The organism is Saccharothrix luteola, assembly GCF_020859565.1.
Lineage (GTDB): Bacteria > Actinomycetota > Actinomycetes > Mycobacteriales > Pseudonocardiaceae > Actinosynnema > Actinosynnema luteola.
On record NZ_JAJHUO010000022.1, the window covers coordinates 139881 to 197551 of the forward strand.

44 protein-coding genes (1 of these 44 only partly in view) are annotated in these 57671 nt (G+C 72.1%); 16 read left to right on the top strand and 28 right to left on the bottom strand.

The features are described from left to right. On the top strand, positions 1-862 hold the 3' portion of the coding sequence (locus LNK82_RS29390; RefSeq protein ID WP_230568535.1) for a GNAT family N-acetyltransferase. It extends 62 nt beyond the left edge of the window; 862 of the gene's 924 nt are visible here — the last part of the coding sequence; the start codon falls outside the window, past its left edge; it ends in the stop codon at positions 860-862. A 3-nt stretch (positions 863-865) separates the two neighbouring features. Here the strand turns inward: LNK82_RS29390 and LNK82_RS29395 are convergent, their stop codons facing one another. From LNK82_RS29395 to LNK82_RS29415, 5 genes are all read right to left on the bottom strand, one after another. After that, on the bottom strand, positions 866-1492 hold the full coding sequence (locus LNK82_RS29395; protein ID WP_230568534.1) for a TetR/AcrR family transcriptional regulator: 627 nt from the start codon (positions 1490-1492) through the stop codon (positions 866-868). 4 nt (positions 1493-1496) lie between these two features. Then, positions 1497-3047, bottom strand: coding sequence for a hypothetical protein (locus tag LNK82_RS29400; RefSeq protein WP_230568533.1), 1551 nt, complete (start codon positions 3045-3047; stop codon positions 1497-1499). Continuing rightward, complete coding sequence (locus LNK82_RS29405) at positions 3047-4228, bottom strand: FAD-dependent monooxygenase (protein ID WP_230568532.1); 1182 nt, start codon at positions 4226-4228, stop codon at positions 3047-3049. Before LNK82_RS29405 ends, LNK82_RS29400 begins: the two co-directional genes overlap by 1 nt. Positions 4229-4299: 71 nt before the next feature. After that, complete coding sequence (locus tag LNK82_RS29410; protein ID WP_230568531.1) at positions 4300-5061, bottom strand: putative protein N(5)-glutamine methyltransferase; 762 nt, start codon at positions 5059-5061, stop codon at positions 4300-4302. A gap of 148 nt (positions 5062-5209) precedes the next feature. After that, entirely contained in the window at positions 5210-5998 is a 789-nt protein-coding gene (locus tag LNK82_RS29415; protein ID WP_230568530.1) for a TetR/AcrR family transcriptional regulator, read from the bottom strand. A gap of 77 nt (positions 5999-6075) precedes the next feature. Between LNK82_RS29415 and LNK82_RS29420 the strand changes: the two genes are divergently transcribed. Next, a complete protein-coding gene (locus tag LNK82_RS29420) occupies positions 6076-8337 on the top strand; it encodes an ATP-binding cassette domain-containing protein (RefSeq protein WP_230568529.1) in 2262 nt (753 codons plus the stop codon). A gap of 356 nt (positions 8338-8693) precedes the next feature. Beyond that, entirely contained in the window at positions 8694-10571 is a 1878-nt protein-coding gene (locus LNK82_RS29425; protein ID WP_230568528.1) for a S8 family peptidase, read from the top strand. A gap of 49 nt (positions 10572-10620) precedes the next feature. On the opposite strand, the gene LNK82_RS29430 is transcribed toward LNK82_RS29425, so the two are convergent. Next, complete coding sequence (locus LNK82_RS29430) at positions 10621-11778, bottom strand: cellulose-binding domain-containing protein (protein ID WP_230568527.1); 1158 nt, start codon at positions 11776-11778, stop codon at positions 10621-10623. Between the two features lie 172 nt (positions 11779-11950). Here LNK82_RS29430 and LNK82_RS29435 point away from each other — a divergent pair, with 172 nt between their 5' ends. Continuing rightward, positions 11951-16450: a tetratricopeptide repeat protein gene (locus tag LNK82_RS29435; protein ID WP_230568526.1), complete on the top strand. Its 4500-nt coding sequence runs from the start codon at positions 11951-11953 to the stop codon at positions 16448-16450. On the opposite strand, the gene LNK82_RS29440 is transcribed toward LNK82_RS29435, so the two are convergent. From LNK82_RS29440 to LNK82_RS29455, 4 genes are all read right to left on the bottom strand, one after another. Next, positions 16451-18814 (bottom strand): PEP/pyruvate-binding domain-containing protein, encoded by a 2364-nt coding sequence (locus tag LNK82_RS29440; RefSeq protein ID WP_230568525.1) that lies wholly within the window; start codon positions 18812-18814, stop codon positions 16451-16453. Positions 18815-18836: 22 nt separating this feature from the next. After that, a complete protein-coding gene (locus LNK82_RS29445; protein WP_230568524.1) occupies positions 18837-20165 on the bottom strand; it encodes an MFS transporter in 1329 nt (442 codons plus the stop codon). Then, a complete protein-coding gene (locus tag LNK82_RS29450; protein ID WP_230568523.1) occupies positions 20162-21109 on the bottom strand; it encodes an alpha/beta hydrolase in 948 nt (315 codons plus the stop codon). The genes LNK82_RS29445 and LNK82_RS29450 overlap by 4 nt, the downstream gene beginning before the upstream one ends. 106 nt (positions 21110-21215) lie before the next feature. Next, entirely contained in the window at positions 21216-22871 is a 1656-nt protein-coding gene (locus LNK82_RS29455) for a fatty acyl-AMP ligase (protein ID WP_230568522.1), read from the bottom strand. Positions 22872-23157: 286 nt separating this feature from the next. Here LNK82_RS29455 and LNK82_RS29460 point away from each other — a divergent pair, with 286 nt between their 5' ends. Continuing rightward, complete coding sequence (locus LNK82_RS29460) at positions 23158-29253, top strand: type I polyketide synthase (RefSeq protein WP_230568521.1); 6096 nt, start codon at positions 23158-23160, stop codon at positions 29251-29253. 52 nt (positions 29254-29305) lie between these two features. Here the strand turns inward: LNK82_RS29460 and LNK82_RS29465 are convergent, their stop codons facing one another. The 3 genes from LNK82_RS29465 to LNK82_RS29475 form a co-directional block, all read right to left on the bottom strand. Beyond that, positions 29306-30457 (bottom strand): S8 family peptidase, encoded by a 1152-nt coding sequence (locus tag LNK82_RS29465; RefSeq protein WP_230568520.1) that lies wholly within the window; start codon positions 30455-30457, stop codon positions 29306-29308. A 144-nt stretch (positions 30458-30601) separates the two neighbouring features. Beyond that, positions 30602-31549 carry a DMT family transporter gene (locus tag LNK82_RS29470; RefSeq protein WP_230568519.1) on the bottom strand — a complete coding sequence of 316 codons (948 nt, stop codon included), beginning with the start codon at positions 31547-31549 and terminating at the stop codon, positions 30602-30604. 332 nt (positions 31550-31881) lie between these two features. Then, a complete protein-coding gene (locus LNK82_RS29475; protein WP_230569955.1) occupies positions 31882-32682 on the bottom strand; it encodes a (2Fe-2S)-binding protein in 801 nt (266 codons plus the stop codon). Positions 32683-33033: 351 nt separating this feature from the next. On the opposite strand from LNK82_RS29475, the gene LNK82_RS29480 reads away from it, so the two are divergent. After that, entirely contained in the window at positions 33034-35592 is a 2559-nt protein-coding gene (locus LNK82_RS29480) for an ATP-dependent Clp protease ATP-binding subunit (RefSeq protein ID WP_230569954.1), read from the top strand. A gap of 72 nt (positions 35593-35664) precedes the next feature. Here the strand turns inward: LNK82_RS29480 and pcp are convergent, their stop codons facing one another. After that, positions 35665-36297 carry a pyroglutamyl-peptidase I gene (gene pcp / locus LNK82_RS29485; RefSeq protein WP_230569953.1) on the bottom strand — a complete coding sequence of 211 codons (633 nt, stop codon included), beginning with the start codon at positions 36295-36297 and terminating at the stop codon, positions 35665-35667. An 18-nt stretch (positions 36298-36315) separates the two neighbouring features. On the opposite strand from pcp, the gene LNK82_RS29490 reads away from it, so the two are divergent. Beyond that, a complete protein-coding gene (locus tag LNK82_RS29490) occupies positions 36316-37287 on the top strand; it encodes an endonuclease/exonuclease/phosphatase family protein (RefSeq protein ID WP_308257283.1) in 972 nt (323 codons plus the stop codon). Here the strand turns inward: LNK82_RS29490 and LNK82_RS29495 are convergent. The 4 genes from LNK82_RS29495 to LNK82_RS29510 are packed head-to-tail and all read right to left on the bottom strand — an operon-like array spanning position 37259 to position 40523. After that, entirely contained in the window at positions 37259-38056 is a 798-nt protein-coding gene (locus LNK82_RS29495; RefSeq protein ID WP_230569952.1) for an SIR2 family NAD-dependent protein deacylase, read from the bottom strand. The two genes, LNK82_RS29490 and LNK82_RS29495, sit on opposite strands and share 29 nt — an antisense overlap. A gap of 25 nt (positions 38057-38081) precedes the next feature. Further along, positions 38082-38390, bottom strand: a complete 309-nt coding sequence (locus LNK82_RS29500) for an antibiotic biosynthesis monooxygenase family protein (protein ID WP_230569951.1) — start codon at positions 38388-38390, stop codon at positions 38082-38084. Between the two features lie 9 nt (positions 38391-38399). Continuing rightward, positions 38400-39011 (bottom strand): CGNR zinc finger domain-containing protein, encoded by a 612-nt coding sequence (locus LNK82_RS29505; RefSeq protein ID WP_230569950.1) that lies wholly within the window; start codon positions 39009-39011, stop codon positions 38400-38402. A gap of 39 nt (positions 39012-39050) precedes the next feature. Beyond that, entirely contained in the window at positions 39051-40523 is a 1473-nt protein-coding gene (locus tag LNK82_RS29510) for a M1 family metallopeptidase (protein WP_230569949.1), read from the bottom strand. A 17-nt stretch (positions 40524-40540) separates the two neighbouring features. Between LNK82_RS29510 and LNK82_RS29515 the strand changes: the two genes are divergently transcribed. Next, entirely contained in the window at positions 40541-41287 is a 747-nt protein-coding gene (locus LNK82_RS29515) for an alpha/beta fold hydrolase (RefSeq protein ID WP_230569948.1), read from the top strand. Here LNK82_RS29515 and LNK82_RS29520 read toward each other — a convergent pair. The 3 genes from LNK82_RS29520 to LNK82_RS29530 all read right to left on the bottom strand — a co-directional run bounded on the left by LNK82_RS29520 (position 41236) and on the right by LNK82_RS29530 (position 43177). Further along, complete coding sequence (locus tag LNK82_RS29520) at positions 41236-41733, bottom strand: 2'-5' RNA ligase family protein (protein WP_230569947.1); 498 nt, start codon at positions 41731-41733, stop codon at positions 41236-41238. The genes LNK82_RS29515 and LNK82_RS29520 overlap by 52 nt on opposite strands. A gap of 3 nt (positions 41734-41736) precedes the next feature. Continuing rightward, the gene (locus tag LNK82_RS29525; RefSeq protein WP_230569946.1) at positions 41737-42612 is read right to left on the bottom strand and encodes an HhH-GPD family protein; all 876 of its coding nucleotides are present in this window, start codon (positions 42610-42612) and stop codon (positions 41737-41739) included. A 73-nt stretch (positions 42613-42685) separates the two neighbouring features. After that, positions 42686-43177, bottom strand: a complete 492-nt coding sequence (locus LNK82_RS29530; protein WP_230569945.1) for a beta-class carbonic anhydrase — start codon at positions 43175-43177, stop codon at positions 42686-42688. A gap of 139 nt (positions 43178-43316) precedes the next feature. On the opposite strand from LNK82_RS29530, the gene LNK82_RS29535 reads away from it, so the two are divergent. Beyond that, the gene (locus LNK82_RS29535) at positions 43317-43958 is read left to right on the top strand and encodes a hypothetical protein (protein WP_230569944.1); all 642 of its coding nucleotides are present in this window, start codon (positions 43317-43319) and stop codon (positions 43956-43958) included. 47 nt (positions 43959-44005) lie between these two features. Here the strand turns inward: LNK82_RS29535 and LNK82_RS29540 are convergent, their stop codons facing one another. The 4 genes from LNK82_RS29540 to LNK82_RS29555 form a co-directional block, all read right to left on the bottom strand. Next, entirely contained in the window at positions 44006-44368 is a 363-nt protein-coding gene (locus tag LNK82_RS29540) for a hypothetical protein (protein WP_230569943.1), read from the bottom strand. A 56-nt stretch (positions 44369-44424) separates the two neighbouring features. Next, positions 44425-46188 carry a hypothetical protein gene (locus LNK82_RS29545; protein ID WP_230569942.1) on the bottom strand — a complete coding sequence of 588 codons (1764 nt, stop codon included), beginning with the start codon at positions 46186-46188 and terminating at the stop codon, positions 44425-44427. Between the two features lie 366 nt (positions 46189-46554). Further along, the gene (locus tag LNK82_RS29550) at positions 46555-47658 is read right to left on the bottom strand and encodes a LacI family DNA-binding transcriptional regulator (protein WP_230569941.1); all 1104 of its coding nucleotides are present in this window, start codon (positions 47656-47658) and stop codon (positions 46555-46557) included. Between the two features lie 107 nt (positions 47659-47765). After that, the gene (locus LNK82_RS29555) at positions 47766-48815 is read right to left on the bottom strand and encodes a LacI family DNA-binding transcriptional regulator (RefSeq protein WP_230569940.1); all 1050 of its coding nucleotides are present in this window, start codon (positions 48813-48815) and stop codon (positions 47766-47768) included. A 226-nt stretch (positions 48816-49041) separates the two neighbouring features. Between LNK82_RS29555 and LNK82_RS29560 the strand changes: the two genes are divergently transcribed. The 3 genes from LNK82_RS29560 (at position 49042) to LNK82_RS29570 (ending at position 52177) form a co-directional block, all read left to right on the top strand. Beyond that, entirely contained in the window at positions 49042-50298 is a 1257-nt protein-coding gene (locus LNK82_RS29560; protein WP_230569939.1) for an extracellular solute-binding protein, read from the top strand. A gap of 65 nt (positions 50299-50363) precedes the next feature. Then, a complete protein-coding gene (locus LNK82_RS29565) occupies positions 50364-51284 on the top strand; it encodes a carbohydrate ABC transporter permease (RefSeq protein WP_372470666.1) in 921 nt (306 codons plus the stop codon). Further along, the gene (locus LNK82_RS29570) at positions 51284-52177 is read left to right on the top strand and encodes a sugar ABC transporter permease (RefSeq protein WP_230569938.1); all 894 of its coding nucleotides are present in this window, start codon (positions 51284-51286) and stop codon (positions 52175-52177) included. The genes LNK82_RS29565 and LNK82_RS29570 overlap by 1 nt, the downstream gene beginning before the upstream one ends. A 40-nt stretch (positions 52178-52217) precedes the next feature. On the opposite strand, the gene LNK82_RS29575 is transcribed toward LNK82_RS29570, so the two are convergent. Genes LNK82_RS29575 through LNK82_RS29585 form a run of 3 tightly spaced genes read right to left on the bottom strand, consistent with a single transcriptional unit; the run spans position 52218 to position 53512 of the window. Next, positions 52218-52622, bottom strand: a complete 405-nt coding sequence (locus LNK82_RS29575) for a PIN domain-containing protein (RefSeq protein WP_230569937.1) — start codon at positions 52620-52622, stop codon at positions 52218-52220. Then, a complete protein-coding gene (locus tag LNK82_RS29580) occupies positions 52615-52893 on the bottom strand; it encodes a type II toxin-antitoxin system Phd/YefM family antitoxin (RefSeq protein WP_230569936.1) in 279 nt (92 codons plus the stop codon). The genes LNK82_RS29575 and LNK82_RS29580 overlap by 8 nt, the downstream gene beginning before the upstream one ends. A gap of 52 nt (positions 52894-52945) precedes the next feature. Further along, the gene (locus LNK82_RS29585; RefSeq protein WP_230569935.1) at positions 52946-53512 is read right to left on the bottom strand and encodes a histidine phosphatase family protein; all 567 of its coding nucleotides are present in this window, start codon (positions 53510-53512) and stop codon (positions 52946-52948) included. 115 nt (positions 53513-53627) lie between these two features. Between LNK82_RS29585 and LNK82_RS29590 the strand changes: the two genes are divergently transcribed. From LNK82_RS29590 to LNK82_RS29605, 4 genes are all read left to right on the top strand, one after another. After that, positions 53628-54728 (top strand): ABC transporter ATP-binding protein, encoded by a 1101-nt coding sequence (locus LNK82_RS29590; RefSeq protein WP_230569934.1) that lies wholly within the window; start codon positions 53628-53630, stop codon positions 54726-54728. Positions 54729-54888: 160 nt separating this feature from the next. Next, entirely contained in the window at positions 54889-55833 is a 945-nt protein-coding gene (locus LNK82_RS29595) for a metal ABC transporter solute-binding protein, Zn/Mn family (RefSeq protein WP_230569933.1), read from the top strand. Next, on the top strand, positions 55830-56657 hold the full coding sequence (locus tag LNK82_RS29600; RefSeq protein WP_230569932.1) for a metal ABC transporter ATP-binding protein: 828 nt from the start codon (positions 55830-55832) through the stop codon (positions 56655-56657). Before LNK82_RS29595 ends, LNK82_RS29600 begins: the two co-directional genes overlap by 4 nt. 7 nt (positions 56658-56664) lie before the next feature. After that, positions 56665-57495: a metal ABC transporter permease gene (locus LNK82_RS29605; RefSeq protein WP_230569931.1), complete on the top strand. Its 831-nt coding sequence runs from the start codon at positions 56665-56667 to the stop codon at positions 57493-57495. Positions 57496-57671: the final 176 nt, after the last annotated feature.

Consider the following 57671-nt stretch of genomic DNA (forward strand, 5'->3'; position numbering starts at 1 on the left):
CGACACCGATCCCGGCGACGTGATGCCACCGGGCTGGACGGTCGACCGGCCCGACGAGTTCCGCGAGTTCTACCGCGGCTTCCAGGACGACGCCTACGAGATCGTGGAGGACGACCGCACGGTCGGCATGGTCCGGCTCAGCGCCAAGGGCGAGACCGGCATCTGGGTCGCCCGCTGCGCCCGCGGCAACGGCATCGGCCTCGCCGCGCTGCGCCGCGTGGTCGAGGAAGCGCCACGTCGCGGCGTCACCACGATCGTCGCCGACACCACCACCGACAACGTCGCCGCCCTGACCATCCTCCGCAAGGCGGGCGCCACCCTCGACGTCGACGGCGCCCGCGTCTGCGCGCGCATCGCCGTGCCCACCGAACCGCCGCCCGACCTCACCGACGCCGGCGACCTGCTCCTGGCCTACCTCGACTTCCACCGCGACGCCGTGCTCCGCAAGATCGACGGCATGTCCGAGGACGAGCTGCGCACCAGCCGCCTGCCGACCGGCTGGACGCCGCTGGCGATGGTCAAGCACCTCGCCCACGTGGAACTGCGTTGGCTGCGCTGGTGCTTCCGCGGCGAGGAGATCGCCCACCCCTACGGCAACCCCGACGTCGACCGCGCCGAGTGGGTCCTCGAGGACGACGACACCACCGACCGCGTCCGGGAGTTCTACCTCGAACAATGCGCCCGGTCACGCGACATCGCGGCCGAGTCCGCCCTCACCGACCGGGCCGTGCGCCGCAACCGGCCCGAGGCGCCGCCGCCGACGCTCGCCTGGATCCTGTTCCACCTGCTCCAGGAGTACGCGCGCCACGTCGGGCACCTCGACGTCGCGCGCGAGCTCAGCGACGGCGTGGTCGGGACCTGACCGTCAGGTCGCGGACTTGCGCAGCTTGGCGTGCAGCGCGCGGCGGGCGACCGGGCCGAGCTCCTGCACCACGTCGACGAGGGCCGCGAGGCGCTCCAGGGCGTCCAGCGCGGCGTGCGCGCCGGCGGGATCGACGCCCTCGAACAGCTCCAGGCCGATGAACCCGGCGCACACCGCGCGGGACAGCCCGGCGGTGTCCACCAGGTCGGCGACCGGCGAGTCGGCCAGCAACCGGTCCAGCACCCGCTCGATCGGCCGGATCCACAACCCCAGCGCCGCCGACGTCGCCTTGGCCAGCTCCGGGTCCGCCTGCGCGCCGGCCAGCATCTGGGCGAGCACCATGACGTTGCCCAGCGAGCGCTCCTCGGCGTGCAGCCGCCGGCCGAGGTCCAGCAGCCCGCGCAGGTCGGCGACCTCGTCCAGCCGGGCCGCGAACGGCGCCACCCTGGCCTCGGTCGCGGCCAGGCACGCCGCTTCCAGCAGCTCGTGCACGCTGCCGAAGTGGTAGAACACCAAGGCCTGGTTGACGCCGGCGGTGGCGGCGATCGTGCGCGCGGACGTCCCCGTGATGCCGTGCCGGCGGATGGTCTCGATCGCGCCGTCGATCAGTCGCTGTCGGGTGTCGGCCATGCCATCACGGTAGGGGCGCGGCCGTGCGGACCTCCGCCGGGCGTGCGCACAGGTAGGGCCGGGCGAGGACCAGGGCGGTCGCGGTGAGGCCGATCCCGACGAACACCGGCGCCAGGTGGCCCGCGTCGGTGTAGCCGATGACGCCGTGCACCACGACCGCGGGCAGGAACCCCGCGGCGGCGGCCAGCGCGAGAGACCACCACACCCACGCCTCGCCCCGACGCCAGCCCCACGCGGCGAGCAGCGTGATCGCCGCGGCGGCGGACATCAGCGCCCCGCCGAAACCCGCCCGGTCGTGCGCGATGAACCCCGGCAGCCGGGGGTTGGCCGCCCGCAACGCGTCCGGCCCGGTCCGCAGGAACTCCAGGTCGCTGGGCACGAACACGTCCGTCAGACCGACCGCCGACACCACCACTCCACCCGCGAACAGGCCGACCCCCGTGCACACCAGGAGCAACTGCCCGACCAGCGCCCGCCGCCGCTCGTGCTCGGGCCCGTCCGGGCGCGCGGTCCACCGCGGGTCGTCCGGACGACGCCGGGTGGCGGCCAGGAACATCGGGAACAGCACCACGGCCGCCGCGGTGTGCAGCGGCTCCACGAAACCGATCCCGAGGAAGTAGAGCACCGTCGGGAACCCGACCCACCCGGAGACGAGGAACACCTCGCGGGCCCACGGCCGGCCCGTCCGCATGCCGCCCGCCGCCAGGCCCGCGTAGAGCACGCCGATCGCGACCATCGTGCCGGCCATGGTGATCCGGTCGTGCTGCAGGAAGTGCACCAGGTGGTGGTTGATCCCGTGCAGCCCGTCCACGTCCGCGCCCAGGAAACCGCGGTCGTACCACAGCAGCACCGGACCGAGCGTGATCGCGGCGGCGCCCAGGCCCGCGACGACCATGCCCAGCCCGACCAGCGCACCCCACCACCACGCCGGCCACCGGCGGGGATCACGGCCGACGTCACGCGGTGACGGCGCCGGACCGGTGGGCGTCGCCGCCTCCGCCACCCGCGCGAAGAAGCCCGGACCGGCGCGCACCAGCACCTCGGGCGTGACCAGGACCGCCGTGGCCGGGTCGGCGAGGAGGGCGGCGGCACGCGCCGTGGACGCCGACGCCAGGTGGACCACGTCGGTATCGGCCCCGACCCGGACCGCGTCGACGTGCGGTGACAACGCGTCCACCACGGCCTGCTCCGTCGCACGCACCACCACCGGCACACGTCGGCCCGCGACGGCCTCGCGCACGACGTCGACATCGGCGGGCCCGACCGGCGCGACCTCCACCACCCCCGCGCCCAGCAGCGGCAACGCCCGCACCGCGTCCCGCGCCACACCCGGTGGCACCACCGCGCCCAGCCGGGTGCGCACCGGGACGCCGGCGACCGCACCGGCCAGCCGCGACGGTGGGTGACGGTGCCCGAACCCCCACGACACCAGCCGACCGCCGCCGGGCCACGACCCGACCGCGGCCAGCGCCCGCAACGCCACCCGCCGCGAACGACCGGTCCCCAGCAGCGCGGCGGCGATCCCGCGCAGCGGGTGGTAGGTCCAGTCGGGCATCAGCGGCCCACGCTCACCGGCACGTGGCCCGTGCTGTCGGGTGGCGTCCAGCCGAGGATCGGCGCCATGGCCCGCAGCGTCACGGCGGCCGGCGTCAGCCTGGCGGCGAGATCACGCGCCACCACCGCGGGCGGCCACGACCACTGGGCCAGCCTGCCCAGCCGTGCCGAACGCCGCACCACGGTCCGGGTCCGCGGCCCGCGCACCCGGTCGTAGCGGACCAGCGCCGAACCCACGCTCGCGTCCGAGACCAGGCAGTCGGCCAGCACGACCGCGTCCTCCAGCGCCTGACCCGCGCCCTGCCCCAAGGCCGGGTCCATCGCATGGGCCGCGTCACCCGTCAAAGCCACCCGGCCCCGCGCACAACCCGCCAACGGCGGCAGCACGTGCACGTCGTGCCGGACAACACCGCCCTCCGGCACCGCCGCCAGCAGCGCGCGCACAGGGTCCGGCCAGTCGCCGAACCGGTCGCGCACGGCGGCGAGCTCACCGCCAGCGGCGACACCACCCGCGGGCACGGTCGCCGTCCCGAAGCAGTAGAACCGCCCACCCGGCAGCGCGGTGAACCCGAACCGCTCGCCGCGACCCCAGATCACCGCACCCTCCGCCGGCGGGTCGGCGACCGGCTCGGTGATCATGCGCCACGCCGTGTACCCCGCGTAGCGCGGCGCGGGCGCGTTCGGCCACCACTGCCGCCGCACCGCGCTGTGCACACCGTCCGCGCCGACCACCAGCTCCGCCCGCACGACCCCGCCCCGGTGCTCGACCACCATCGCGTCACCGTCCGACCGCACCGCGGACACCTCGCTGTCCGACCGCAGGCACTCCGGCGGCAACGCCTCCGCCAACGTCCGGACCAGGTCCGCGCGGCGCACCACGACCAGCGGCACGCCGTGCCGCCGCGCGATCTCGGCGTTGTCCAGCCGCGACAACCACCGCCCGGAGCGGCCACGCACGCCGCCCGCCGTCTCCACCGCGCCGACCGCGCGGACCCGTTCCGCCAACCCGAGCGCCCCGAGCGCGCGCATCGCGTTCGGCCACAGCGAGAGCCCCGCGCCGACCTCGCCGAACTCGGGTGCACGTTCCAGCACCACGACCCGCCACCCGGCCCGGTGCAGCGCGAGGCCCGCCGCCAGACCACCGATACCGCCGCCCACCACGACCACTGTCCGCCCGACCACCGGCCACCCCCGTTTTGAGCGAGTGCTCAAAACGGAGGGTAGCCAGTTTTGAGCACTCGCTCAACGCCCGGTTAGGACGACACCGAACCGATCACCACGGTCGCCGACAACTCCTCGTCCGACACGACCTCCGCGCGCAACCCGCCCGCCGCGAACGCCGCCACCGTCCCCGCCGCCTGCCGCGCACCCGTCTCCACCAACAACCGACCACCCGGCGCCAACCACCGCGCCGCACCCGCGATCACCCGCCGCTGCACGTCCAGGCCATCCGTCCCACCGTCCAACGCCACCCGCGGCTCGTGCTCACGCGCCTCCGGCGGCATCAACCCGATCGCACCGGTCGGCACGTACGGCGCGTTCGCCACCAGGACGTCCACCCGCCCCGCCAACGACACCGGCAACGGCTCGTAAAGATCACCCGCGTACACCCGGCCGACGCCGATGTTGCGCCGGGCACAAGCCACCGCCACCGGATCCACGTCCACCGCGTGCAACCGCACCCCGGCCACCCGATCCACCACCGCCGCACCCACCGCCCCCGACCCGCAACACAGGTCCACCACCACCGAACCGGCCCGCGCCACCCCCACGGCCACCCGCACCAGGAACTCCGTGCGCCGACGGGGCACGAACACCCCCGGATCCACCACCACCCGCAACCCGCAGAACTCCGCCCACCCCACCACGTGCTCCAACGGCAACCCGGCCACCCGCCGAGCCGTCAACGACTCCAACTCCTCCGGACCACGCGCGGCCTCCACCAACACCCGCGCCTCGTCCTCGGCGAACACACAACCAGCCGCACGCAACCGCGCGACGACATCAAGATCCATGGAAACGAACGCCTCTCGCACGAAACCCGAGGGCGCCCCTCACACCGCCACGACGCGGCCGGGAGCGACCCGAAGCACACCAGCAGAAATGGGTCCCACCTCCCTCGTCCGCGCCAACCGCCACACCGTATATCACCGCCCGCCGACCTCAGCCCCCGCCGGCGCGCGCACGCGCCACCGCCGCCTCCACGCCGTCCAACAACACCTCCAGCCCCGTCACGAAGTTCCCCACCGCGTCCCGCTCCAAGTACGGCACGTCCTCCTCCCCCTCCACCACCGGCGGCTCCTCCGCGCCCAGCCACGCCGACAGCGGAAACCGCTCGGTGAAGTCCGGCGCGACCTCCTCGAACACCTCCGACCGCGAGAACCACCACTCCTCGTCCGTCATCCCCGTCTCCCGCGCCGCCCGCCGCGCCTCCGCGATCACCCCCGCCGCGCCACGCACGAACTGCACCACCGCACCCACCACACCCCGCAACACCGACACGCCCAGACCCGTCGGCCGCAGGATCCGCAACAACACCTCCACCATCAGGAACTCGTTCGGCCCCAGCACCGGCCGCGCCTGCGACACCTGCAACACCCACGGATGAGCCAGGAAGAACGCCCGCGCGTCCTGCGCCCACGCCCGCAACGCCACCCGCCACCCACCGTCCACCGGGTACTCCGACGGCAACTCCCCCAACACCCGGTCGTACATCAGGTCCACCAACTCCGCCTTGCTCGGCACGTACGTGTACAACGCCATCGCCGAACGCCCCAACCGCTCACCCACCGCGCGCATCGACAACGCCGCCATGCCGTCCCGGTCCGCCACCTCGATCGCCGCGTCCACGATCACGTCCACCGACAACCCCGACCCCGCACCACCACCCGGCGCACGCCACAGCAGCCGCATCGACCGACGCGCGTCACCCTGCCCGGCGAAGACCGCCACTTGCCCACCCCTTACAGCGTAAAGTACCGTGCCGCGAGCACCTTACGGCATAAACAAAGCAGGGGGAAAGCCAGGCGATGGCCGCACCAGCAGACAGCCACGACGTCATCCAAGTACGCGGCGCCAGGGAGAACAACCTCGCCGACGTCTCCGTCGACATCCCCAAACGACGACTCACCGTCTTCACCGGCGTCTCCGGCTCGGGTAAATCCTCCCTCGTCTTCGGCACCATCGCCGCCGAGTCCCAACGACTCATCAACGAGACCTACACCGCGTTCATCCAGTCCTTCATGCCCAGCCTCGGCCGCCCCGACGTCGACGCCCTGCGCAACCTCAGCGCCGCCATCATCGTCGACCAGGAACGCATGGGCGCCAACTCCCGCTCCACCGTCGGCACCGCCACCGACGCCCACACCATGCTCCGCATCCTCTTCAGCCGACTGGGCCAACCCCACGTCGGCACCTCCGGCGCCTTCAGCTTCAACCTCCCCGAAGGCATGTGCCAGACCTGCGAAGGCCTCGGCCGCGTCTCCACCGTCGACATCGACCAACTCGTCGACCGCACCAAATCCCTCACCCAGGGCGCCATCACCGTCCCCGGCTTCACCGTCGACAACTGGTACGTCCAGACCTACGTCCAATCCGGCTTCTACGACCCCGACAAGGCGCTCCAGGACTTCACCGACGAAGAATGGGACGCCTTCCTCAACCGCGAAACCACCAAAGTCAAAATCGGCAAGACCAACGTCACCTACGAAGGCCTCCTGGTCAAAGTCCAACGCCTCTACCTCGGCAAGGACCGGGAATCCATGCAACCCCACGTCCGCGCCTTCGTCGACCGCGCCGTCACCTTCACCGACTGCCCCACCTGCGGCGGCGCCCGCCTCAACGCCGCCGCCCTCTCGTCCAAGATCGACGGCGTGAACATCGCCGACTGCTCCACCATGCAGATCAGCGACCTCGCCGACTGGGTCGCCAAGATCACCGACCCCTCCGTCGGCCCCATGCTCACCACCCTCAAAGAACTCCTCGACAACCTCGTCGAGATCGGCCTCGGCTACCTCAGCCTCGACCGACCCGCCGCCACCCTCTCCGGCGGCGAAGCCCAGCGCGTCAAGATGGTCCGCCACGTCGGCTCCGCCCTCACCGACGTCACCTACGTCTTCGACGAACCCACCGTCGGCCTGCACCCCCACGACATCCAGCGCATGAACGACCTCCTGCTCCGCCTGCGCGACAAGGGCAACACCGTGCTGGTCGTCGAGCACAAACCGGAGACCATCGCCATCGCCGACCACGTCGTCGACCTCGGCCCCGGCGCCGGGACCAACGGCGGCCACATCACCTTCACCGGCACCGTCGACGAACTCCGCGCCTCCGGCACGCTCACCGGCCGCCACCTCGACCACCGCGCCCGACTCCGCGACCAGGTCCGCACCCCCACCGGCCAACTGCCCATCACCGGCGCCACCCTCCACAACCTCAAGGGCGTCGACGTCGACATCCCCCTCGGCGTCCTCACCGTCGTCACCGGCGTCGCCGGATCCGGCAAGAGCTCGCTCATCCACGGCTCCCTCGCCCACCGCGACGACGTCGTCACCGTCGACCAGGCGCCCATCCGCGGCTCACGGCGCTCCAACCCCGCCACCTACACCGGGCTGCTCGACCCCATCCGCACCGCCTTCGCCAAGGCCAACGGCGTCAAACCCGCCCTCTTCAGCGCCAACTCCGAAGGCGCCTGCCCCAAGTGCAAGGGCATCGGCCTCGTCTACACCGACCTCGCGATGATGGCCGGCGTCGCCTCCGTCTGCGAGGAGTGCGAGGGCAAGCGGTTCACCGCCGAGGTCCTCACCCACACCCTGCGCGGCCGCAACATCAGCGAAGTCCTCGGCATGTCCGTCACCGAGGCCCGCGACTTCTTCACCGAGAAGCAGGCCAAGGCCATCCTCGACCGACTCGTCGACGTCGGCCTCGGCTACCTCTCCCTCGGCCAACCCCTCACCACGCTGTCCGGCGGCGAGCGGCAACGGCTCAAGCTCGCCATCCACATGGCCGAGAAGGCGTCCACCTACATCCTCGACGAGCCGACCACCGGCCTGCACCTCGCCGACGTCGACCAGCTGCTCGCCCTGCTCGACCGGCTCGTGGACGACGGCAACACGGTCATCGTGATCGAGCACCACCAGGCCGTCATGGCGCACGCCGACTGGATCATCGACCTCGGCCCCGGCGCCGGGCACGACGGCGGCCGGATCGTCTTCACCGGCACGCCCGCCGACCTGGTCGAGAACGCCTCCACCCTGACCGCCCGGCATCTCGGCGCCTACGTCGGCCGCTGATCGTCCTGGCCGCTTTTGGACCCAGTCTTCTCCCGGTGCCACGTCCGGTGCCGGGAGAAGACTGAGTTTAGTCGACACTGAAGTTATTAAGATTATTGGCCAATGGGGCGCGGGTAGCCCGACCGTGGTCGTCGTTCGGAATACCGCAGGTCGTTCCCACTGCCGGCCGATTGTCCGGTACCGAGCGGTCCTCTAACGTTGCCGATCACGTCCGCGCGAACGTGATCGCAGAACCTCCACTCCCCGGCCGACCCGCGCCGCTATGGGTCTGCCGGAACCCCTGCACGAGGGAGAACCCTGCAATGGGAGACGTTCGCGGATCCAGACGAGCCCTGCTCGCGTTAGCCGCGGTGGCGATGACCACCGCGGCACTGGCCTCCGGCGCCACACCCGCCGCGGCCGAAGCCGACATCCTCGGCACGAACAACCCGACCGCCATCGCGGACAGCTACATCGTCGTGTACAACGAGCTGTCCACCCAGAGCGTCGACGCGCTCACCGCCGACCTCAGCGCCAAGTACGACGCCAAGGTCGACTACACCTACCGCAACGCGCTCAAGGGCTTCGCGGGCACGTTGTCCGAACGGGACGCGCGACGCCTGGCCGCCGAGCCCGGCGTGGCCTACGTCCAGCAGAACGGCGAGGTCAAGGCGACCGCGACCCAGCCGAACCCGCCGTCGTGGGGCCTGGACCGCATCGACCAGCGCGACCTGCCGCTCGACTCGTCCTACACCTACCCCAACGACGGAACCGGCGTCACCGCCTACATCATCGACACCGGCATCCGGACCACGCACTCCGACTTCGGCGGCCGGGCCACCTGGGGCACCAACACCGTCGACACCAACAACACCGACTGCAACGGCCACGGCACGCACGTGGCGGGCACGGTCGGCGGCACGGCCCACGGCGTCGCCAAGGGCGTGCGGCTGATCGCGGTCAAGGTGCTCAACTGCGCCGGGTCCGGTTCGTTCGCCGGTGTCGCCGCGGGCATCGACTGGGTCACCGGCCACCACACCTCGGGCCCGGCCGTGGCCAACATGAGCCTCGGCGGCCAGGGCAGCGACGTGACCGGCGAGACCGCGGTCCGCAACTCGATCGCCGACGGCGTGACCTACGCGATCGCGTCGGGCAACTCCAACGCCAACGCGTGCAACTTCACCCCGGCCCGCGTCGCCGAGGCGATCACGGTCAACGCGTCGACCAACACCGACGCCCGCGCCTCGTTCTCCAACTGGGGCACGTGCACGGACATCTTCGCGCCCGGTCAGAACATCACCTCGGCGTGGATGACCAACGACACCGCCACCAACACCATCAGCGGCACGTCCATGGCGGCGCCGCACGTGGCGGGCGGCGCGGCGGTCCTGCTCGGCGCCACGCCGTCGTTGACGCCCGCGCAGGTGGCGAGCGCGATGATCGGCAACTCCACCCCGAACAAGATCAGCGGTCCGGGCACCGGCTCGCCGAACCAGCTGCTGTTCGTCAACACCGGCGACCCCGGCACCGGCAACCCGTCGGTCACCCCGCCGGGCAACCAGACCGGCAGCGTCGGCACGGCCACGAGCCTGCAGCTCAAGGCCTCCGGCGGCGCTCCCCCGTACACCTGGTCGGCCACCGGCCTGCCGCCCGGCCTCACGATCGCGGCGTCCACCGGCCTGATCTCCGGCACGCCGACGACCGCGGGCTCCTACACCGTGACCGCGACGGTCACCGACAGCGCGGGCAAGTCGGCGGGCGCCACGTTCACCTGGACCGTCAACCCGACGGGCGGCACGTGCGCCGCGCCCGGTGAGAAGGCGGTCAACGGCGGCTTCGAGAGCGGCACCACCGGCTGGTCGAACGCCACCCACACGATCGCCGCGTGGACCGGCGAGGGCTCGCCCCGCTCCGGCACCCGCTCCTCGTGGATCAGCGGCTACGGCTACACCAACACCGAGACGCTGACGCAGACCGTCACCATCCCGGCGGGCTGCACGAACACCACGCTGTCGCTGTGGCTGAAGATCAGCACCGACGAGTACGAGCCGGAGGTGTTCGACACCTTCACGGTCTCGGTGGCCGGCACCACCCTGGCGACCTACACCAACCTCAACCCGTCCGGGTACGAGGTGCGCACCTTCAGCCTGGGCGCGTACGCGGGCCAGAGCGTCACGCTGAGCTTCTCCGGCGTGGAGGACTGGTCCTACCAGACCTCGTTCGTGGTGGACGACGTCTCGGTGAACGCGGCCTGAGCCGAGCGTGGGGAGGGCCGGCGCACCGGTCCTCCCCACGTCCGCCGGATCAGCAGGCGACGGGCGAGGAGCCGACCGCCACGTCGTCGTACCAGAGGGTGTTCGCGCCGTCGCCGTAGCTCTCCCAGCCCAGCCGCAGGTCGGTCACGGCGGGCCGCCAGTTGGTCTTGCGCAGCCACTGCGAGTCGACGTCGGGCGTGGACACGCCGTCGGCCACCAGGCCCTCGACCACCGCGCCGTTGAGCGAGGTCGAGATCCGGCCCGCCGGGTCGACGGTGAACTGCACGCAGTTCCACTGGCCGGTCGGCAGCGGCTTGCTCTTCGACACGCCGACCGGGCTCTGCTCGGGCAGGGTGGCGTCGTCGGACTCGCGGTTCCACTGCAGCGCCGAGTTCTGGCCGCCCATGCGCAGGTCCTTGCCGCCGTCGGCGGAGTCCTTCATGGCCATGAACGTCACGTGCGCCATCGGCAGGGCCGTGGTGTGGCGGACGTAGAACCGGCCGTGCACCACGCTCGTGCCGGTGATCGGCGTGCCGAAGAAGATGTGGTTGCAGTAGCCCGACGCGCCGTTGACCCGCACCGACTTCGAGCCGCTGCGCGCGACCGAGTTGTCGATGGCGACCGTGCCCTGGCCGGTGCAGTTGGCCGCGCCGACGGTCCACCGGCCGCTCGGGGCGGACCCGGTCTGCTGCTCGAAGTCGTCGCACAGCGCCGCCGTGTCACAGACCGGCGGGTTGCCGGTCGTCGTGGTCGTGGTGGTGGTCGACGTCGTCGTGGTCGTGGAGGTCGTCGTCGTCGTGGTCGGGCCGTCGCCGCTGCACGAGACGCCGTTGAACGCGAAGTCGGTCGGCACCGCGTTCGTGCCGCTGTACGTCGCCTGGAAGCCGAACTGCGCGCTCGCGCCCGTGCCCAGCGACCCGTTCCACGGCATGCTGGACGCGGTCACGACCGCGCCGGACTGCTTCACGTCGGCGCTCCAGCCGGAACTGACCGCCTGGTTACCGGCGAAGGTCCAGGTGAGCTTCCACGAGGTGACCGGAGCGGACTGGTTGGTCACGGTCACGTTGGCGGTGAACCCGGTGGCCCACTGGTTGAGCTTGTAGTCCACGGCGCAGACGGGAGCAGCCCCCGCCGTGCTGGTCCCGCCGATCACCACCAACCCGGCTATCGACACCACAGCGGCCACCGCCGCCAGCAGATTTCGCACAACAACCCCTTCGTTGTCGTCTCTGGGAGCGTTCCCAGAAACTGACTGTAACGATTCCGTCACCCCGATGGAATACTCCGGCTGCCGCAACGGTGATTCCGACGAAGGCGCCCGGCGCGGCGGACTACGGTGCACTGTGATCCACAACGGACCGGGCCACCGAGGGGGACCAATGCCCACCGCCGCCGAGATCGACCGGCTGCGCCGCCGGGGTGAGCTGGACCGGGCCGAGGCGCTGGCCGGGCCCGACCACCCCGCCGACGACACCGACCTGCGGATCGCGCGTGGCCGGTTGGCGCTGGCCCGGCACCGGTACGACGAGGCGCTGGCGCTGTTCGCGGACGACGACGACCGCCTGCTCGCGTGGCGCGTCGCGACCCTGTCCCGCACGTACCGGGACGACGAGGCGTTCGCCGTGGCCGCCGAGGCGATCACGCGGCACCCGGACAGCGTGCCGCTGCGGCTGGCCCTCGGCCGGGCCCACCTGGACGCGTGGCGGCCACGCGAGGCGCTCGCGGCCTTCACCGAGGCCCGCCGCCTCGCGCCGGACGACTGGCGCACCGCCGGCTGGGTCGCCGTCGCCCTGGCGAACCTGACCCGGCTGGACGAGGCGAAGGCGACCGCGCGGGAGGCGGTCCGCGACCACCCCGAGGCGCCGAAGGCCCACTACGCCCTCGGCCGCGTCCACTCGACCTCCTACGAGTACGCGGAGGCGGTGGCGTGCTTCGACGCGGCGCTCGACCTCGACCCGCACCACCCGGACGCGCTCGAGTGGAAGATCACCGCCTTGCGGTCCCAGCACCGCTACGACGAGGCCGAACAGGTGGCCGAGGCCGCGGTGGCGGCGGTGCCCGCCGTGCCGCGGCTGCACGTCGAGCACGGGTGGGTGCTCAGCGACCGGCACCGCTACGACGAAGCCCTGGCCGCCGTCGACCGGGCGCTGGCGCTCGACCCCGCGCACCGCTGGGCGCTGGACAGCCGGATCGACCTGCTCCAGTCGCTCGGCCGCACGGACGACGCGCTGGAGCAGGCGGCCGACGCGGCGGACCGGCACCCGTCCGACGTGGTGTTCCTCGTCTCCACGGCCTGGCTGCACGCCGCGCGCGACGAGCACGACCGGGCGATCGAGCACCTGGACCGCGCGGCGGCGATCACGCCCACGCACGAGTCGGTGGTGCGGAGCAGGATCTCGATCCTGGTGTCGGCGGACCGGCACGACGAGGCCGAAGCGGCGGCGGGCGTGGCCCTGCAGCACTACCCGGACGACCCGGACCTCCAGTTCACCCTCGCCGGGGTGCACCTGGCCCGCGGCGACACCGACCTCGCCGTCGCGTGCTGCGACAAGGCGCTGGCCGGTGTGCCGCGGCACGCCCCCGCGTTGCGCCGCAAGGTCGTGATCCTCCGTGACGCCGGTCGGTCCGAGGAGGCGTTGGAGACCGGCGAGCGGGCGCTGGCGTTCCACCCCCGTGACCCGGCGATCCACCTCGCGCTGGCGCGCCTGCACGCCGACGAGGGCCGGCACGTGGAAGCCCTCGACCACGTCGAGCGCACGTTGGCGGTCAGTCCCCGCGACACCGACGCGTTGCAGGGGCGGATCGACTGCCTCGGCTCCCTCGGCCGGCGCGAGGAGGCCGTGGAGGCGGGGCGGCACGCCGTGGCGCTGCGCCCGGACGAGCCCGACCTGCACGTGGAGCACGCGTGGGCGTTGAGCTCGCTCGACCGGGAGGACGAGGCCGTCGAGGCGGTCGCCGGCGCGCTGCGCCTGTCCCCCGACCACGCGTGGGCGCTGCGCAGCCGCGTCAAGTTCCTGACCTACGCGAAGCGGCTCGACGAGGCGGTCTCCGCCGCGGCGGACGCCGTGAGCCGGCAGCCCGACGACGCCGAGCTGCACGTCGCGATCGCCCGCCTGCAGATCACCCTCGGCCGGCTGGACGAGGCGGTGACGTCGTCGGAGCGCGCCTTGGCGCTCGAACCCCGGCACTCCGGGGCGCACAGCGCGCGGATCGTCGCGCTGGACGCCCTCGGCCGGCTGCCGGAAGCCCTGCGTGCGGCGGAGGCCGCCGCCGAGCAGCAGCCCGAGGACGTGCCCACCCTCCTGCGCCTGGCCGACGCGTACAACCAGTCCGGGCGGCACGACGACGCCGTGACCACGACCGAGCGCGCCCTCGCGATCGAGCCCGACGACCGCACCGCCGTGCGGAGCCTGATCGGCCACCTGCGCGAAGCCCGCCGGTTCGACGAGGCCAGGCGCACGGCGGAGGAGGCGCTGGCCCGGATCGCCGACGACCCCGACCTGCACGTCACCGTCGCCTGGCTGCACGCCGACCGCCACCGGGTGCCGGACGCCCTGGCGTCGTTGGACGCCGCGCTGGCGCTCGACCCCGAGCACGAGTGGGCGTTGCGCAGCCGGACCGCGGTCCTGCACACCGCCGGCCGGGTGGACGAGGCCCTGGTGACGGCGGCCAAGGCGGCGGCGCTGCACCCCGACTCGTCGAGCCTGCACGTGACCGCCGCCGAACTGGCCGCCGCCAGGCACCTCGTCGACGAGGCGCTGTCCCACCTGGACCGGGCGTCAGAGGTCGACCCGGCCTACGCGCTGCCCCATCGCCGCAGGATCCGCGTGCTGCGGCTCGCCCGCCGGTTCGACGAGGCCGGGCGGGCGGCCGACGAGGCGCTGGCGCGCTTCCCCGACGACGCCGACCTGCGCGTCGACATCGCCTGGCTGCACTCGGACCTCGACCGGGTCGAGGCGGCGTTCGCCGAGGTCGAGCGGGCGTTGGAGCTGCGGCCGGGGCACGAGTGGGCGTGGCGCACCAAGGTGAGCCTGCTGCGCACGGCCCGCCGCTACCCCGAGGCGCTCGCCGCCGCGAACCGGATGCTCGAGCTCCGCCCCGACGAGCCGGACGCCCTGGTCACGGCGGCCTGGCTGCACGGCGACATGGGTGATCTCGACCGCGTGCTGGTGGTGACCGACCGCGCGCTGGACCTCGACCCCGGGCACGTCGCCGCCTACGAGGCGCGCGTCGCCGCGTTGATGCTCCTCAACCGGTTCGAAGAGGCGGAGGAGACCGCGCGGCAGGCGTTGGTGAACGCGCCGGGCGTGGTGGACCTGCACGTGCTGCTGGCCAAGGTGCACGACCACGTCCGCGCGTTCGACCGCGCCGAGGAGCAGTTCGCCGCCGCACGCGCCGTCGACCCCTTCGACGTGGACCTGGTGGTCGCGCTGTCGGCGACGTTGCGCACCCTGCGCCGCCTCGACGAGGCCGAACGGCTGGTCTCCGAGTTCTGCGCCCGGGCGCCGCACCTGCGCGGGCCCAGGTTCGAGCTGGGGTGGGTCCACCACGACGCCCGCCGGCTCGGCGAGGCGCGCCGGGTGTTCGCCGCGTTGCTCGCCGACTCGCGCGACGACTACGAGCGCGCGGCGTCGCACCACGCCCTGGGCTGGGCGGCCTTCACCGACGACGACCTCGTCACCGCCGAGAAGGAGTTCCGGGCGGCGCTGGCGGACCGCCCGGACGACTACGACTACGTGCTGGCCCTGGTGTGGGCGCTGGCGCGGCAGGACGGCGAGCGGCGGTGGCGCGAGGCGGAGGGCCTGGCCGGCGGTCTGCTCGACCGGCGGGCCTCCGCGCCCGTGCACGTCTGCCTCGGCGTGCTCGCCTTCCGGCGGGGCAACCTGGCCTCGGCCGAGTACCACCTGCGCAAGGCGCTGGAGGTCGACCCGCACCACGGCAGCCACGCCGACCTCGGCGCGCTGTACGTCCAGATGGGGCGGTACGAGGAAGCCGAGGTCGAGCTGGGCAAGGCCGTCGCGCGGGACTGGTACGACGTGAACGCGCACGTCGAGCTGGGCGCGTTGTTCCTGCAGCTGGGCGAGGAGCGGTTGTCCGACGCCGAACGGGAGTTCCGGCAGGCGATCGCGATCGACCCGGCCTCGGGCGCGGCGGCGATCGGGCTGGCGCAGGCGTTGGCCAGGGCCGGCGACGAGGCGGAGGCCGAGTCCGTGCTGCGGCTCGCCGAGCAGCGGCAGGACGCGTCGCGGAAGTGGCGAACGCACCTGGCGCTGGCGCGGCTGCTGGTGCAGCGCGGTGACAAGCAGCAGAACCCGGACCTGCACGCGGAGGCGTACGCGCAGGCGCAGTCGGCGATCGATACCGCGCCGGACGCGGAGGCCGACCCGCACTTCGTGGCCGGTGTGGCGCACCACCGCATGGGGTCGCTGGCCGCCGACGCGCGCGGCCGGTTCGGCTACCGGCTGCGCGCGATGCACCACCTGCGGGAGTGCCTCAAGCGCAGCCGCGGCCACGTCGAGGCGCAGCGGAACCTCCAGCTCCTGGAACGGGAGATGAAGGCGGTGGCGCCGGCGATCTGGGGCGGCTACGCGGTGGCTACGATCTCGTTGCTGCTGCTCGGCACGATGTGGACGGCGTTCTTCTTCTCCAGCAAGGTGACCGCGGTGATGCTGACGGCCACCACGCCGGTGCTGGTCGGGCTGTTCACCGTGGCCGTGCTGCTGCCCGCGTTGATCCGGCTCAAGCTGCCCGGTTTCGAGGCCGACCTCCAGGCGGGCAGCGCCACGGTGTCGCCAGGGCCGACCGGGCAGGTCACGTTCGGTCCGGGCCGGTTGACCGTGACCAGCGGGCCGACCGGGCAGCTGCCCCGACGGGAGTGATCAGCCCAGCACGGTCACGGCGCCGCGCCCGCCGTCCACGCGGACGCGATCGCCGGTCCTGATCCGGGTGGTGGCGTTGCCGCAGCCGACGACGGCGGGGATGCCCAGCTCGCGGGCGACGATCGCGGCGTGCGACAGGGGCGCGCCGACATCGGTGACCACGGCGGCGGCGCGCGGGAACAGCGGGGTCCAGCCGATGTTGGTCACCGTGGTCACCAGGATCTCGCCGGGTCGCAGCGCGGCGGCGTCGGCGACGTCCTGGATCACCCTGGCGACGCCCTCCACCACGCCCGCCGCGCCGGGGAAGCCGGACACGGCGTCGCCGAGGGGTTCGGCGGCGGCGGCGTGGACGTCGGTCCGGCGGTCCGGGTCGGCGGCCCACGCCTCGGGGTCGAACCGGCCGCGGATCACGGTCGGGTAGGGCGGCAGCGCGCGGTAGCGGTCGTAGGCGGCACCGCGGGCCGGCACCGACGCCAACGGGGTCTCGTCGCCGTCGAGGACGCGCAAGGTCTCCTCGATCGGCAGGAAGAACACCGCGTCGCCGTGCCCGGTGACCTCGCCCGCCCGCACCAGGAACGCCCGCAGCACGGCGAACGTGCGCGCGAACTCCGACCGCGCCCGTTCCCGCTCCCGGGCCAGCGCGGCGAGCCCGTCCACCTCGCGGCGCAGCCGGTCGACCTTGCCGGGGTGCGCGGCGCGCAGTCGTTCCCACGCCGCGTCGCGCACGGCCGCCTGTCTGGCCAGCAGCTCTTCGGGGTCGACGCCGACGTCGTCGGTGCGCGGCCACCCGGGGTCCTCGGCCGGGCGCGGCGCGGACACCTCGAACTCGTCGGCGAACCGGTGGCCGTACAGCCGGACGTACGCCTCGCGGGTGATCTCGCCGCGCTTGAGCCGGGCGAGGCCGAGCACCGGGCCGAGGCTCTCCAACTCCCCCGCCGCGCCGTGCGCGCCGGTCAGCAACGCGGTGGTGTCGTCCTCGCCCACGAGCCCGGCCAGCTTGCGGCGCAGCTTGACCGACGACATCGAGCCGTTGCGCGCGCCGGCGTCGAACACCTTGGCGTCCACGTGCAGCACGTCGTGCACGTCGGACTTCCACAGCGCGAGCAGCTCGGCGGGCGTCGAGGCGGCGCGGAAGGCGGCGTGCAGCCGTTCGGCCCGACCCGGCGCGGAGGCCAGCAGGCCGTCGATCTTCGCCCGGAACTCCCGGTTCTGGCGCAGGAACGGCAGCGCCGCCCCGATCGCCGCCCGCAGCACGGCTGGGCGGGACAGCGGCAGCGGCGGCACCTCGACGCCCGCCGGGACGCGGCCGAAGTACAGCTCGACCGTCCGCCACAGGAAGCGGTTCAGGCCGAGCGCCCGACCGACGGCCAGCGCGGCGCTGAGGTTGAGGTAGAACCGGCCACCGATGTTGCCCGACGTCGGGTGGCCGGCGATCGGCGGTTGGGCGAGCACCCGGGCGAACGACCAGGTGGCGGGCGACATCACGCTCGGCACGGCCTCGCGCAGGTTCGCGCAGGTCCACAGGTAGTCGCCGCGCAGGGTGTCGTTCCAGACCTCGGGCAGCGCGGTGATCGGCCTGGCCTGCAACACCGCGATCCGCCCGCCGGCCACGGCCCACTCGACGTCCATCGGCACGCCGTACAGGTCCTGGATCCGTGCGCCCAACCCGGCCAGTTCCCGCACCTGAGCGTCGGAGAGCAGTGAACCGCCGGACCCGCGCACCACGCCGTCGGCGGACACGATGTACTCGTCCGGGGTGACCGTGCCGCCGACCAGCGCCTCGCCCAGGCCGGGCGCGGCGTTGACCACGGTCTCGGTCCGCGCGCCGGTGACGGGGTTCGCGGTGAACAGCACACCGGCCGCGTCGGCGGGCACCATCTCCTGCACGACGACGGCGAGCGCCACGTCGGTGATGCCGTTGCGGGCGCGGTAGGCGACGGCGCGTGCCGTCCACAGCGACGCCCAGCACCGCTTCACGGCGTCCAGGACCTCGTCGCCGGACACGTCGAGGAAGGTGTCGTGCTGTCCCGCGAACGACAGGTCCGGCAGGTCTTCGGCGGTGGCCGACGACCGCACCGCGACCGGTCCCGGTGGCAGGGCCGCGCGGATGGCGTCGGCGATGTCCGCGGGGATGTCCAGGCGTTCGAACGCGGCGGCGATGGCGGCCTCGCCTCCCCGTCCGGCCCGGGTCCCGGCGTCGAGCCCTTCGGTGGCCCGGCGGTAGGCGTGCGTGGTCAGGTGGAAGCCGGCCGGCACGGGCAGGCCCGCGGCGGCGAGCCTGGCCAGCGAGGCGCCCTTCCCGCCGACCGTCTCCAGGTCCGCAGTGGGATCGGCGAGCGGCAGCACCAACGCGGTGGTCCCCATGTGCCGATCTTCGCACCGACGACTACCTCCCGTTGCGCGAACCGGCCGGACGGCTGACCGACCGCGTGCGCGCGGCCAGGTCCAAGGTGATCGCGATCCCCAGCCCCACCGCCACCACGCCGGCGGCGACCACGAGCGCCGCGAAGAGCCCGGCCGCGGTGAACGCCAGCCCGATGACCGCCACGCCGAGACCGCCCGCCAGCTCACGGCTCGCGGTGACGGTGGCCGAAGCGACCCCGGCGAACCGCTCGTCGGCGGCATCCAGCACCACGGTGGTCAACGGGGTCGTCAACGCCGAGCCGAAACCGATCACCACCAGGCACGCGAGCATTGCCGGCGGACACGCGAAGGGCATCGCCACGAGCCCGGCCGTCACCGCGCCGAGCCCGCACGCCGCCGTCCGCCACGGCCCGAGCCGGGGCACCAAGAGGGGCACGACCGGCGCGCCCGCGATCACGGCCACCGCGGCGGGCACGAAGAACAGGCCGGTGGCCAACGGGGTGAGGCCCTCGGCGCGGTGCAGGTGCAGCGGCAGCACGAACAGCACGCCGCTGACCGCAAGCCCCCACAACGCCTGCGCGACCGTGCCGCCGACGAACACCGGCCGGACCAGGCCCGCCGGGAACAACGGGCGCGCGGCCGACCGCTCCGCCGCCACGAACGCCAGGCACGCCGCGCCGGACAACGCGGCCAACGCCGCCACCGGACCGTCGCCGCCGACGCTCAGCACGGTCGCGGTCACGGTGAAGACGGCTGCGGTCAAGGCCGCCGTCGACCGGATCGGCAGCGGTGTCGGTCGGGTGATCCGCCGTGACGGCAGGGCCAGGGCGGCGAAGGCGGCCACCGCCACGCACGCCGGGACGTTGCCGAGGAAGATCCACCGCCAGTGCGCCGCCTCGCTGAGCAGGCCGCCGAGCGCGGGCCCGACCGCGAGCGCCACGGCCAGCGCGGCCGTCCACGCCGCGATCCCCGTCCGGCGCCGGGCGGCGTCCAGGTCGGTCCGCAGCACGGCCAGCCCGGTCGGCACGATCGCCGCCGCCGACGCACCTTGGGCCGCCCGCCACAGCGCCAACTCCCAGCCGACGTCCGACGTGCCGCAGCCCAGCGACGCGGCGGCGAACCCGAGCAGCCCGACCAGCAGCACCCGGCGGTGCCCGAACCGGTCCCCCACCGCGCCCGCCGCCGGCATGAGGCTCGCGAACACCAGCATGTAGGTGACCACGGCCCACTGCAGGTCGGTGGTGGACAGGCCGAGGTCGCGGCCGATGGTCGGCAGGGCGACCATCAGGACGCTGTTGTCCAGCGCCGTGACGAAGGCCGCGAAGCAGGCCACCAGCACGACGCGCGTCACGCGAGCGCGGCCATCAGCACCGGCCAGGACGCCCGCAGCTCGCGTTGCCAGTACTTCCAGGTGTGCGTGCCGCCGCCGTAGGCGTTGACCGTGATCGGGATGCCCAGCGACCGCATCCGGCCCACGAAGTCCGGCGACGTGGTGCCCACGATCGTCTCGAACGCGTCGTAGGACCACCAGTCCGTGTCCAGCGCGCCTTTGAAGCCGTTGCCGTAGGACATGTAGAGGGACATGCCGCGCAGGTTCGCCGCGAGCTGCCTGGGGTTGTGCGCCGCCCAGACATCGGGCACGAGGGTTTCGCGGCCCCACGGCCCGTACGGGTCGAGGCCTTCCCGCAGCACGGTGGTGTAGATGAACTGGGGGACGCCGATGAACTGCGTGGACAGCAGACCGCTGTAGGAGGCGGCGGCCCGGAACATGCCGGGGTGCTTGGCCGCGTACCCGAACGCGCCCGTGCCTCCCGCCGACAGCCCCGCGACGGCGCGCGCCGTGCCGCCCCGGTAGTTCCGCTCGACGAGTTGCGGCAGTTCCCCGGTGTGGAACGTCTCCCACCTGGGCGTGCCGCCGCGTCCGCCGTTCCACCAGTCGGTGTACCAGCCGGCGCGTCCGGCGTCGGGCATGACGACCAGGACGTCGCTCGACGCGCTGAGCTCCTCGACGTCGGTTTCCCTGGTCCACGAGGTGTAGTCGTCGCCGACACCCTGGAGCAGGTAGAGGACCGGCCAGGTCCTGGACGCGGTAGGCGACCAGCCCGGTGGGGTGAGCAGGCGGACGGGAACGTGGCCGCCGATCGCGGGCGAGGACACCGTGAGGTCGACGGTGCGGGCGTCGAGCCACCGCTCGCCGACGACTACTGCCCCGTCATCGGCCGCGACGGGTGTGGCCTGCGCGGGAACGACCATCAGGACCAGGGCGGACAGGGCGGGCAACAGCACGCGCGACATGACTTCTCCCGAAATTGTCGGACCTCGTCGGTAAGATCGAGAACAGGGGTCCCCCTGGGCGGGGACCTCCGCGACGCGTCCGGGCCTGCGGTCACGAGGTGGGCGGTCACGAGGTGGGCAGCAGGCCGGCGAGGTAGCGGTCGCGGCAGGCGGTGCGCGAGAGCTTCCCGCTGGACGTCTTGGGCACCGAGCCCGGTTCGACCACGAGCACGTCCAGCACCCGCACGTCGTGATGTCGGGACACGGCGGCGCGCACGCGGGCGCGGACGCGGGACTGGTCGACGGCCGCGCGCGGCACCTTCGAGGACCGCTCGGCGACCACCACCATCGCCTCGCCGTCGACCGAGGGCACCGCGAACGCCGCCACGTGACCGCGCCGGATCACGTCGTCGGCCCCCTCCACCACCGCCTCCACGTCCTGCGGGTAGTGGTTGCGGCCGTCGATGACGATCAGGTCCTTGATCCGGCCGACCACGTACAGCTGGCCGTCGTGCAGCACGCCCAGGTCACCGGTGCGCAGCCAAGGTCCCGGCGGCGAACCCGGCAGCCGGGCGCCGAAGCCCTCCCCACCGGACCAATAGCCGGGCGAGACGTTCTCCCCGCACACCCAGATCTCGCCCACCCGGTCGCCGTCGACCCGCTCCCCCGTCACCGGGTCCACGATCGCGAGGTGCTGGTCGACCGCGCCGCCGCAGCCGACCAGCACGCTCGCCCGCTCCGGGTCGTCCTGGCGGACCGCGCGTCCTCGGGCGAGCGCGGCGCGGTCGAACCCGGTGGTCGTCGGCCGGGCGGCGGCGGTCACGAACACCGTCGCCTCGGCCAGGCCGTACGAGGGGCGCTGGGCGTCCGGCCGCAGCCCGCACGGCCCGAACGCCTCCTGGAACCGGGCCACCGTCGCAGCGTGCACCGGTTCGCTGCCGTTGATCAGCGCCACCGCGCCGCTCAGGTCCAACCCGGACCGTTCGGCCGCCGACACCCGCCGCACGCACAGGTCGTAGGCGAAGTTGGGCGCGGCGCTGAGGACGTTGCGCCGCCCGTGCATGGCCCGCAGCCACCGCGAAGGCCGGTAGAGGAACGCCGACGGGTCCATCAGCACCGCCTCGACACCGGTCACCAACGCCACGCCGACGCCGAGCACCAACCCCATGTCGTGGAACAGCGGCAGCCAGCTCACCGGCGACGCCACCACGTCGACCAGGCGGTAGGCGGTGAGCGCCTGGCGCACGTTGACCCGGAGGTTCCGGTCGGTCACCACCACACCGGCCGGTGCCCGCGTGGAGCCCGACGTGTACTGCAGGTAGGCGGGCCCGCCGAGCCGTCGCACGGGTGGTTCGGCGGACGGCGGCACGCTGCCGACCACCACCACGTCCAGGTCGAGCGCGGCGGGCGCGTCGGTGAGCGCGACGGTCGGCGCGCAGTCGCGCAGGATGCCGTCGAGGCGTTCGCGGTGGCCGTCGCCGGTGATCGGGAACAACGGCACGGCGAGCACGTCGGCGTACAGGCAGGCGACGAACGCCACCACGTAGTCCAGCCCTTGGGGCAGCAACAGCAGCGCGCGGTCGCCTGGCGCGCACCGGCGCCGCAGCTCGGCGGCCACGCCGCGGGCCCGTGCGTCCAGCTCGGCCCAGGTGATCGAGACCGGCACGCCGCGCGGGTCCGCCTCGTGGTCGAGGAACGTGAAGGCGGTGCGGCCGGGCCGGTCGCGGGCCCAGCGCAGCACGGCGTCCACGACCGTGCCGGTGGTGGTCGCGGTGACCGTCATGAACACCCTCTCCTCTGACAAAATCCCGAAATAGGTTTTGTGCGGTCGTCACAACTTTTGCCGAAGTGATTTCCAGCACGCCGGGCGCAGAAGCTACCGACGAGTAGAAGAACTGTCAACGACTACTTCCCGCGACCGGTCATTGACCCGATCAGCCTATTGTTCACCGGCGTTCGACCAGGCCACGATCGTTCGCACGCCGCAGACACCCGGATCACGGACGTGTCGTCCACCGCCTCACAAATACGTCGAGGCGTTTTTGTGGAAATCGTATGAAAGGTGACTCATGACCGGCTTCGACACGCCCGCGGAAGCGGAACTCCGCGCGTGGTTGGTGCGCGGCGTCGCGGAACTCGCCGACCTCGCCGAGGGCGAGGTGGACGTCGACCAGCCCTTGGCCGAACTCGGCCTGTCCTCACGTGACGCCGTCGTGCTCGCGGGCGCGTTGGGCGAGTTCCTGGACGTGCCGCTGCCCCCGACCGTGCTCTACCAGCACCCCACCATCGCCCGCCTGGCGCGCCACCTGGCCGGGCACGAGACCACGCCGGACACGGGGCCCGACCGTCCCGTGGACGAGGGCATCGCGGTGGTCGGCGTCGGCTGCCGACTGCCCGGCGGCGTCGACGGCCCCGACCGGCTGTGGGACTTCCTGCGCTCGGGCGGTGACGCGGTCACGCCCGCGCCGCCGGACCGGTGGCCCGGCCTGCCCGACGGCACGCCCCGGTTCGGCGGCTTCCTGCCCGACATCAGGGGTTTCGACGCCGAGTTCTTCGGCATCGCGCCGCACGAGGCCGCGTTGATGGACCCGCAGCAACGACTGGTGCTGGAGGTGTCGTGGGAGGCGCTGCACCACGCGGGCATCGCGCCGGACACGTTGCGCGGCAGCCGGACCGGCGTGTTCGTCGGCATCTCCACCGGCGAGTACGGCACGGCGAGCGCGGCGGACCTGAGCCGGGTGGAGCCCTGGACGGCGACCGGCGGCGCGTTGAGCATCGCCGCGAACCGGCTGTCGTACCTGCTGGACCTGCGCGGGCCGAGCCTGGCGGTGGACACGGCGTGCTCGTCGTCGCTGGTCGCCGTGCACCACGCGTGCCAGAGCCTGCGCGCGGGCGAGACGGACGCCGCCGTGGTCGCGGGGGTGAACCTGCTGCTCGGGCCGGCCGTCACGCTCACATTCCACCGGGCGGGCCTGCTGTCGGCCGACGGGCGCTGCAAGCCGTTCGACGCCGCCGCCGACGGTATCGCCCGGGCCGAGGGCTGTGCCGCGGTCGTGCTCAAGCGCCTGTCGGACGCGAGACGGGACGGCGACCGGGTGCTCGCGGTGATCCGGGGCAGCGGCGTGAACTCCGACGGGCGCTCGAACGGGCTGATGGCGCCGAACCCGCGGGCGCAGGCCGATCTGCTGCGCCGGGTCTACGCGGACGCGGGCGTCGACCCGTCCCGGGTGGACTACGTGGAGGCGCACGGCACCGGGACGCTGCTCGGCGACCCGATCGAGGTGGGCGCGCTGCGCGAGGTGCTCGGCCAGGACGAGGCTGCCCGCGACAACGGGCCGTTGCTGCTCGGGTCGGCGAAGTCGAACTTCGGCCACGCCGAGTCGGCCGCCGGTGTCATCGGGCTGGTGAAGGCGGTGCTGGCGGTACGGCACGGCGAGATCCCGCCGAGCCTGCACTTCCGCGCGCCCAACCCGCACATCGACTTCACCGGCTTGCGCGTGGTGACCGAGCCGACGCCGTGGCCGCGGTACTCGGGCCGGATCACGGCGGGTGTGTCGTCGTTCGGGTTCGGCGGCACGAACGCGCACGTGGTGCTGGAGGAGGCGCCCGCGACCGACCACGCCGACCGGCCCGACGGCCCCGCGTTCCTGGTGGTGTCCGGCACGTCCGAGGGGCGCGTGCGGCGGCACGCCTCGGCGTTGGCCGAGTGGCTGGCCACGACGCACGCCGACCTGCACGACGTGGGCGCGACCTTGGCCCGACGTCGTGGACGTGAGCCGCACGCCGCGGTGGTCGCCGGGCACGACCGGACCGCGGTGGTGGCCGGGTTGCGCGCGTTGGCCTCGGGAGAGCGCCCCGTGAGCAGGGCCGAACGTCGCACCGGCGCCGTGTGGGTGTTCTCCGGGTACGGCTCGGGCTGGGCCGGGATGGGACGTCGGCTGCTCGACGCGGAACCGGTGTTCGCGGCGGCGGTGGACGAGGTGGACCGGCTGATCGCGCCGCACTCGGTGCGGTCGTTGCTGGAATCGCCGTCGGACACCTTGGGCGACGGCCAGATCGCGTTGTTCGGCGTGCAGGTCGCCCTGGCCCGGCTCTGGGAGTCACGCGGGCTGCGGCCGGCGGCGGTGATCGGGCAGTCCGCGGGCGAAGTCGCCGCGGCGGTGGTGAGCGGCGCGTTGTCCCTCGCCGACGCCGCCCTCGTGATCACCACCAGGGCCCGGCTGCTGGACGTGGTCGACGCGGCGGGCGGCGGCGGGATGGCTGCGGTCGACCTGCCCGCCGACGAGGTGGACGACCCGGCGCTGTCGGTCGCGGTGCACGCCGCACCACGCCGCTGCACGGTGTCCGGCCCGGCGGACCGGCTCGCCGCCCTGGTCGCCCGGGTCGAGGCGGGCGGCGGGACGGCGCGCGTGCTGCCGCTGCGCACCAGCGGCCACTCCCCCGCCGTCGAGCCGGTGCTGGACGAGCTGGCGTCGGCCCTGCGCGAGGTGGCCGGACGGCGTGGTGACGTGCCGCTGTACGGGACCGTGCTGGCCGATCCGAGGCACGCGCCGCCGTTCACCGCCGCCTACTGGGCCGCGCACATGCGCCACCCGGTGCGGTTCACCCAGGCCGTGACCGCTGCGATCGAGGACGGCTTCACCGCGTTCCTCGAGGTCTCGCCGCATCCCGTGGCGCTGTCCGCGATCGCCGAGCACGCGCCCTCCCTCGCGCTCGTCGGCTCGCTGCGCCGGGACACCGACGACGTCCGCACCTTCCACGACAACCTCGCGTCGCTCCACCTGCACGGCCTGGTGCCCGCCCGAGGAGTCACCGACGTGCCGACCGCGCCCTGGGAGCACCGTCCGCACTGGACCACTCCCCCGACCCGTCCGGCGGACCGGCACCCGCTGCTCGGCGACCACGTCGAACTGCCCGACGGCACGCACGCGTGGCACGCCGACGTAGGGCTGGCCGCGCTGCCGTGGCTGGGCGACCACCGGGTGCAGGACACCGCCGTGCTGCCCGGCGCGGCGTACGTGGAGATCGCCCTCGCCGCCGGCGCGCAGGTGGTGCCGGGTCCGCTCGCGGTGCGTGACGTGGCGTTCGAGGCGCTGCTCCCCCTGGCCGACGAGGTCCCGCTGAGCACCACGTTCCGGGCCGGACGCGTCGAGGTGCACGCGAAGACCGCCGACGGGTGGGTCCGGCACGCCACCGCCACCGTCGTGCCGGGCGAAGAGCGCGGCGCCCCACCGCCGGTCCGCAGTGGACTCGAACCGGTGGCCTTGTACGAGCGGCTGGCCGAGGTCGGGATGAACTACGGTCCGGCCTTCCGGGGCGTCCGGTCCGCCCTGGCCGGCGCCGGTGCGGCGAGTTGCCTGGTCGACCGGCCGGACGGCCCGGACCGCATGTTGCGGCTGCCGCCGACGCTGCTCGACTCGTGCCTGCACGCGCTCGCCGCCGCCGCGCTCGACCTCGCCGCCGGTGGGCCGTACCTGCCGGTCGGCATCGGCGCCGTGCGGCTGCACGGTGACCCGCGCCGTGCGCACCGGTGCGAGGCCGTGGTCCGCGAGAGCGGCGGCGGTGAGCTGACCGGGTCGGTGTGGCTCCACGACGACGCCGGCACCCTGCTGGTGGAGGTCGTGGACGTCCGCGTGCGGCCGGCGTCCGTGGCGTTGCCCGGGCCGGCGTTGGAGATCGGGTGGGAACGGCACGACCTGCCCGCCGTCGAGGACGCGTCCCGCACGTGGCTGCTGCTCGCCGACTCCCCGACCCTGGCCCGCGTCCTGATCGACGCCGGCCAGCACGTGACGACCGATCCCTCGGCGGCGGCCGACGGGATCGTGTTCGTCCCCGGTGGTCTCGAACAGGACTTGGCGCGGTTGTCGGCGTTGGCGCACGACGCGCGGCGGTTGTGGATCGTCACGCGGGACGCGGCGTGCGTCCTGGACGGTGAGGCGGGCGTGCCGGAGCAGGCCGCGTTGCGCGGCGCGGTGCGGGTGTTGGCGTTCGAACGGCCGCAACTGCGGGCCACGATCGTGGACGTCGACGACGTCGCGGTGCTGCCGCGCGAACTCCTCGCCGACCGGGCCGACGACGAGGTCGCCTGGCGTGGTGGCGTGCGGTACGCGGCACGGCTGCGGCGCGCGGAGGTCGACGTGCCCGCGACGGGGTCGGTGGTCGACTCGGGCGCGTACCTGATCACCGGCGGATTGGGCGCGTTGGGGCTGGTCATGGCCCGGTGGCTGGCCGAACGCGGTGCCGCGCGGATCGTGCTGTGCGGTCGTCGTGAGCCGTCGCCGGACGCGCGGGCCGAGGTGGCGAAGCTGCGGGCGCTCGGCGCGGACGTCGTCGTGGTGACCGGTGACGTCGCCGAACCCGGCGTGGCCGAGCGGGCGGTGACGGCGGCGGTGGACGGCGGGTCGCGGCTGTGCGGGGTGGTGCACGCGGCCGGTGTGCTGGCCGACGCGCCGTTCGACCGGCTCGACCCGGCCGACGTGCGGCGCGTGCTGCGGCCCAAGGTCGACGGCGCGCTGCGGCTGCACGAGGCGACGGCCGGGTGTCGGCTGGACTGGTTCGTGGTGTTCTCCTCGGCGGCGGCCCTGCTCGGCTCGCCCGGCCAGGCCGCGTACGCGGTGGCCAACGCGTGGCTGGACGGGTTCGCCCGGTGGCGGCGGGCGTCGGGGCTGCCCGCCACGACGATCGACTTCGGCGCGTGGAGCCGGGTCGGGCTGGCCCGGGACAACGACAACCCGCTGCTGCGGCCGATCTCGCCGGCCGAGGGCGTGCAGGCGGTGGAGGCGTTGCTGCTGTCCGGACGGGTGGCGACCGGTGTGGTGAGGTTCGACCGGCGGCGGGTGGTGGAGCTGTTCCCGGGGCTCGCGCACCGGCCGTTCTTCGAGTCGTTCCTCCAGCCTTCGTCCGACGTGCCGGCGGCGGACCGGCTGAGCGCGATCGTGGCCAGGGTGATGGGTGGCGCGCCGGATCCCTCGCTGCCGTTGACGTCGCTGGGGTTGGACTCGTTGATGGCGATGCGGTTGCGCAACGCGGTCGAGCACGACCTGGGGGTGGAGCTGCCGGTGCCGCTGCTGCTGCGCGGGGCCAGCCTGCGTGACGTCGAGCGTCACCTCTCCGGGGTCGAACGTGGGGCTTCGACCCGGGTCGAGCCGCGCGACCCGACCGAGCGGTGGCTGTTCGGGCTGTGGGCGGAGGTGCTGGGACGGCGGGACTTCGGCGTGCGCGACGACTTCTTCGCCCTCGGCGGCTCGCGGGAACGGCTGCTGGCGCTCGTCCGCCGACGGGTCGCTGCCGACGACTCCCTGTTCACCTCGCCCACCGTGGAGGCGATGGCCGAACGGCTGCGTGCGGCGTTCGAGGACGCGGGCGGGCCGGTGCGGGTGCTGCGCGCGGGCGGGTCGCGGCGGCCGGTGCACCTGTTCCACCCTGCGGGCGGCCCGACCAGCGTGTACGAGCCGTTGGTCGGGTTGCTGGAGGACCGGCCCTGCTACGGGTACGAGCGGATCGACGAGGTGCCGGACATCCCGGCCAAGGCGGCGCGGTACGTGGAGCTGGTGCGGTCGGTGCAGCCGTCCGGGCCGTACGTGCTGGGCGGCTGGTCGTTCGGCGGGTGCCTGGCGCACGAGGTGGCGTGCCTGCTGCTGGACGAGGGCGCCGAGGTCGAACTGGTGGTGATGATCGACACGGTCCGGCCGCTGCCCGCGCCCGAGGTCTCGCCCGCCGACCTCGTGCGCCACCGGTTCGCCCGGTACGTCCAACACGTCGAGGAGGTCTACGGCGCGTCGGTCGAGCTGCCGTGGGAGTCGTTGTCCGCGTCGGACGACGTGGGGCAGATCGACGCGGTGCTCGCCGCCGTCGCCGACCTGGGCATCAGCCCCGGCGCGCTGCGCCACCAGCGGACGTCCTACCTGGACGCGCGGGCGGCTGAGCGGTTCACGCCGCGGCACTACCCGGGCCGCGTCGTGTTCTACCGGGCGACCGACCGGGAGACGTTGACCACCGTGCTCGACCCGCGCTACCTGCGCCGGCAGGACGACGACGACCTCGGGTGGGCCGACGCGTGCGGCGTGCTGGAGGTCGTGCCGGTGCCCGGTGACCACCTCTCGATGGTGGACCTGCCGCACGTGTCCGTTGTCGCACGGCACCTCTCGGAGGTGTTGGACGCGTAGGGTGCCCCGGCGCGCGGGGTGAGGGCGCGAAACCCCCGCGCGCCGGGGACGGTCACAGGCCGTTGGTGAACAGCAGGCGGTTGACCGTGCCGCCGGTGCCGCCACCGCTGACGACGTTCGGCGTGGCGCCGGAGTTCAGCCAGTTGTGCACGGTGGCCGAGGGCTGGTCGCCGAACCGCTGCTTGTAGAGCGCGGCCACGCCCGCCACGTGCGGCGTCGCCATCGACGTGCCGCTCATCGTGCCCGCGCCGCCGGTGCGGACGGTCGAGACGATCGAGCTGCCCGGCGCGTAGAGGTCGACGCACGCGCCCGTGCTGGAGAACGACGACCGGGCGTCGGTGTTCGTGGAGGACGCCACCACGCTGGCCGTCTCCACCTTGCGCGGCAGGCGGTCGCACGAGTTGCCGCCGGTGTTGCCCGCCGAGGTGGCCAGGAAGACGCCCGCGGCGATCATGTTGCGGATCGCGGTCTCCAGGCTGGCCGACGCGGTGAAGTTCCACGACGTGTTGGCCACGGCCGGCTTGGTGTGGTTGGCGGTGACCCAGTTGATCGCGTTGAGCGCCGCCGTGGTGGTCGCGCCGCCGGAGCAGTTCATCATCTTCACGCCGTGCAGCCGCACGCCCTTGGCGATGCCGTAGGTGTTCGAGCCGATGGTGCCGGCGACGTGCGTGCCGTGGCCGTGGCAGTCGGTGTTGTTGCTGTCGATGCCGTTGTAGTCGAACGTGGCCCGGCCGCCGTAGTCCGCGTGACCCGGCGTGATGCCGGTGTCGATGATGTAGGCGTGCACGCCCGCGCCGGTGTAGGTGTACGTGTAGCTCGCCGACAGCGGCAGGTTGCGCTGGTCGACCCGGTCGATGCCCCACGACGGCGGGTTGGCCTGGGTGGCGTCGAGCGCGTCGGTGACGAGCACGTCCTGCTCGATCGTGGTGACCGCGGGGTCACGGCTGAGCTTGCGCAGCTGCGCCGGGGTGAGCTTGGCGGCGAAGCCGTGGAACGCCGCGTCCCAGACGTGGGTCGGCGTCACGCCGGCGGTGGCGGCCACGCTCGCGCCGCCGCGGGCCGTCGCGCCGAGGGTGACGATGTAGGAGTCCTTGATGGGGTGGACGGTCGCGGACGCCGTCGCGGTGACGATGTCGACCTGGTGCGGGGGTTCGGCCGAGGCGGTGGTGGCGGTGAGGCCGACGGCGGTGGTCGCGACGGCCACAACGGTGAGCGTTCGACGGAAAGGACGCACGGGTTGGCTCCTTCGGGTGAACCCGGGCGAGTGCGCCCCGACGCAGGGTTGACGGGGCGAACGGTCACTCGACCGAGGTTCAGACCAGCAGCCTGACCAGCGGTTATGCCATGGTCAACCGACGTCGGCCGAACGGCCGCCACCGCCGTCACGCTCGGTCGACATAACCGACAACTGGTAACGCCCGGTTCGCTCTCCCGGCCGCTTGGCCGGGGCCAACCGGGTCAGGGCGACCCCGACCAGGACCACGGCCATCCCGGCCACGATCCGTGCCGTCAGCGGCTCGTCCAGCACGATCGCGCCCAGCGCGACGGACACGACCGGCAGCAGGTAGCCGACCGTGGCGGCGCTGGTCGGGCCTTCGTCCTCGATGATCCGGTAGTTGAGGACGAACGTGATGCCGGTGCCGAAGACGCCGAGCACCACCACCGCGACGATCGCGGTGGCGTTGGGCGTGGCCGGGGTGTCGTCGAACGGGAGCATGAGGGCGGCCAGGCCCGTGGCGGCGGTGAGCTGGGCGGCGGACACCGCGACGGGGCCGCCTTCGCCGACCAGCTTGCGTCCCATGTAGGCGAACGCGACCGCGTAGCTGGCCGCCGCGCCGAGGAGGACGAGAGCGCCGACGCCGGCCAGGCCGTGCTGCCGCCAGGGGGCGAAGATCAGCAGGACGCCGGCGAAGCCGAGGACGAGGCCGGCCACCCGGACCGGCGTGACGCCGCGGTCCGTGCCGATCGCCAGTCCGATGAGGAGCGAGAACAGCGGGGTGGTCGCGTTGAGGACGCCCGCCACGCCGGAGTCGACGGTCTGCTCGCCGATCGCGAAGAGCAGGAACGGCAGGGCGTTGCAGAAGAACGCCGCGACCACCAGGTGGCCCCACAACCTCGCCGGGAACCTCTGCCGCCCGACCCCCGCCATGACCACCAGCACGGCCGCGCCGAGCGCGCACCGGATCACCGTGATCTGCACCGGCGACAACCCGGTCAGGGCCAGCTTGATCCACAGGAACCCCGACCCCCACAAGAGGGCCAGCACACCCAACCGCAGCACGCCACGTCCGGTCATGGGACCACCGTCCCCCACGACCACCTTCAAGAAAAGTGAAACATCATGACGCCACGTTAAGCAGCGCTACAACGTCGCTTCCACCTGAACGTAGAACTCGGGGTACCTGAACGTTCGACACGCGGGCGCCGAACGTTGGACTCGCGCGTGAGTCCTACGTTCACACCGCGCGTGTCGAACGCTCAGGACCCCCGAATTCAACGTTCAGGACACGCGAGCCGACCTGAGTGTTGAACTCGGGGGTCCTGAAGGTTCGACACGCGGGCGCTGAAGGTTCGACACGCGCGACCTGGAGGTTCGACACGCGGGCGCTGGAGGTTCGACACGCCGGGTCAGCAGACGCGGGGGCAGGTGGCGCAGGCGTCGGCGTTCGGCAGCACGAAGTGGAAGCAGCAGCTCTCGCGGCGGCGGGTCCAGCCCGTGTCCGTCGCCTTCAGGGTCGACGCCGAGGTGAACGGGTCGAGCTTGGCCGGCAGCAGCAGCGCCGAGTCCATCACGCCCGCCGTCTCGTCGCCGCACACCTGGCCCGCCGTCCACGCCGCGCTGTCCAGCGCGTCCGTAGCCGCCGCCCACAGCATCCGCCGCCCCAGCCGCACGGTCGGCCCGAACGCGCCCACGAACTGCGCGCTGTGCGCCGCGAACCGGGCCCTCAGCAACGCCGCCAACGCCGTCTCGTCGGCCACCACCGTCGCCGCCGGGTGGTCGGCCTCCGGGTCGTCCGGCAGGCACGCGAACTCGTCGTTCAGCAACGCCACCCCGACCACGTGCGGCCGGCCACCGGCCGCCACCTTGATCGCCACGTCGGCCGGCCGCAGCGACGGCACCCGCCGCGCGGTGTGGAACAGCAGCCCGCCCAGCACGCCGACGACGTTGAGGTACCAGCTCATGACGTAACCGGCCGTGGTGCGCTCGGGCGCCTCGCCGTGCTGCTCCCGCAGCCACTCCGCCAGCGCCTTGCGCCACGCGTCGAACCGCTGCGGCTCGCCGGTGAACTCCGAGCACAGGACCCAGTCGCCACGCTCGGCCGGCAGGCCGAACCGCACCTCGAAACCCTCGTACAGCGACACCTGCCCGAGCGACCGCGCGACGGGGGTCGTCACGTCGCACACCGTCGTCCGCGCCGGTACGGTCATGTCCAGAAGGTCCTCGTCGGTTGGAGATGCTCGCTTGGGTTGAGGCTTGCCTAACCTTACCGAGGTTCCCCTAACTTGCACCGCCTCGGTGACCCCGGTCACCCCCGGTGTCGCCGAACGGCTGAATGTTCGCGCTCAGCGGACAACGTCCGTTCCGTGGAATCCCGCTGGCAGATCACGCGTTGATACCGATGTCAGAGATCCCCGAAGACGGCTGCCTGCGATCGGGAACTGAGAGTGTCGGGGCTGACGACTACAGTGGTCCCACGGTGCCGCGCTCTCCAACGGTCAGCCAGACGGTCGGCCAGGGGTGAGCCCGAGGACCGCCGGCGCAGCAGTCAGGGAGTGCGAATGTTCGAAAGGTTCACCGACCGCGCGAGGCGGGTGGTTGTCCTGGCCCAAGAAGAGGCCCGGATGCTCAACCACAACTACATCGGCACCGAGCACATCCTCCTGGGGTTGATCCACGAGGGTGAAGGTGTCGCCGCCAAGGCGCTGGAGTCGTTGGGGATCGCGCTGGAGGGCGTCCGCCAGCAGGTCGAAGAGATCATCGGCCAGGGTCAGCAGGCCCCATCCGGCCACATCCCCTTCACCCCGCGCGCCAAGAAGGTGCTCGAGCTGTCACTGCGCGAAGCGCTGCAGCTCGGACACAACTACATCGGCACGGAGCACATCCTGCTCGGCCTGATCCGCGAGGGCGAGGGCGTCGCCGCGCAGGTGCTGGTCAAGCTCGGCGCGGACCTCAACCGGGTGCGCCAGCAGGTCCTGCAGCTCCTGTCCGGCTACTCCGGCGGCAAGGAGCCGGCCGAGTCCGGCGGCCGCGGTGAGGGCACCCCGTCCTCGTCCCTGGTCCTCGACCAGTTCGGGCGCAACCTGACCGCCAGCGCGCGGGAGGGCAAGCTCGACCCGGTGATCGGGCGCACCAAGGAGATCGAGCGGGTCATGCAGGTGCTGTCCCGCCGCACCAAGAACAACCCGGTCCTGATCGGCGAGCCCGGCGTGGGCAAGACCGCCGTCGTCGAGGGCTTGGCCCAGATGGTGGTCAAGGGCGAGGTGCCCGAGACGCTGAAGGACAAGCAGCTCTACACGCTGGACCTGGGTTCGCTGGTCGCGGGCTCGCGCTACCGCGGTGACTTCGAAGAGCGCCTGAAGAAGGTGCTCAAGGAGATCCGCACGCGCGGCGACATCATCCTGTTCATCGACGAGATCCACACCCTGGTGGGCGCCGGCGCCGCCGAGGGCGCGATCGACGCCGCGTCGATCCTCAAGCCCATGCTGGCCCGGGGCGAGCTCCAGACCATCGGCGCGACCACCCTCGACGAGTACCGCAAGTACGTCGAGAAGGACCCCGCCCTGGAGCGCCGGTTCCAGCCGATCCAGGTCGGCGAGCCGTCGCTGGAGCACACGATCGAGATCCTCAAGGGTCTGCGGGACCGGTACGAGGCGCACCACCGCGTCTCGATCACCGACTCCGCGCTGGTCGCCGCCGCCACGCTGGCCGACCGGTACATCAACGACCGGTTCCTGCCGGACAAGGCGATCGACCTCATCGACGAGGCGGGCGCGCGGATGCGCATCCGCCGGATGACCGCGCCGCCGGACCTGCGCGAGTTCGACGAGAAGATCGCCGACGTGCGCCGGGACAAGGAGTCCGCGATTGACGCGCAGGACTTCGAGCGCGCCGCGAAGCTCCGCGACCAGGAGAAGACGCTGCTGGGCCAGAAGGCCGAGCGGGAGAAGCAGTGGAAGGACGGCGACCTCGACGTCGTCGCCGAGGTGGACGACGAGCAGATCGCCGAGGTGCTGGCGAACTGGACCGGCATCCCCGTGTTCAAGCTCACCGAGGAGGAGACCACGCGTCTGCTCCGCATGGAAGACGAGCTGCACAAGCGGATCATCGGCCAGGTCGACGCCGTCAAGGCGGTCAGCCAGGCGATCCGCCGCACGCGGGCGGGTCTGAAGGACCCGAAGCGCCCGTCGGGCTCGTTCATCTTCGCCGGCCCGTCCGGTGTCGGCAAGACCGAGCTGTCGAAGGCGCTGGCGAACTTCCTGTTCGGCGAGGACGACGCCCTGATCCAGATCGACATGGGCGAGTTCCACGACCGCTACACGGCGTCGCGCCTGTTCGGCGCCCCTCCCGGCTACGTCGGCTACGAAGAGGGCGGCCAGCTCACCGAGAAGGTGCGCCGCAAGCCGTTCTCCGTGGTGCTGTTCGACGAGATCGAGAAGGCGCACCAGGAGGTCTACAACACGCTGCTCCAGGTGTTGGAGGACGGCCGCCTGACCGACGGTCAGGGCCGGACGGTGGACTTCAAGAACACCGTCATCATCTTCACGTCCAACCTGGGCACGTCGGACATCAGCAAGGCCGTCGGCTTGGGCTTCACCTCGGGTCAGGACACCGCGTCCAACTACGAGCGCATGAAGAACAAGGTCAACGACGAGCTGAAGAAGCACTTCCGGCCCGAGTTCCTCAACCGCATCGACGACATCATCGTCTTCCACCAGCTCACGCAGGACGAGATCATCAAGATGGTGGACCTGATGATCGCCCGTGTCGAGACGCAGTTGAAGAACAAGGACATGGCGATCGAGCTCACCGATCGCGCGAAGATGCTGCTGGCCAAGCGCGGGTTCGACCCCGTGCTGGGCGCCCGGCCGCTGCGTCGCACGATCCAGCGCGAGATCGAGGACCAGCTGTCGGAGAAGATCCTGTTCGGGGAGATCCAGCCCGGCCAGATCATCATCACCGACGTCGAGGGCTGGGACGGCGAGTCCGAGGCCGACGACAAGGCGCACTTCACCTTCCGCGGCGAGACCAAGCCGCTGCAGGTGCCGGACGCCCCGCCGGTCGACCTGGCCGCCTCCGGTGGCGACTCGGGCGGCGACTCGGACTCCGAGTCCGCCTGATGTGACGATCGACCGAAACGCCCCCCGGGTCCGCCCGGGGGGCGTTTCGCGTTCCGGCCGGTGGGCGCCGGGTCAGTGCAGGGTGCCGGCGGTGACGCGCAGGTCGGTGGACGTGGTCAGCGACGTGCGGACGATCAGCTCCAGCGCCCGCGCCGTCGTGGCGACGGGCAGGTTGGGGTGACCGCCCGCCTCGGCCTGCTCGGGCGAGAACGGCACGTGCACGAACCCGCCGCGCACGTCCGGGTGCTCGGTCGCGATCAGGTGCATGAGGCCGTAGAACACGTGGTTGCACACGAACGTGCCCGCCGAGTGCGACACCGACGCCGGGATGCCCTCGGCCTCCAACGCCGCCACGCACGCCTTCACCGGCAGCCCGGTGAAGTACGCCGCCGGCCCGCCGGGCGCCACCGGCTCGTCGATGGGCCGCGCGCCCGCGTTGTCCGGGATCCGGGCGTCGTCCAGGTTCACCGCGACGCGCTCCGGCGTGATCCCGGCCCGTCCACCCGCCTGCCCGACGCACACGACGAGGTCGTAGCGGCGGGCGGCGAGGACGTCGCGCAGCACGGCGATCGACTCGCCGAACACGCACGGCAGGCGCAACTTCACCAGGCGGTAACCGTCCGGTCGCACCACGTCGACCGCGTCCCACGACGGGTTGGTGCGCTCCCCGCCGAACGGCTCGAACCCCGTCAGCAACACGTCCACTCGGGCAGACTAGATCGCGTGGTCGACATCGAGGAACGCCGCACCAGGCGCAAGGGGACGACGTTCCTGCTGGTGGTGGCGGCCATCGCGTTCCTGCTCGCGGCGTTCACCCGGCTGCTCGGCATCGACGGCACCCGGCACATGCTCGCCACGACCGCCCTCACGCCCTACTTCACGGCGGCGGGCGTGGCGCTGGGCGCGCTGGCGCTGCTGCTGCGGCGCTGGGCGGTCGGCACGGTGACGTTGCTGGTCGCGGTGGTGCTGGTGGCGGCGGTCGCGCCGCGGGCGTTCCCCGACTCACGGCCGGTCGGCGTCGGCCAGGAGGTCACCGTGATGGCGGCGAACCTGCTGGTCGGGATGGCCGACGCGGAGGTGGTGGTGGCGGCGGTGAAGGCGCACGACGTCGACGTGCTCACGTTGCAGGAGCTGACCCCGGAGATGGTGCGCGACCTCGAGCGCGCGGGCCTGGCCGAGGTGCTGCCGTACCGGCACTTCCTGGACGAGCCGGGCGGCTCCGGCTCCGGCGTCGCGTCGCGCTACCCGGTGTTCCCGCGCACGCTCACGCCGCCCAGCACGTTGCGCCAGGCGGGCGCGCTGGTCGACGTGCCCGGCGAGGACCTGGAGGTGCTGTCCGTGCACCCGCTGCCGCCGGTGGTCGACGCCGGGCCGGAGAACTGGCAGCGGGACATGGCGGGCCTGCCGGAACGGGAGCTGGACGGGCCGGTGCGCGTACTCGCGGGCGACTTCAACGCCACCCTGGACCACGTGGGCCTGCGCCGGCTGCTCAACACCGGCTACGTCGACGCGGCCGACCAGGTGGGCGCGGGCCTGGACCCGACCTGGCCGTCCGGCGCGCTGTGGCCGCCGCCGGTGGCCATCGACCACGTGCTGGTCGACGAGCGGTGCCCGGTGGAGGAGTTCACGGTGGTCGACATCCCCGGCTCGGACCACCGGGCCGTGGTCACCCGATTCGTCGTGCCAGCTCGGTGATCGCCGCCAACGCGCCCATCGGCAACGACACGCCGCGCCCGTGCCGCACCTCCGGCTCGCGCGGGTTGATCCTGATCAGCGCGCCCGACGCGGCACTGGCCAGCTCCGCCTGACGCCGCACGGTCGGCACCGCGACACCCGCCCCGAGTTCGAGCACGGCGAGGTTCCGGTGCGCGCGCCGCCACTGCGCCAGGGCGTCCAACGCCTTCTGCGACGGCCCGCCGACCCACGACCAGTCGCCGAACATGAGGATGTTCGGCCGCGCGAGCCCACCGCAGTTGCGGCACGACGGCAGCGGCCCGGTCGCGCGCATCGACCCGGGGTCCACGTCCACCACGACGTCGTCGGCGGGCCACACGTCGTCCGTGCACGGCTCCACGCACTGCAGGTGGTGGATCGACCCGTGCACCTCGGCCACGTCGGCGAACCCGGCGCGCTGGAACTGGCCGTCCACGTTCGACGTGAACACCCGCGCGCCCCACTCCCGCAGCACGCGGAACCCGTCGTGCGGCACCGTGCGCCGGTACAGGTCGAGCCGGTGCCCGTAGAAGCCCCACGCGAGCGTCGGGTCCTCCGCGAAGTGCACCGGGTCGGCGAGTTCCTCGAACCGCAGCCCGAGCCGCTCGTAGGGCGGGTACGCCTGCCAGAAGCCGGTCGCGCCGCGGAAGTCGGGCAGGCCGGAGTCGACGCCGATCCCCGCGCCCGCGCACACCAGCACCGCGTCGGCGGAGGAGATCAGCTCCGCCGCGCGGTCGAGCGCCTCGTTCACCGCTGGGATGACACTTCCGGGGGGATCACTTCTTCGCTTCGGAGCTGAGCACGACCTCGAACTCCAGCAGGTCCGACCCGGTGCCGACCGGCTTGGCGCGCTCGCCCGAGTGCGCCTCCTTGGCCCGGCCGCCCATCCAGTTCTGGAAGTCCTCCTCGGTCTCCCACTGCGTGACCACGAAGTACCGGTCGTCGCCCTTGACCGGCCGCAGGAGCTGGAAGCCGAGGAAGCCGGGCTCGGAGTCCACCGCGCCCAGTCGCGCGGCGAACCGCTTCTCCAGCTCCGGGCCCGAGCCGTCGGGCACGTGGATCGCATTGATCTTCACAACCGCCATGCCCCGACGTTACTGCGCCGCGGCCGGTTCCGTCTCGTGGCGGGCCCGGTGCGCGCGGACCTTGTGCCTGTTGCCGCACCGCTCCATCGAGCACCAGCGGCGGTTGCCCGCCCGGGAGGCGTCCACGAACAGCAGGCCGCAGTCGGCCGCCGAGCACGCGCGCACACCGCCGTGCGCGACGAGCTCGACCGCGTCACGGGCCGCCGCGCCGAGCACCTGCGTGCCGGTGATCGGCCGGGCCCAGGTGAGCGCGCGCGTGCGCGGGTCGACGACGGGCCGCGGCGTCTCGGCGGTGGCCGCGTTCAAGACCTCCAGGCCCTCCGCCGGCAGGTCGGCGCCCCGGACCATCGCCCGCGCGACGCCCCAGAACGCGTCGCGCAGCCGCTTCACCGCGACCAGTTCGGCTTCGGTGACGCGCACGTCGGCCGCCGTGAACGGCGCGGTCGCGGCGAGGCGCGAGTCGACCAGCCACGCGGCCAGGTCGTCCGGCCGGTGCAGCGCCTCGAACACCCGCAGCTCGCCCGGGCCGCCGCTGACCAGCAGTTCCATCGCGAAGCTGCCGGGGTCGAAGCGGAAGCTCTGCCCGTCCGGGCGCGTCAGCGTCCTCGTCCACGTCGCCATGTAACCACTGTAGCCAGTTTCACGAGCCGGTCAGGGGAGTCACCTGCGCAGCGGACCCGGGTACAGGAACTCGTCGGCGGGCGCCTCGTCGCCGCGGAACCACGCGGTGAAGAACGCGTCCAGGTCCTGCCCCGACACCTGCTCCACGTGCGCCTCGAACTCCGGCCACGACGCGTTGCCGTCCCGGTTCGCCGCCGTCCAGTCCTTGACCACGCGGTCGAACGCCGGGTCGCCGATCTGGCGGCGCAACGCGTGCAGGGCGAGCTGCCCCTTGTCGTAGACGCCGCGGAACTCGTTGCCTCGACCCATGTCGTAGAGCTTGCGGCCCCAGTACGTCTCGCGGTCGGCGACCCGCTCGACCTCGGCGAGGTAGCGGTCGTCCAGGTCGACGCCCTGCTTGGCCTCCGCCCACAGCCACTGGGCGTAGGAGGCGAAGCACTCGTTCAGGCAGATGTCGGCCCAGTTCTCCAGGCTCACCGAGTCGCCGAACCACTGGTGCGCCTGCTCGTGCACGACGGTGTCGAGGTCGGCCCAGCCCGCGTAGATGGGCCGGGTCTGGGTCTCCAGCGAGAAGCCGATGTCGTCGGCCAGGAAGATCCCGCCCGCCGAGGAGAACGGGTAGGGCCCGAACTTCTCCGACAGGAACGCGAGCACCTCGGGCAGCCGCTCCTGGTGCCGCCTGCCGGCCTCCGCGCCCGGCGCGTAGGCGTCCACCACGGGCGTGCCGTCGGGCAGCGTCGACCGCTCGACGGTCCACCGGTCGATCGCGATCGTGGTCAGGTAGGTGGCCATGGGCTGCTCGGCGACCCAGCGGAACGACGTCCAGCCGTCGGCGGTGGTGGAGCCGCCCTCGACGCCGTTGGAGATCACCGACCAGCCCTCCGGCACGCGTGCGGTCAGCGCGAACGACGCCTTGTCGCGCGGTGTGTCGTTGGCGGGGAACCAGGTGGTCGCCGAGTGCGGCTCACCCGCCGCGAACGCCCCACCGGACGAGGAGGTCTGCCAACCGCTGCGGCCCAGCGCGCGGTCTTCGAACACGGTCGGCTCGCCGCCGTACCGGACGGTGGTCGTGAACTCCTCGCCGTTCGCCAGGGGCGCTCCGGGCGTGACGACCAGCTCGTGGTCGCCCTCCTGGCGGTAGTCGGCCGCCTGGTCGCGCACGTCGACGCCGGAGACCTTCAGCGCGTACAGGTCGAGGTTGAACCGGGACAGGTCGGCGGTCGCCCTGGCGGTGATCTTCGCGACCCCGTCCAGCCGCTTGGTCGCCGGGTCGTAGGTGACCGACACGTCGTACGCGCGGACGTCGTAGCCGGTGTTGCCGTCCTGCGGGTAGTACGCGTCGCCCGCGCCGTCGCCGCCCTCCGCGTTCACCACGGGAGGGGTGGTCGCGGGCGGCGTCGTCGGCGTCGCGGTCGGCTGGTCCCTCGGCAGCCTGGCCACCACGATCCCGGCCACCACCAGCACCACGATGACGACGATCAGGTACGGGCGCGCCTTGGGACTGATGGCCATGCCGACATGATGCACGCATGAGCGTTGCGGAGTTCGGGGGATCGGGGCAGGGCATCCTGCTGCTCCACGGCCTGATGAGCCGGGCGAGCACGTGGTGGACCGTGGCGCAGTGGCTCAAGCCGTACGGGCGCGTGGTCGCCCCGGACGCGCGGGGGCACGGCCGCAACCCGGTGCGGGGGCCGTACCGGACGGAGGACTTCGTCGCCGACGCGGCCGAGGTGATCGAGCGGCACGACCTCGCGCCCGCCGTGGTGATCGGGCACTCGATGGGCGGGCTGCACGCGTGGGCGCTCGCCGCGACCCGGCCCGACCTGGTGCGCGCGGTCGTGGCCGAGGACGTGGTGCCGGACAACCGAGGCCGCACGGTGGAGGAGTGGAAGTGGTACTTCGACTCGTGGCCGCCGGCGTTCGAGTCCCTGGCGCACGTGCGGACGGTCGTGGACGTGCCGCGGGTGGAGGAGATGTTCGAGGAGCGCGAGGACGGCTGGCACCTCATCGCGCACCTGCCCGACCTGTACGAGATCGCCGCCGAGTGGGGCGAGCGGGCGTACTGGGATCACGTGGACGCGATCCGGTGCCCGATGCTCGTCGTCGAGGCGGGTCGCGGCGGGCTGCGCGCCGGGCAGATGGCCGAGGTGGCGCGGCGGACCGGGGCCACGCACCTGGTGGTGCCGGAGTCCGGGCACGTCGTGCACGACGAGGCGCCGGAGGTCTACCGGGGCGCGGTGGAGGCGTTCCTGAGCGGGTCGATCGACCCCGTCTGAGTGTCCACGATCGCCATCTCGCGGGTCTTGGCGCGGATCGGCGTGATCGGGTGCAGCTCGGCGAACGCGGCCTTCACGTCGGCGTCCTCGCCGTCGACCAGCGTGCAGTGCGGCACCCAGTTGCCCGGCAGGTGCTCGGCGTCGGGGTGCTTCACGCGGCCCGCGAGGACGTCGTGCACGGCCGAGTGCACGGCCAGCAGCTCGGCGTCGACGACCGCGCCGAGCTGGAGGGTGTTCCCCGTGGCGCTGAGGGTGTGCAGCCAGACGTCGGGCAGCCACAGCCGGGACAGGTCCTCGCGCAGCTCGGCGCGCACCTTCGGCCCGATCGTGCCCGCCGCCGCGTAGGTCAGGTGCGGCGGCAGCCCGGACCTCGCGCCGATCCGCCGCCACAGCGACCGCACGGCCTCGTCGGCCTCGGCGTCGAAGAACACCACGAGCGCGTGCACGGGTCAGTGCTCCCCGGGCAGCGCGAACAGGCCCTCGTGCGTCTGCTCGACCAGGCCGTCGACGAGCAGCGAGTGCAGGCACCGGTCCCGCTGGCCCGCGTCCGACCAGACCACGTCGAGCCGGGTCTTCGCCACGGGTTCGCTGGTGCCGCGCAGCACGTCCAGCAGCAGGCCGCGCACCTGCCGGTCGGTGCCCGCGAACTTCTGCACGACCTTGGCCGGGCCGTCGTACGCGGGGCGGCCGTTGAGCTGCCACGCGCACGCGTCGAACACGGGGCAGTCGGCGCACTTGGGCGCGCGTGCCGTGCAGACGAGCGCGCCCAGCTCCATCAGGGCGGCGGAGTAGACGGCGGCGCGCGCCTCCTCTTCGGGGAGGAGGGCTTCGACGTCCTTCATGTCCTTGGTGGTGGACGGCGGACCGGCGTCGCCCGCGCCGTGCACGGCCCGTGCCACGACGCGGCGGACGTTCGTGTCGACCACCGGGCACCGCTGCCCGTAGGCGAACGCCGCGACGGCCCGCGCCGTGTACGCGCCGATGCCCGGCAGGGCGAGGAGGGTGTCCACGTCGCTCGGGACGACGTCGTCGTGCTGCTCGGCGATGGCCTGCGCGGCGGCGTGCAGCCGGAGGGCGCGGCGCGGGTAGCCCAGCTTGCCCCAGGCGCGCACCACCTCGCCCTGGCTCGCCGCGGCCATCGCCGACGGCGTCGGCCAGCGGGCCAGCCACTCGTGCCAGATGGGTTCGACCCGCGCGACCGGGGTCTGCTGCAGCATGATCTCGCTGACCAGCACGCCCCACGCCGTGCACTCCGGCCGTCGCCAGGGCAGGTCGCGGGCGGTGTCGGCGAACCAGTCGAGGAGGAGCTCGGCGTCCAGGCTCATAGCGCCGCACAGTCTTCCACGACCGGTTCGCCGCCCACTTCCGGTTCGGGCGACTCCGGCCGGACGACTTCGGTCAGACGACTTCGGTCAGCTCGCCGGTGTGCACGTCGTAGACGAAGCCGCGCACCTGGTCGCGGTGCAGCAGGTAAGGGCTGTTGCGGACCCGGTTCATCGAGCCGCGCACGCTGTCCTTCACCTCGCGGAACGCCTCCACCGACCACGGCGGGCGCATCCCCGAGGCCTCCTCCAGCTCGTCCTTGAACTCGTCCTCGGTGACCAGTTGCAGGCCGCAGTTCGTGTGGTGCACCAGCAGCACCTCGCGGGTGCCGAGCTTGCGCTGGCTCAGCGCCAGGGAGCGGATCATGTCGTCGGTCACCACACCGCCCGCGTTGCGCAGCACGTGCGCCTCACCCTGCTTGAGGCCGAAGATCTCGAACACCCGGATGCGGGAGTCCATGCAGGTCAGGATCGTCACTTGCATCGAGGGCTTCGGCGAGGAACGGTCGCCGGGGACCACGTTGCCCAGTTCGGCGTTGCGGTGGAGCAGCTCGTCGATCGCGGTCATCGCACACCTCCGTTGTTCCCTGGGATTGGAACCTGCCTCCCGGATGGCGGGCAAGTGAATCGGGCGAACCTCACGTTCACCTCATCGGGGGACCGATGCTTCCCCGGCAATTCCACGCGACCCGGCTACCTTCGACCGCGTGACCGAGCACACAGGCCCGCACCCGCGGTCGGTGTACTGGCGGCGGCGCGCGCTCGCGGTCGCCGGGGCGGTGGTGGCGCTGGTGCTCGCGGTCTGGCTGGTCGGCGTCCTGATCGGGCGAGGCGAGCAGGCGCCGGTGGCCGCCCAGCCGTCGTCCCGCCCGCCGGAGCCGCCCGCGACGCCGGTGGTCACCTCGTCGTCCTCGACGACGCCTCCGCCTCCGCCTCCCACGTTGCCGCCGGGGCCGCCACCGCCGTGCGACGACGCGCAGGTGGCCGTGGTGGCCGAGGTGGACAACCCCTCGGCTCCCGCCGGGCGCCCCGTGGAGTTCACCATCGCCATCTCCAACACCGGCCCGCTGCCGTGCGCGAAGGAGATCGGGCGGCAGGTGCGCGAGCTCGTCGTGACGAGCGTGGACGGCGCGACGCGGCTGTGGTCGAGCAACGACTGCTTCGCCACCCAGGGGTCCGAGGTGCGCGTGATGCGGCCGGGTGAGCGGTTCGCCTACGGCCTGCGGTGGACGGGCGGCACGTCGGAACCGGGCTGCCGCAAGCACTCCAGGCTGGGTGCGGGCGACTACCTGCTCACGGCGGTCGTGGCGGGCAAGGCGAGCAACCCGGTGATCTTCCGCGTGACGTGAGGCCTATCGCCGCCGGCCGAGTAGTGGGCCGATCCGATGACGACGGTTCAGGTGGACGGGCGGTTGGCGCGATCTTCGTCCTGTATGCGGCGCAACTGTCGCCGGTACTCCTCCAGCAACGCCGCCTCGCCGGCCTCGCCGGTGGCCTCGGGCTGATTGTTGATCGCCACGGTCGCGGCGAACGCCGCTCGGGCGACGGGCCGCCGGAGCAACCTTTCCACATCGATGTTCTGAATCCACTCGTTGCCCGCGGCGGTGGCCCGTCCTTCACCCGTGTACACCGACCACTTCGATTCGGAATCGGAGTGCGCGGCTCGCGAGGAAAGCCTTTCGAGCAGACGCAGGAGCTTGCCGAGCAAACCCGCGCCGAGATCGTGTCCCGACCCGTCGCGTAACCCGTCGCCCGGCATGGTCGGAGTATGGGGTAACTGTGAGCCCGGGTCAATGCGCTGGTCGCTGGTCAAACTCATCGGTGACCGTCCCATCCGGTGTTCTCGCCCGTCTCGCGCGAGGCGAGCCAGTAGTAGCTGTACGTCCTTGTCACCCAGACGAATGAAGAAACCGTGAAGTTCAGCAAGGCCAAGGATGCGAGCACCTGCCACCAGGTGCTGTCGATCAGCATCAGCTCGAACGCTGACTTCATGGTCATCTCGTCCGCCGTCTGCGCCATGTACAGACCGCTCGCCAGTAGCGAGACGATGATCGTCGTCAGGGACGACGCGCGTGACGCCAAGGTGCCGCCGAGCAGTTGGCCGGCGCCTTTGTCGAATCCCACGAACGCCGCGGCCAGCGCGGGGAACGCGAGGACGAGCGCCGGGAAGTCGCTGTCGAACGTCTTGTTCGCGGCCGAGATCACCGCGCCCGCGATGTAGATCAACGCGAAGCTCGCGAGCGCCGCCATCATCGTCGGGGCCATGGATCCGGGCGGGGTCTCGTAGAAGCGCATCCGCACTCGGAGGTTGTCGGCGAGGTCGGCCGGGATGGACCGCAGGTACAGGTGCAGGTACCCCTGGCCGAGGCGCTTGCGGAAGCGCTTGTAGGGATCGGAGGGCTTGCGCGCCTCGTTGCGCGAGCTGAACCGGCCGTTTCCGTTGATCAGCTCCTGTTCGCCCAGGTGCATGCCGTCCGGGGCGAACACGTTGAGGTGGTAGGAGCGGGCGAGCGCGGCGTTGTTCAGCTGGATCTCGAGGCTGATGGGCCGGGTGCCCAGCAGCATTCGGGCGCGATCGCGGAGGTATCGCGCGAACTGCCTGACCGGGGCGCGGACGAGTTGCGGGATGATGTACCGCTGGTACGTCACGATGGCCCGGCCGCCTTGGAACACGTCGTGCGGCAGCACCACGACGATGGCGTAGTTGCCGGCCATCTTCGTGATCAGGCCCACGGTCAGCCTGAGCAGTTCCACTTCGTCATCGGCTTGCCCGGGCTGGTCGTCCTTCAGCCTCGTCGCGATCCGCTCGATCTCGGAGACGCACTCCGCGAGATCCCTCGCCTGGGCGGATTCGATCCGGCCGCGCCTGGCGATGTGGCCGAACGCCTTGGCGGTGATGGTGTCCAGCCGATCGCAGTCGGCCTGGCTCACCTTGAGCTTCGGCGCCGCGACCAGCGCGCGGAGCATGCTCGCCATGAGGACGAGGTACTCGTGGTAGGTCAACGTGGCGGCCGTGTCGTCCCCGTTGATCCGCAGCACGAGGTGGTCCTGCAGCGACCCCTTCTGAGGGGTCATCAGCGGGTAGATGACGTCGACGTCGGCGTCGGCGGACTTCACCGTCGTGGAGACGGACTGGTGGAGGACCCGGCGGATCGGCCGGATCTCCTCGATGATCCGGCCGCGGGTCGCTTTCGGGTTGATCAGCGAGTCGACGAACATCGGCAGCTGCGCTTCGGAGAGGGAAGTGCTGAACTCGCTCTTCTCATCCCGGAATCGGTCGTAGTCGGCGTCCACGACCTGCATGTCGGACTTGAACCGCTTGCGCGTGGGCAGGAATTGGAAGATGAACACGTGGCACGCGGTGGAGGAGATGAGCGTGAAGAATGAGAAACCGAGGTAGACGTACCAGTGCGATTCCGCGTACTGCCATGACCCGCTGGCGGTCACGACAACCGAGGAAAAGGACAGGACCATGGTCACGGCGAACGCGAAGCGGAGAGCTCCGCGTTCGTGCAGGCGCTTCTTCTCGGCCGGGTCGAGCACCTCTTCGGCGGTGCCCGTCCCGGTCGCGACGCTCATCGCCCGCACCTGCCGTGCGCGTCACGGTGATCGCGACTCATGCTGCCTCCCGGCCCGCCACCATTGTCCTTGCGGTCGCTCCGGCGACCTAGCTCCGCTCGGTGGAACCTCGCCGGTACTATCGGTGGCATACCCGCGGTGTTACCCGTATCCACGGTAGTGACCGGATTGGCCCATTCCGCATTTCTCGGATAGGTGGCCGATGGGTATTCCGCAGCCATTCGGAATCATGTCGATCGGTGAGCGGGGCTCACGTCCGCGCCCGGCCGGGAGCCCTCGCGCAAACGAAAGCAGGGGTCCCCTTGGCGAGGACCCCTGCGAAGGGTTCAAGAGCGGTGGGTGGTGGCCGTCAGGACCGGGTTCCGGTCACGGGCCGAACCAGCGTTCCTCCGCCGTCCCGCGCGGTGGGGCGGCGGTGGTGCCGTGGATCAGTTCGGTGGACAGGGTGACGGCTCGGGGGCGGGTGCGCTCGGCCGAGTCCAGGAGCAGCTTGCCCGCCGCGCGGCCCTTCTCCAGGACCGGCTGGCGCACCGTCGTCAGACCGGCCTGCTCCGCCTCGCGGATGCCGTCGAAACCGGTGACGGTGATGTCGACCGGCACGCGCAGGCCGCGCCGCTGGACCTCCGCCATCGCGCCCAGGGCCAGTATGTCCGACGTGCAGATCAGCGCGGTGATCTGCGGGTCGCGCTCCAGCACCTGCGCCGCCGCCGACGCGCCGGAGGCCATGGTGTGGTCGAACCGCTCGGCCACCGGCACGGTCTCCCAGTCCACGCCGACCGACGCGAACGCCTGCGCCAACCCGGCCAACCGGGCCCGCTGCACGTGGAAGTGCGCCGCCTGCTGCCGCTCCGGCACGACGAAGTCGTCGTTGCGGTCACGGGCCAGCCGCATGCACACCACGCCGACCCGCCGGTGCCCCAACGAGATCAGGTGCTGCGCCAACGCGTGCATGGCCGCCTGGTCGTCGATGCCGACGCGGTCGACGTTGCCGAGGTCGGGCTGGTCGCACACGACCGTCGGCACGGGCCGCTCGAGCACCGCCGCCAGGTGCGGGTCGTCGTCGGGCACGGAGTACACCACGAAACCGTCCACCCCGGCCCGGTGCACGGCCGCCACGTCCTCGCGCTCGGGGTTCGCCGGCACGAGCAGCAGCCCGGTGCCCGCGTCCTCGCACGCGAGCGCCAACCCCTCCAGGAACCCGATCGCCGCCGGGTCGCGGAACGCGTAGGACAGGTTCTCGGTGAGCAGCAGGCCCACCGCACCGGCCTTCCTCGTCCGCAGTGAACGGGCCACGGGGTCGGGCCCCGGGTACCCGAGTCGTCTCGCTGTCTCCAACACCCGGCGTCGCAGCTCTGGCGAGAGCTGGTCGGGACGGTTGTACGCGTTGGACACCGTTGTCCGGGAAACACCCAGCTCCGCCGCCAGTGAGGCGAGCGTCGCGGGGCGTCGCACATGCATCGACCGCGCCATGAAGTGACCGTAACGGTTCAGAACCATTTGCAGAAGTGGGGGTGACCGGCGTCCCTCTAAATCGTCATCAGTGCAGATGAGGGATGGTTACCTCGGGGTACAATGGTCTAAACCAATAGGGGCTCAGCGGACGACTCGCGCACGACCAACCGCGGCCGGAAAACACGCGTGTAATTCCCCGCCGGACGTCGTCGCCGATCCGGGTCGAGCCGGTGCACCAACTCGTCCACGGCCGCCGCCGCCATCTCCTCGATCGGCTGCGCCAGCGTGGTCAACGACGGCGAGCAGTACGACGCCAGCGGGATGTCGTCGAACCCCACCACGGACAGGTCCCGCGGCACGGTCAGCCCGCGCCGGTGCGCCTCCCGCAGCACGCCGATCGCCATGTGGTCGGACGAGCAGATCACCGCCGTCGGCCGCACGGTGTCCAGCAGCGTCGCCACCGCCTCCGCCCCGCCCTCCGGCCCGAACGGCGCGTGCGCCACGAAGTCGGAGGTCGCGGGCAGCCCGTCCTCCTCCAGCGCCGCCGCCCACCCGGCCCGCTTGAGCCGCGACGGCAGCGCCCGCGCCGGCCCCGACACGAACCCGATCCGCCGGTGGCCCAGCTCGACCAGGTGCCGGGTCGCCGCGTACCCCGCGTGCTGCTCGTCCACGGTCACGTCCGGCACGTCCAACGACGGCGTCGCGCCGTTGAGGAACACCATGTGCACGCCGTCCGCCAGCAGCTTCGCGTAGTACGACGGCCGCGGCGCCTGGCCGAGCGGCACCTCGACGTTGGTGATCTCCGGCGACACGAACACCATGCCCTCGACGCCGCGCGCGAGGAGCATCCGCACGTACTCCTCCTCGCCCATCGCCCCCGCGCCGGTGGCACGCGTGTTGCACAGCAGCGACGAGTACCCCAGCCGCGCGGCCCGCACCTCCAACGCCTCGGCGAACGCCGGGAACACGGGGTTCGACAACTCGGGCACGAGCAGGCCGATCACACCGGTGCGTTGCAGCGCGCCCAGGCCGCGCGGCGTGTAAGGCATTTCCGCAAGCACCGCGAGCACCCGCTGGCGCGTCTCGTCGTTCACGCCCGCCCGGCGGTTGAGCACCCGGCTGACCGTGGAGATGCTCACCCCGGCTGCCCTGGCGATCTCGGACAGACCGGACACCGTGCCTCCTCGCAGACTTGTGGGTGACGTGCAGCCTGCCGTCAGCGGCAAATTTTTGCAACGCCCACCTTGGTTTCCTCCGCCCGGCCTGGGCCGTTACGGCTTGGTTACGTCAAGACCCTTGACCCGGCCCTGGTCGGCGGGATGAAATCCGCGTCAACAATTTCGCAAGTTCTTGCAAGAGCCTTCATCACGGTGGAGGCCCGCAGGAGGGACGACAGCAACGATGCGACGTACCACCCTCGTGACCGCAGTGGCGGCCGTCTCCGCCCTCGTCCTCACCGCGTGCGGTGGTGGCGACGGCGGATCGGCGTCCGGCGACTCCGGCGAGATCACCTTCTGGGACACCAGCGGCCCGAACGAGGGCCCGGTGTTCGCCGCGATCGCGCAGGAGTGCGCGACCAAGGGCGGCTACAAGGTCAAGACCGAGACCGTGCCCTTCGACGCGGCCCTGAACAACTACAAGACCGCCGCGCAGGGCGGTCAGGGCCCGGACGTCTTCCGCGCCGAGGTCGCGTGGGTGTCGCAGCTGGCCAAGCTCGGCTACGTGGTCGACCTGGCCGGCACGGAGCTGGTCAACGACACGTCCGACTTCCTGGACACGCCGCTCGGCTCCACCAAGTACGACGGCAAGACCTACGGCGTCCCCCAGGTCACCGACTCGCTGGCGCTGTTCTACAACAAGAAGCTGCTGGCCGACGCCGGTGTCGAGCCGCCGAAGACGTGGGACGAGGTCAAGGCCGCCGCGGCCAAGCTCGGCGGCGAGAAGACCATCTTCGTCAACAACGACGCCTACTACGCGCTGCCGTTCATCTACGGCGAGGGCGGCGACCTGGTCGACGCCGACGCGAAGAAGATCGTGGTCAACTCCGCGGACAACGTGAAGGCGCTGGAGACCGCCAAGGGCCTGCTGGACGCCAAGGCCGCGTCCACCGCGCTGGACCCGACGAACTCCTACAACAACATGCAGGCCGCGTTCACCTCGGGCGAGGTCGCCATGGTGGTCAACGGCCCGTGGTCGGTCGCCGACTACCTCAAGGGCGCCGCGTTCGCCGACCCCGCCAACCTGGGCATCGCGCCCGTCCCCGGCGCCACCGCCGGCAAGGGCTCCGCGCCGGTCGGCGGCCACGACTACGTGATCCGCCAGGGCACCAAGGCCAAGGACTCCTCGGTCAAGTTCATCGCCTGCATGAGCAGCACCGAGTCGCAGGTGCGCATCGCCAAGGAACTGGGCCTGCTGCCCACCCGCAAGTCGGCCTACGGGAACGCCGACGTGAAGGCCAACGCGGTCGTGTCCGCCTTCGAGCCGGTCGTCACCGCCGCCCACCCGCGCGCGTGGATCCCCGAGGGCGGCGAGCTGTTCGACCCGCTGAAGATCGCCTACGCCGACGTGCTGGCGGGCAAGAAGGACGCCAAGACGGCGCTGGACGAGGTGGCCAAGAAGTACCAGGACACCGTCGTCCCCGAGTACACCGTCGGCTGACCATCCCTCGCGGCGCCCGGCCCGGTCGTGGGCCGGGCGCCGCGAGGCGGCGAAGGGAGACTTCGGTGCGCAGGTTCCTGGACCGGCACTGGTACGCGTACGCGATGGTGCTGCCGGTCGTGGTGGTCATCGCGGTGTTGGTGCTGTTCCCGCTCGCGCAGGGCGTGTTCTTCACCTTCACCAACATCAACGAGGGCAACATCGCCAACCCGATCCTCGACCGGCCGGCGACCTACGTCTCCGTTGGCCTCGACAACTACCTGAACGTCCTGTCCGGCGACCCCAGCTACGGCGCGTTCTGGTCGACGCTGGTGCGCACGCTGGTCTGGACGTTCGGCTGCGTGTTCTTCCACTACACGATCGGCCTGGGCCTCGCGCTGCTGCTCAACCGGGAGGTGCGAGGCCGGGCGGCGTACCGGGTGCTGCTGATCCTGCCGTGGGCCGTGCCCGCGTTCATCAGCGCGTTCGCGTGGAAGTACATGTTCAACGCGCAGTACGGGATCATCAACCAGTTCCTGCGCTTCCTCGGCCTGGACGACCCGCCGGTGTGGCTCGGCCAGTCGGACTGGGCGCTGGTCGCGGTGATCATCGTCAACGTGTGGCTCGGCGTGCCGTTCATGATGGTGGCGCTGCTCGGCGGGCTCCAGTCGATCCCCGGCGACCTCTACGAGGCCGCCGAGGTGGACGGCGCGACGCCGTGGCAGCGGTTCCGCAACGTGACGCTGCCCGGCCTGCGGTCGGTGTCGAGCACGGTGGTGCTGCTGGGCATCATCTGGACGTTCAACATGTTCGCGATCATCTACCTGATCAGCGGGCCGAACCCGAACACCCGGATCCTGGTGACCTACGCGTTCGAGCGGTTCTTCTCCGGCGCGTCCCGCGACTTCGCGGTGGCGTCGACCTACGGCGTGCTGATCCTGTCCGTGCTGCTCGTGTTCGCGGGCGTGTACCGGCGCGCGCTGCGCAAGCAAGGCGAGGTGTGGTGATGACGGTCGAAGCCGCTTCCTTGAAGGCCGTCCAGCCGGCCCGGGGGCTCAAGCGCTCGCAGCGGTCGCCGCTGGCCAGCGTCGGGCTGCACGGCGCGCTGGTCGTGGCGTCGCTGATCGCGGTGTTCCCGGTGTTCTGGGTGCTCGTGACGTCGTTCAAGCCGGACGCCAAGGCCGTGGAGACCACGCCGAAGCTGGTCAACGACTCCAGCCTGGACAACTACGGGCGGATCCTGGCCGGCGAGAAGGGCGACTTCCTGTCGTGGTTCGGCAACTCGGTGCTGATCGCGCTGATGACCACGGTGCTGGCGGTGTTCCTGTCCGCCACGACGGGGTACGCGGCGTCGCGGTTCCGGTTCCCGGGCAAGCGGTCGCTGATGCTGTCGTTCCTGGTCGTGCAGATGTTCCCGTTCGCGGTGCTGATCGTGCCGCTGTACAACATCCTGCTGGCGCTCGGGTTGCAGGGCACGTCGCTCGGCCTGGTGCTCGTCTACTGCACGACCGCCGTGCCGTTCTGCACGTACATGCTGAAGGGCTACTTCGACACCATCCCGACCGACATCGACGAGGCGGGGAGGGTGGACGGCCTGTCGCCGTTCGGCGTGTTCTGGCGGCTGGTGCTGCCCCTGGCCCGGCCGGGGCTGGCCGTGACGGCGTTCTACGCGTTCCTGACGGCGTGGGGCGAGGTGGCGTTCGCGTCGGCGTTCCTGTCGGCGGCGGACGAGTCGAAGACGCTGGCCGTGGGGCTGCAGGTGTTCGTCCAGCAGAACCGGACCGAGTGGGGCCACCTGGCGGCGGCCTCGATCCTGGTCGCGATCCCCGCGATCGTGGTGTTCTACCTGGTGCAGAAGTTCCTGGTGACGGGCCTGTCGTCGGGCGCGGTGAAGGGCTGATGCGGACGGGGGCCTCCACCTCGTCGTGGAGGCCCTCCCATCACACCTCGACGACCTCGACCAACTCCTCCAGGCCGACGAAGTCCTTCGGGTTGCGGGTGTAGAGCGGCAGGTCGTTGGACGAGGCGATGGCGGCGATCATCAGGTCGAACTTGCGCGATCGGGGGTCGCGGCCGGCTGCGATCGTCAGGCCGACCAGGCTGCCGAACCGAGCGGACGCCCGTCGGTCGAAGGGCAGCGGGTAGTAACCCGCGATCGCGGCACGCAACCGCTTGCCGCGATCGTCGCGGGCTGTCGCCTCCTTCGCCAGCGCGACGCCCTGCTGCAGTTCCGCCAAGGTGATGGTGGTCAGTTCGAAGCGCTCCGGGAGTTCCATCCGGTCGACCTTCGCCAGGTCGATGTAAACGTTGGTGTCGAGGACACCGGCCGGTCGACGTTCAGCCACGCCGACGCTCCCACGGGTCGTCGTCGCCGAGGCGGTCCTCGTTGCCCCAGAACTCGTCCGCCTCCGCGCGCATCTCCGCGTAGTCGACCGGCGGCAGGTCCTTGACCACGGCGATGACCTCGTCGGTGTTCAAGGGCTGCCGGTACGTCGGGGGGCGCAGTTCGGCGACCTCGGTGCCGTCGCGGGTGACGTGATAGGTCTCGCCCGCCTCGACTGCTTCCATGATTTGAGCGGGGTTCTGGTCGAACTCCCGTTGATCGATGACCTTCATGGCGGAGAGGTTAGGGAGCCGGCGTGCCGCGCGCCAGCGGCAATACCGCTGGTCAAAGGCCTGGTCCGGACGCCTCGATCGGGTGATCGCCGCCCCATCGGACCCGGTGGACAGCGGGCATCGGCATGTCCTTCAGGAACGTCCAACCGACCGGGTGGCCGGCCGCGAGGAGGGTGCGTGCGGCGAACGTGCCGTGCGTCCCGATGAGCACCACGCCACCGTCGTGCTCCTCGGCCACCGCCGTCAACGCCCGCCGCACCCGGTCGCTGAGCGCGGCCAGGCTCTCGCCGCCCGGCCGCGCGAAGTCCGGGTGGTCCCAGCTGTGCGCGTAGTGCCGCGCGTAGTCGGGCGTCGGTGGGATGCCCGAGTCCCACTCCCGCAGGTCCCACCTGGTCTCGACGGTCGCACCCAGGGCATCGGCGGTCGGCTGGACCGTCTGCACGGCACGCAGGTAAGGGCTCGACAGGACCGCCGTCGGACGCAGTGCCCGCAGTTGTTCCACCAGGTCACGGGCCTGGACCAGGCCCGAGTCCCGCAGCGGACGAGCCAGCTCGTCGGGGCCGCCCGGCGTGGGCGCAACGGAGGTCGCATGGCGGACGAGCACGAGTTCGGTGGCCATGTACCACCACTACCAGGGCCTGAACCGATCCGGAACTAGACCAATTCACCCGTTCCCGTAAGCGCTTGCAATCCCTAGCGTTGCGGCAAAGCTTGGGTAGTGAAAGGTGCGTGGCATGGCTGAGGTCGCCTACGTCAAGGCTTCGCGGATCTTCTCCGGCAACCCGCCGGTCCGCGCGGTCGACGAGCTGTCGTTGGACGTCACCGACGGCGAGTTCCTGGTTCTGGTCGGTCCGTCCGGCTCCGGCAAGTCCACCGCGCTGCGGATGCTCGCGGGTCTGGAGGACGTGGACGAGGGCGCCATCCACATCGGCGGCAAGGACGTCACCAACGTCCCGCCCAAGGGCCGCGACATCGCGATGGTGTTCCAGTCCTACGCGCTGTACCCGCACATGACGGTCGCGGAGAACATGGGCTTCGCGCTCAAGCTGCGCGGCGTCAACAAGACCGAGATCCGGGAGAAGGTCGCCGAGGCGGCCAAGATGCTGGACCTCGAGAAGTACCTGGACCGCAAGCCGAAGGCGCTGTCCGGCGGCCAGCGGCAGCGCGTCGCGATGGGCCGCGCGATCGTCCGCGAGCCCTCCGTGTTCCTCATGGACGAGCCGCTGTCCAACCTGGACGCGAAGCTCCGCGTGGAGACCCGCGCGAACATCGCCGCCCTCCAGGCCCGCCTGGACACCACCACGATCTACGTCACGCACGACCAGGTCGAGGCCATGACCATGGGCCACCGGGTCGCCGTGCTCAAGGACGGCCTGCTCCAGCAGTGCGACACCCCGCGCGCCCTGTACGACAAGCCGGCCAACGCGTTCGTCGCCGGCTTCATGGGCTCGCCCGCGATGAACCTCAAGACCGTGCCGCTGACGTCGGAGGGCGCGAAGCTCGACGGCATCGTGGTGCCGCTGGAGCGCCGCGCGCTGGACAAGGCGGCGGGCGAGGGCCTGTCCGAGGTCACGTTCGGCATCCGGCCCGAGTCGCTGGCCCTGGTCAGCTCCTCGGAGCAGGGCATGGACATGACCGTCGAGCTGGTCGAGGAGCTGGGCGCGGACGCGCTCATGCACGGCTCTGTCCGCATCGGCGACGTGCCCGAGCGGTTCGTGGTCCGCGTCGACGGCCGCACGCCGCCGACCCTGGGCCAGACCGTCAAGGTCGCCGTGCGTGACGCCGGCGAGGTCCACCTGTTCCACCCGGAGTCCGGCCACCGCCTGACCGACTGACGATCTTCGAGCCACAGGGGCCACCTCCCGCGCGACGGTGAAGTGGCCCCTGTGGCATGTAAAACACCCGGTCGGTGGGCGTGTCGGTAGCGGAGCGTTCTAAACTGAACTCGACAACGGTTTCCATTGCCTGTGCGTCCGCCTGTCGAGGAGTGCTCTGATGACTGTCCGCAACGTGTTGCTCGGCGCGGTGGCCGCCGCGACCGCCGTCGCCCTCACCGCTTGCGGTGCCCAGGACACCCCCGCCGCGAACGACGGCGCGATCAAGGTCGTCGCCTCCACCAACGTGTGGGGCAGCGTGGTCAAGGCCGTCGGCGGCGACGCCGTGCAGGTCAGCGCCATCATCGACGACCCGTCCGGCGACCCGCACTCCTACGAGAGCAAGCCGTCCGACCTGGCCGCGGTGCGCGACGCCAAGCTCGTCATCTTCAACGGCGGCGGCTACGACGACTTCTTCGCCACCCTGCTCGGCCCCGAGACCGAGGGCGCGAAGAAGATCGAGGCGTTCCCGGTGTCCGGCAAGGCCTCCGAGCACGAGGAGCCCGAGACGTCGGCCGAGCCGGAGGGCGAGGAGCACCACGACCACGCCGTCAACGAGCACGTCTGGTACGACTTCGAGACCGTCCGCAAGGTCGCCGACCAGGCCGCCGCCGACCTCGGCGCGATCGCGCCGGACAAGAAGTCGACCTTCGAGGCCAACGCCGAGGACTTCACGACCAAGCTGACCGAGCTGGAGCAGCGCGTCGAGGGCAAGGGCGCGGGCAAGAAGGTGGTCGCGACCGAGCCGGTGGCGCACTACCTGCTCGACACCGCGGGCGTCGAGGACGTCACGCCGGAGTCGTTCAGCGAGGCCGTGGAGAACGAGACCGACATCCCCGCCGCCGCGCTCGCCGACGTCATCCGCCTGATCGAGCAGAAGCAGGTCGCCGCGCTGGTCAACAACGCGCAGACGGAGAACGCGGGCACGCGGCAGGTGGTCGACCAGGCCAAGGCGGCGGGCGTGCCGATCGCCGAGGTGACCGAGACGCTGCCGGAAGGCGTCACGGGTTACCTTGATTGGATGACGAAGCAGGTCGACTCGCTGGTGGGAGCGCTCGGCGCATGACGTTGTCGGGCGGGACGGCTCAGGTGGCGGACAGGTCCACGCGCGCGGCGGTCGCGTTGCGCGGCGCGCGGCTGTCCTACGGCGACCGCGTGCTGTGGGACGGCCTGGACCTGGACGTCGCCCCCGGCGAGTTCGTGGCCGTGCTCGGGCCGAACGGCTCGGGCAAGACCAGCCTCATCCGGGTGCTGCTCGGCCTGCAACCGCTGTCCGCGGGCACGGTCCGGGTCGCGGGCGGCAACCGGCGCATCGGCTACATCCCGCAGCAGCGGGCGATCGACTCGAGCCTCGCGCTGCGCGGCCGTGACCTGGTCGGGTTCGGCCTGGACGGGCACGGCTGGGGCGTCGGCTGGCGCACCCGCCGCGAACGCCGGGCCCGGGTGGACGCGGCGCTGGAGTCCGTCGGCGCGACGAGGTACGCCGACGAGCCCGTCGGCCTGCTCTCCGGCGGCGAGCAGCAGCGGCTGCGGGTGGCGCAGGCCCTGGTCGGCGACCCCGAGGTGCTGCTGTGCGACGAGCCGCTGCTCTCGCTCGACCTCGCGCACCAGCGCGTGGTCAGCGACCTGATCGACGCCCGGCGCCGGGCCGAGGGCACGGCCGTGCTGTTCGTGACCCACGAGATCAACCCGATCCTGCCGCTGGTCGACCGGGTGCTGTACCTGGTCGAGGGCCGGTTCCGGATCGGCCCGCCCGCCGAGGTGATGACCTCGCGGACGTTGACCGAGCTGTACCGCACGAACGTCGAAGTGGTCCGCGTGCGCGACCAGATCCACGTGGTCGGCGCGCAGCACGTGTGCGAGGACGAGCCGCACCACGTGGCGGAGTGAAGGACTGATGGAGAACTTCTTCGACATCGGGCAGACGCTGGACCTGTTGCGCTACGTCCAGCCGATGCTCGTCGCGGGCGCCGTGCTCGGGCTGGTGGCGGGGCTGCTCGGCCCCCTCGTGGTGACGCGCAAGATGGCGTTCGCGGTGCACGGCACGAGCGAGCTGGCGTTCACCGGCGGCGCGGCGGCCCTGCTGCTCGGCGTCGGCGTCGGGTACGGCGCGCTGGCCGGTTCGGTCGTCGCCGCGCTGCTGCTCGGCCTGCTCAGCACGCGCGACTCGGACCGCGACTCGGTGATCGGCGCGATCCTGGCGTTCGGCCTCGGCCTCGGCGTGCTGTTCCTGGCCCTCTACAACGGGCGTGCGGCGAACAAGTTCGGCCTGCTGACCGGTCAGGTGGTCAGCGTCGGGTCGACCGACCTGTGGCTGCTCATCGGCGCGTCGGTCGCCGTGCTGGCGGTGCTCGCGGTCATCTACCGTCCGCTGCACTTCGCCAGCGTGGACGCCGCCGTGGCCGTGGCGCGCGGTGTGCCGGTGCGGGCCCTGTCGGTGGTGTTCGCGGTGCTGGTGGGCGTGGCGACGGCGTTGAGCGTGCAGCTGGTGGGCGCGCTGCTCGTGCTGTCGCTGATGATCACGCCCGCGGCGGCGGCGACCAGGGTCACCGCGAGCCCGCTGCGGGCCACGGTGCTGGCCGTGGTGTTCGCCGAGGTGTCCGTGCTGGGCGGGATGATCCTGTCGCTCGCGCCAGGCATGCCGGTGAGCGCGTTCGTCACCGCGGTCTCGTTCTTCATCTACCTGGTCTGCCGCCTCATGAGCCGCAAGAGGGAAAGAGTCCAGTAACACGTTTGGGATGCCCCGCGAGTGGGTACTCGCGGTCGTAGGGGGCACCGGAGGCCCGGTCGCCGGACGCGGGCCGTGCGGAGACGACAGGTGCCATGCGAAGCAGGACGACCACGTCGGCCGACCACCGCGGCTGCGGTGGCGGGCCCGGTCGTGCTCCCGGCTGTCCGGTCCCG

What these genes read in the sequence shown, in the direction of transcription:
- LNK82_RS29395 (WP_230568534.1), bottom strand. Translation starts at nt 1,492, where the DNA reads ATGGCCGACACCCGACAGCGACTGATCGACGGCGCGATCGAGACCATC.
- LNK82_RS29400 (WP_230568533.1), bottom strand. Translation starts at nt 3,047, where the DNA reads ATGCCCGACTGGACCTACCACCCGCTGCGCGGGATCGCCGCCGCGCTG.
- LNK82_RS29410 (WP_230568531.1), bottom strand. Translation starts at nt 5,061, where the DNA reads ATGGATCTTGATGTCGTCGCGCGGTTGCGTGCGGCTGGTTGTGTGTTC.
- LNK82_RS29420 (WP_230568529.1), top strand. Translation starts at nt 6,076, where the DNA reads ATGGCCGCACCAGCAGACAGCCACGACGTCATCCAAGTACGCGGCGCC.
- LNK82_RS29425 (WP_230568528.1), top strand. Translation starts at nt 8,694, where the DNA reads ATGACCACCGCGGCACTGGCCTCCGGCGCCACACCCGCCGCGGCCGAA.
- LNK82_RS29435 (WP_230568526.1), top strand. Translation starts at nt 11,951, where the DNA reads ATGCCCACCGCCGCCGAGATCGACCGGCTGCGCCGCCGGGGTGAGCTG.
- LNK82_RS29440 (WP_230568525.1), bottom strand. Translation starts at nt 18,814, where the DNA reads ATGGGGACCACCGCGTTGGTGCTGCCGCTCGCCGATCCCACTGCGGAC.
- LNK82_RS29450 (WP_230568523.1), bottom strand. Translation starts at nt 21,109, where the DNA reads ATGTCGCGCGTGCTGTTGCCCGCCCTGTCCGCCCTGGTCCTGATGGTC.
- LNK82_RS29455 (WP_230568522.1), bottom strand. Translation starts at nt 22,871, where the DNA reads ATGACGGTCACCGCGACCACCACCGGCACGGTCGTGGACGCCGTGCTG.
- LNK82_RS29460 (WP_230568521.1), top strand. Translation starts at nt 23,158, where the DNA reads ATGACCGGCTTCGACACGCCCGCGGAAGCGGAACTCCGCGCGTGGTTG.
- LNK82_RS29470 (WP_230568519.1), bottom strand. Translation starts at nt 31,549, where the DNA reads ATGACCGGACGTGGCGTGCTGCGGTTGGGTGTGCTGGCCCTCTTGTGG.
- LNK82_RS29475 (WP_230569955.1), bottom strand. Translation starts at nt 32,682, where the DNA reads ATGACCGTACCGGCGCGGACGACGGTGTGCGACGTGACGACCCCCGTC.
- LNK82_RS29480 (WP_230569954.1), top strand. Translation starts at nt 33,034, where the DNA reads ATGTTCGAAAGGTTCACCGACCGCGCGAGGCGGGTGGTTGTCCTGGCC.
- LNK82_RS29500 (WP_230569951.1), bottom strand. Translation starts at nt 38,390, where the DNA reads ATGGCGGTTGTGAAGATCAATGCGATCCACGTGCCCGACGGCTCGGGC.
- LNK82_RS29505 (WP_230569950.1), bottom strand. Translation starts at nt 39,011, where the DNA reads ATGGCGACGTGGACGAGGACGCTGACGCGCCCGGACGGGCAGAGCTTC.
- LNK82_RS29510 (WP_230569949.1), bottom strand. Translation starts at nt 40,523, where the DNA reads ATGGCCATCAGTCCCAAGGCGCGCCCGTACCTGATCGTCGTCATCGTG.
- LNK82_RS29515 (WP_230569948.1), top strand. Translation starts at nt 40,541, where the DNA reads ATGAGCGTTGCGGAGTTCGGGGGATCGGGGCAGGGCATCCTGCTGCTC.
- LNK82_RS29525 (WP_230569946.1), bottom strand. Translation starts at nt 42,612, where the DNA reads ATGAGCCTGGACGCCGAGCTCCTCCTCGACTGGTTCGCCGACACCGCC.
- LNK82_RS29530 (WP_230569945.1), bottom strand. Translation starts at nt 43,177, where the DNA reads ATGACCGCGATCGACGAGCTGCTCCACCGCAACGCCGAACTGGGCAAC.
- LNK82_RS29540 (WP_230569943.1), bottom strand. Translation starts at nt 44,368, where the DNA reads ATGCCGGGCGACGGGTTACGCGACGGGTCGGGACACGATCTCGGCGCG.
- LNK82_RS29545 (WP_230569942.1), bottom strand. Translation starts at nt 46,188, where the DNA reads ATGAGCGTCGCGACCGGGACGGGCACCGCCGAAGAGGTGCTCGACCCG.
- LNK82_RS29550 (WP_230569941.1), bottom strand. Translation starts at nt 47,658, where the DNA reads ATGGCGCGGTCGATGCATGTGCGACGCCCCGCGACGCTCGCCTCACTG.
- LNK82_RS29560 (WP_230569939.1), top strand. Translation starts at nt 49,042, where the DNA reads ATGCGACGTACCACCCTCGTGACCGCAGTGGCGGCCGTCTCCGCCCTC.
- LNK82_RS29570 (WP_230569938.1), top strand. Translation starts at nt 51,284, where the DNA reads ATGACGGTCGAAGCCGCTTCCTTGAAGGCCGTCCAGCCGGCCCGGGGG.
- LNK82_RS29580 (WP_230569936.1), bottom strand. Translation starts at nt 52,893, where the DNA reads ATGAAGGTCATCGATCAACGGGAGTTCGACCAGAACCCCGCTCAAATC.
- LNK82_RS29585 (WP_230569935.1), bottom strand. Translation starts at nt 53,512, where the DNA reads ATGGCCACCGAACTCGTGCTCGTCCGCCATGCGACCTCCGTTGCGCCC.
- LNK82_RS29590 (WP_230569934.1), top strand. Translation starts at nt 53,628, where the DNA reads ATGGCTGAGGTCGCCTACGTCAAGGCTTCGCGGATCTTCTCCGGCAAC.
- LNK82_RS29595 (WP_230569933.1), top strand. Translation starts at nt 54,889, where the DNA reads ATGACTGTCCGCAACGTGTTGCTCGGCGCGGTGGCCGCCGCGACCGCC.
- LNK82_RS29600 (WP_230569932.1), top strand. Translation starts at nt 55,830, where the DNA reads ATGACGTTGTCGGGCGGGACGGCTCAGGTGGCGGACAGGTCCACGCGC.
- LNK82_RS29605 (WP_230569931.1), top strand. Translation starts at nt 56,665, where the DNA reads ATGGAGAACTTCTTCGACATCGGGCAGACGCTGGACCTGTTGCGCTAC.